Origin of the sequence: Sporosarcina sp. OR05, from assembly GCF_041414805.1 — a bacterium.
Classification (GTDB): Bacteria; Bacillota; Bacilli; order Bacillales_A; family Planococcaceae; genus Sporosarcina; species Sporosarcina saromensis.
This window is the reverse complement of the sequence record NZ_JANKJL010000002.1, coordinates 172,062-229,732: the sequence shown is the minus strand read 5'-3', so window position 1 is coordinate 229,732 and position 57,671 is coordinate 172,062. Positions and strand designations below refer to the sequence as shown.

62 protein-coding genes (2 of these 62 cut by a window edge) are annotated in these 57,671 nt (G+C 41.0%); 20 read left to right on the top strand and 42 right to left on the bottom strand.

Annotated elements, in window-relative coordinates; genetic code table 11:
* The 9 genes from bshC to NRI27_RS05355 form a co-directional block, all read right to left on the bottom strand.
* Positions 1-636, bottom strand: partial view of a bacillithiol biosynthesis cysteine-adding enzyme BshC gene (bshC, locus tag NRI27_RS05395; RefSeq protein WP_317941745.1) — the beginning only. The gene continues 972 nt to the left of window position 1, outside the view; the window shows 636 of its 1,608 coding nt (coding positions 1-636); the start codon lies at positions 634-636; the stop codon falls past the left edge of the window.
* A 94-nt stretch (positions 637-730) separates the two neighbouring features.
* A complete protein-coding gene (locus NRI27_RS05390) occupies positions 731-1,123 on the bottom strand; it encodes a DUF3397 domain-containing protein (protein WP_371389838.1) in 393 nt (130 codons plus the stop codon).
* Positions 1,120-2,019, bottom strand: a complete 900-nt coding sequence (locus NRI27_RS05385) for a ketopantoate reductase family protein (RefSeq protein WP_317941747.1) — start codon at positions 2,017-2,019, stop codon at positions 1,120-1,122. The genes NRI27_RS05390 and NRI27_RS05385 overlap by 4 nt, the downstream gene beginning before the upstream one ends.
* A 59-nt stretch (positions 2,020-2,078) precedes the next feature.
* Positions 2,079-3,620, bottom strand: a complete 1,542-nt coding sequence (locus tag NRI27_RS05380; protein ID WP_371390058.1) for an acyl-CoA carboxylase subunit beta — start codon at positions 3,618-3,620, stop codon at positions 2,079-2,081.
* A gap of 54 nt (positions 3,621-3,674) precedes the next feature.
* A complete protein-coding gene (locus NRI27_RS05375; protein ID WP_317941749.1) occupies positions 3,675-3,890 on the bottom strand; it encodes a biotin/lipoyl-containing protein in 216 nt (71 codons plus the stop codon).
* Positions 3,887-5,251 carry an acetyl-CoA carboxylase biotin carboxylase subunit gene (locus NRI27_RS05370; protein WP_317941750.1) on the bottom strand — a complete coding sequence of 455 codons (1,365 nt, stop codon included), beginning with the start codon at positions 5,249-5,251 and terminating at the stop codon, positions 3,887-3,889. The genes NRI27_RS05375 and NRI27_RS05370 overlap by 4 nt, the downstream gene beginning before the upstream one ends.
* 148 nt (positions 5,252-5,399) lie before the next feature.
* On the bottom strand, positions 5,400-6,158 hold the full coding sequence (locus NRI27_RS05365; RefSeq protein ID WP_371389837.1) for an enoyl-CoA hydratase/isomerase family protein: 759 nt from the start codon (positions 6,156-6,158) through the stop codon (positions 5,400-5,402).
* A gap of 210 nt (positions 6,159-6,368) precedes the next feature.
* Positions 6,369-6,542 carry a 50S ribosomal protein L32 gene (rpmF, locus tag NRI27_RS05360; RefSeq protein WP_317941752.1) on the bottom strand — a complete coding sequence of 58 codons (174 nt, stop codon included), beginning with the start codon at positions 6,540-6,542 and terminating at the stop codon, positions 6,369-6,371.
* Between the two features lie 22 nt (positions 6,543-6,564).
* Positions 6,565-7,098, bottom strand: coding sequence for a YceD family protein (locus NRI27_RS05355; protein WP_317941753.1), 534 nt, complete (start codon positions 7,096-7,098; stop codon positions 6,565-6,567).
* A gap of 127 nt (positions 7,099-7,225) precedes the next feature.
* Between NRI27_RS05355 and NRI27_RS05350 the strand changes: the two genes are divergently transcribed.
* Positions 7,226-8,467, top strand: a complete 1,242-nt coding sequence (locus tag NRI27_RS05350) for a nucleotidyltransferase (RefSeq protein ID WP_371389835.1) — start codon at positions 7,226-7,228, stop codon at positions 8,465-8,467.
* Here the strand turns inward: NRI27_RS05350 and NRI27_RS05345 are convergent.
* Positions 8,440-9,486, bottom strand: coding sequence for a SepM family pheromone-processing serine protease (locus tag NRI27_RS05345; RefSeq protein WP_371389834.1), 1,047 nt, complete (start codon positions 9,484-9,486; stop codon positions 8,440-8,442). The genes NRI27_RS05350 and NRI27_RS05345 overlap by 28 nt on opposite strands.
* 720 nt (positions 9,487-10,206) lie before the next feature.
* On the opposite strand from NRI27_RS05345, the gene NRI27_RS05340 reads away from it, so the two are divergent.
* Positions 10,207-11,097 (top strand): hypothetical protein, encoded by an 891-nt coding sequence (locus tag NRI27_RS05340; RefSeq protein ID WP_371389833.1) that lies wholly within the window; start codon positions 10,207-10,209, stop codon positions 11,095-11,097.
* A gap of 102 nt (positions 11,098-11,199) precedes the next feature.
* Here NRI27_RS05340 and coaD read toward each other — a convergent pair whose 3' ends face one another.
* Genes coaD through NRI27_RS05325 form a run of 3 tightly spaced genes read right to left on the bottom strand, consistent with a single transcriptional unit; the run spans position 11,200 to position 13,653 of the window.
* On the bottom strand, positions 11,200-11,679 hold the full coding sequence (gene coaD, locus NRI27_RS05335) for a pantetheine-phosphate adenylyltransferase (RefSeq protein ID WP_317941757.1): 480 nt from the start codon (positions 11,677-11,679) through the stop codon (positions 11,200-11,202).
* Positions 11,680-11,689: 10 nt separating this feature from the next.
* Positions 11,690-12,238, bottom strand: a complete 549-nt coding sequence (gene rsmD, locus NRI27_RS05330) for a 16S rRNA (guanine(966)-N(2))-methyltransferase RsmD (RefSeq protein ID WP_371389832.1) — start codon at positions 12,236-12,238, stop codon at positions 11,690-11,692.
* On the bottom strand, positions 12,235-13,653 hold the full coding sequence (locus tag NRI27_RS05325; protein ID WP_371389831.1) for a hypothetical protein: 1,419 nt from the start codon (positions 13,651-13,653) through the stop codon (positions 12,235-12,237). The genes rsmD and NRI27_RS05325 overlap by 4 nt, the downstream gene beginning before the upstream one ends.
* Before the next feature lie 92 nt (positions 13,654-13,745).
* Between NRI27_RS05325 and NRI27_RS05320 the strand changes: the two genes are divergently transcribed.
* A complete protein-coding gene (locus tag NRI27_RS05320) occupies positions 13,746-14,138 on the top strand; it encodes a DUF7147 family protein (protein ID WP_317941760.1) in 393 nt (130 codons plus the stop codon).
* 82 nt (positions 14,139-14,220) lie between these two features.
* Here NRI27_RS05320 and NRI27_RS05315 read toward each other — a convergent pair whose 3' ends face one another.
* A complete protein-coding gene (locus NRI27_RS05315; RefSeq protein ID WP_317941761.1) occupies positions 14,221-14,493 on the bottom strand; it encodes a YlbG family protein in 273 nt (90 codons plus the stop codon).
* Positions 14,494-14,628: 135 nt separating this feature from the next.
* Here NRI27_RS05315 and NRI27_RS05310 point away from each other — a divergent pair, with 135 nt between their 5' ends.
* Positions 14,629-15,540, top strand: coding sequence for a glycerophosphodiester phosphodiesterase family protein (locus NRI27_RS05310; RefSeq protein WP_317941762.1), 912 nt, complete (start codon positions 14,629-14,631; stop codon positions 15,538-15,540).
* 61 nt (positions 15,541-15,601) lie between these two features.
* Here the strand turns inward: NRI27_RS05310 and NRI27_RS05305 are convergent, their stop codons facing one another.
* Both NRI27_RS05305 and NRI27_RS05300 read right to left on the bottom strand, forming a co-directional pair.
* A complete protein-coding gene (locus NRI27_RS05305; RefSeq protein ID WP_317941763.1) occupies positions 15,602-16,045 on the bottom strand; it encodes a YlbF/YmcA family competence regulator in 444 nt (147 codons plus the stop codon).
* Positions 16,046-16,114: 69 nt separating this feature from the next.
* Positions 16,115-17,527, bottom strand: coding sequence for a UDP-N-acetylmuramoyl-L-alanyl-D-glutamate--2,6-diaminopimelate ligase (locus NRI27_RS05300; RefSeq protein ID WP_371389830.1), 1,413 nt, complete (start codon positions 17,525-17,527; stop codon positions 16,115-16,117).
* Between the two features lie 115 nt (positions 17,528-17,642).
* Between NRI27_RS05300 and NRI27_RS05295 the strand changes: the two genes are divergently transcribed.
* Positions 17,643-18,374: an amino acid kinase family protein gene (locus NRI27_RS05295; RefSeq protein WP_317941765.1), complete on the top strand. Its 732-nt coding sequence runs from the start codon at positions 17,643-17,645 to the stop codon at positions 18,372-18,374.
* Here the strand turns inward: NRI27_RS05295 and NRI27_RS05290 are convergent, their stop codons facing one another.
* Positions 18,375-19,460, bottom strand: a complete 1,086-nt coding sequence (locus tag NRI27_RS05290) for a CAP domain-containing protein (RefSeq protein ID WP_317941766.1) — start codon at positions 19,458-19,460, stop codon at positions 18,375-18,377. It abuts the gene before it with no gap.
* A 219-nt stretch (positions 19,461-19,679) separates the two neighbouring features.
* Here NRI27_RS05290 and NRI27_RS05285 point away from each other — a divergent pair, with 219 nt between their 5' ends.
* Together NRI27_RS05285 and ytvI are read left to right on the top strand one after the other, a co-directional pair.
* Positions 19,680-20,045, top strand: coding sequence for a YugN family protein (locus tag NRI27_RS05285; protein ID WP_317941767.1), 366 nt, complete (start codon positions 19,680-19,682; stop codon positions 20,043-20,045).
* Positions 20,046-20,155: 110 nt separating this feature from the next.
* Positions 20,156-21,214 (top strand): sporulation integral membrane protein YtvI, encoded by a 1,059-nt coding sequence (ytvI, locus tag NRI27_RS05280; protein ID WP_371389829.1) that lies wholly within the window; start codon positions 20,156-20,158, stop codon positions 21,212-21,214.
* Positions 21,215-21,573: 359 nt separating this feature from the next.
* Here ytvI and NRI27_RS05275 read toward each other — a convergent pair whose 3' ends face one another.
* The 7 genes from NRI27_RS05275 to cyoE all read right to left on the bottom strand — a co-directional run bounded on the left by NRI27_RS05275 (position 21,574) and on the right by cyoE (position 28,120).
* Complete coding sequence (locus tag NRI27_RS05275; RefSeq protein ID WP_317941769.1) at positions 21,574-22,035, bottom strand: DUF420 domain-containing protein; 462 nt, start codon at positions 22,033-22,035, stop codon at positions 21,574-21,576.
* 32 nt (positions 22,036-22,067) lie between these two features.
* Positions 22,068-22,994, bottom strand: coding sequence for a cytochrome c oxidase assembly factor CtaG (gene ctaG, locus NRI27_RS05270; RefSeq protein WP_317941770.1), 927 nt, complete (start codon positions 22,992-22,994; stop codon positions 22,068-22,070).
* Positions 22,995-23,148: 154 nt separating this feature from the next.
* The gene (locus NRI27_RS05265) at positions 23,149-23,496 is read right to left on the bottom strand and encodes a cytochrome C oxidase subunit IV family protein (RefSeq protein ID WP_317941771.1); all 348 of its coding nucleotides are present in this window, start codon (positions 23,494-23,496) and stop codon (positions 23,149-23,151) included.
* 1 nt (position 23,497) lies between these two features.
* Positions 23,498-24,124, bottom strand: a complete 627-nt coding sequence (locus NRI27_RS05260) for a cytochrome c oxidase subunit 3 (RefSeq protein WP_317941772.1) — start codon at positions 24,122-24,124, stop codon at positions 23,498-23,500.
* On the bottom strand, positions 24,124-26,004 hold the full coding sequence (locus NRI27_RS05255) for a cbb3-type cytochrome c oxidase subunit I (protein ID WP_317941773.1): 1,881 nt from the start codon (positions 26,002-26,004) through the stop codon (positions 24,124-24,126). The genes NRI27_RS05260 and NRI27_RS05255 overlap by 1 nt, the downstream gene beginning before the upstream one ends.
* A 32-nt stretch (positions 26,005-26,036) precedes the next feature.
* Positions 26,037-27,104, bottom strand: a complete 1,068-nt coding sequence (gene coxB / locus NRI27_RS05250) for a cytochrome c oxidase subunit II (protein WP_317941951.1) — start codon at positions 27,102-27,104, stop codon at positions 26,037-26,039.
* A gap of 98 nt (positions 27,105-27,202) precedes the next feature.
* Positions 27,203-28,120, bottom strand: coding sequence for a heme o synthase (gene cyoE, locus NRI27_RS05245; RefSeq protein ID WP_371389827.1), 918 nt, complete (start codon positions 28,118-28,120; stop codon positions 27,203-27,205).
* A 465-nt stretch (positions 28,121-28,585) separates the two neighbouring features.
* Here cyoE and NRI27_RS05240 point away from each other — a divergent pair, with 465 nt between their 5' ends.
* Positions 28,586-29,494 (top strand): COX15/CtaA family protein, encoded by a 909-nt coding sequence (locus NRI27_RS05240; RefSeq protein WP_317941775.1) that lies wholly within the window; start codon positions 28,586-28,588, stop codon positions 29,492-29,494.
* A 45-nt stretch (positions 29,495-29,539) separates the two neighbouring features.
* Here the strand turns inward: NRI27_RS05240 and pyc are convergent, their stop codons facing one another.
* The 3 genes from pyc to NRI27_RS05225 all read right to left on the bottom strand — a co-directional run bounded on the left by pyc (position 29,540) and on the right by NRI27_RS05225 (position 34,511).
* Positions 29,540-32,977, bottom strand: a complete 3,438-nt coding sequence (pyc, locus tag NRI27_RS05235) for a pyruvate carboxylase (RefSeq protein ID WP_371390057.1) — start codon at positions 32,975-32,977, stop codon at positions 29,540-29,542.
* 24 nt (positions 32,978-33,001) lie between these two features.
* Entirely contained in the window at positions 33,002-34,168 is a 1,167-nt protein-coding gene (locus NRI27_RS05230; protein WP_371389826.1) for an FtsW/RodA/SpoVE family cell cycle protein, read from the bottom strand.
* 61 nt (positions 34,169-34,229) lie between these two features.
* Positions 34,230-34,511, bottom strand: coding sequence for an Fpa/YlaN family protein (locus tag NRI27_RS05225; protein WP_317941777.1), 282 nt, complete (start codon positions 34,509-34,511; stop codon positions 34,230-34,232).
* Between the two features lie 191 nt (positions 34,512-34,702).
* Here NRI27_RS05225 and NRI27_RS05220 point away from each other — a divergent pair, with 191 nt between their 5' ends.
* Both NRI27_RS05220 and NRI27_RS05215 read left to right on the top strand, forming a co-directional pair.
* A complete protein-coding gene (locus tag NRI27_RS05220) occupies positions 34,703-35,203 on the top strand; it encodes a peptidyl-prolyl cis-trans isomerase (RefSeq protein WP_317941778.1) in 501 nt (166 codons plus the stop codon).
* 32 nt (positions 35,204-35,235) lie between these two features.
* A complete protein-coding gene (locus tag NRI27_RS05215; protein ID WP_317941779.1) occupies positions 35,236-35,439 on the top strand; it encodes a YlaI family protein in 204 nt (67 codons plus the stop codon).
* Positions 35,440-35,469: 30 nt separating this feature from the next.
* On the opposite strand, the gene NRI27_RS05210 is transcribed toward NRI27_RS05215, so the two are convergent.
* Positions 35,470-35,802: a YlaH-like family protein gene (locus tag NRI27_RS05210; RefSeq protein WP_317941780.1), complete on the bottom strand. Its 333-nt coding sequence runs from the start codon at positions 35,800-35,802 to the stop codon at positions 35,470-35,472.
* Positions 35,803-35,868: 66 nt separating this feature from the next.
* Positions 35,869-37,710: a translational GTPase TypA gene (gene typA / locus NRI27_RS05205; RefSeq protein ID WP_317941781.1), complete on the bottom strand. Its 1,842-nt coding sequence runs from the start codon at positions 37,708-37,710 to the stop codon at positions 35,869-35,871.
* A gap of 96 nt (positions 37,711-37,806) precedes the next feature.
* On the opposite strand from typA, the gene NRI27_RS05200 reads away from it, so the two are divergent.
* Entirely contained in the window at positions 37,807-37,992 is a 186-nt protein-coding gene (locus tag NRI27_RS05200) for a YlaF family protein (protein ID WP_317941782.1), read from the top strand.
* A 41-nt stretch (positions 37,993-38,033) separates the two neighbouring features.
* On the opposite strand, the gene NRI27_RS05195 is transcribed toward NRI27_RS05200, so the two are convergent.
* Entirely contained in the window at positions 38,034-38,825 is a 792-nt protein-coding gene (locus NRI27_RS05195) for an inositol monophosphatase family protein (protein ID WP_317941783.1), read from the bottom strand.
* A 135-nt stretch (positions 38,826-38,960) separates the two neighbouring features.
* A complete protein-coding gene (locus NRI27_RS05190) occupies positions 38,961-39,158 on the bottom strand; it encodes a hypothetical protein (protein WP_317941784.1) in 198 nt (65 codons plus the stop codon).
* A 157-nt stretch (positions 39,159-39,315) separates the two neighbouring features.
* On the opposite strand from NRI27_RS05190, the gene NRI27_RS05185 reads away from it, so the two are divergent.
* Complete coding sequence (locus tag NRI27_RS05185) at positions 39,316-39,948, top strand: YktB family protein (RefSeq protein WP_317941785.1); 633 nt, start codon at positions 39,316-39,318, stop codon at positions 39,946-39,948.
* Between the two features lie 62 nt (positions 39,949-40,010).
* On the opposite strand, the gene NRI27_RS05180 is transcribed toward NRI27_RS05185, so the two are convergent.
* The 8 genes from NRI27_RS05180 to NRI27_RS05145 form a co-directional block, all read right to left on the bottom strand.
* On the bottom strand, positions 40,011-40,283 hold the full coding sequence (locus NRI27_RS05180; protein ID WP_317941786.1) for a UPF0223 family protein: 273 nt from the start codon (positions 40,281-40,283) through the stop codon (positions 40,011-40,013).
* 18 nt (positions 40,284-40,301) lie between these two features.
* Positions 40,302-41,258, bottom strand: coding sequence for an NAD(P)H-dependent flavin oxidoreductase (locus NRI27_RS05175; RefSeq protein ID WP_317941787.1), 957 nt, complete (start codon positions 41,256-41,258; stop codon positions 40,302-40,304).
* Positions 41,259-41,290: 32 nt separating this feature from the next.
* Entirely contained in the window at positions 41,291-42,154 is an 864-nt protein-coding gene (locus NRI27_RS05170; protein ID WP_371389825.1) for a polysaccharide deacetylase family protein, read from the bottom strand.
* Between the two features lie 223 nt (positions 42,155-42,377).
* Positions 42,378-43,790, bottom strand: a complete 1,413-nt coding sequence (lpdA, locus tag NRI27_RS05165; RefSeq protein WP_317941789.1) for a dihydrolipoyl dehydrogenase — start codon at positions 43,788-43,790, stop codon at positions 42,378-42,380.
* A 4-nt stretch (positions 43,791-43,794) separates the two neighbouring features.
* Positions 43,795-45,135, bottom strand: coding sequence for a dihydrolipoamide acetyltransferase family protein (locus NRI27_RS05160; RefSeq protein ID WP_371389824.1), 1,341 nt, complete (start codon positions 45,133-45,135; stop codon positions 43,795-43,797).
* 39 nt (positions 45,136-45,174) lie between these two features.
* On the bottom strand, positions 45,175-46,152 hold the full coding sequence (locus NRI27_RS05155) for an alpha-ketoacid dehydrogenase subunit beta (RefSeq protein ID WP_317941791.1): 978 nt from the start codon (positions 46,150-46,152) through the stop codon (positions 45,175-45,177).
* A 3-nt stretch (positions 46,153-46,155) separates the two neighbouring features.
* A complete protein-coding gene (pdhA, locus tag NRI27_RS05150) occupies positions 46,156-47,271 on the bottom strand; it encodes a pyruvate dehydrogenase (acetyl-transferring) E1 component subunit alpha (protein WP_317941792.1) in 1,116 nt (371 codons plus the stop codon).
* Between the two features lie 259 nt (positions 47,272-47,530).
* Positions 47,531-48,172: a YkyA family protein gene (locus NRI27_RS05145; RefSeq protein ID WP_371389823.1), complete on the bottom strand. Its 642-nt coding sequence runs from the start codon at positions 48,170-48,172 to the stop codon at positions 47,531-47,533.
* Between the two features lie 133 nt (positions 48,173-48,305).
* Here NRI27_RS05145 and def point away from each other — a divergent pair, with 133 nt between their 5' ends.
* From def to rnjA, 3 genes are all read left to right on the top strand, one after another.
* A complete protein-coding gene (gene def, locus NRI27_RS05140) occupies positions 48,306-48,863 on the top strand; it encodes a peptide deformylase (RefSeq protein ID WP_371389822.1) in 558 nt (185 codons plus the stop codon).
* Between the two features lie 265 nt (positions 48,864-49,128).
* Positions 49,129-49,338, top strand: coding sequence for a DNA-dependent RNA polymerase subunit epsilon (locus NRI27_RS05135; RefSeq protein WP_317941795.1), 210 nt, complete (start codon positions 49,129-49,131; stop codon positions 49,336-49,338).
* Between the two features lie 5 nt (positions 49,339-49,343).
* Positions 49,344-51,011 carry a ribonuclease J1 gene (rnjA, locus tag NRI27_RS05130; protein WP_317941796.1) on the top strand — a complete coding sequence of 556 codons (1,668 nt, stop codon included), beginning with the start codon at positions 49,344-49,346 and terminating at the stop codon, positions 51,009-51,011.
* Between the two features lie 111 nt (positions 51,012-51,122).
* Here the strand turns inward: rnjA and NRI27_RS05125 are convergent, their stop codons facing one another.
* The 3 genes from NRI27_RS05125 to NRI27_RS05115 form a co-directional block, all read right to left on the bottom strand.
* Positions 51,123-51,782 (bottom strand): potassium channel family protein, encoded by a 660-nt coding sequence (locus tag NRI27_RS05125; protein WP_317941797.1) that lies wholly within the window; start codon positions 51,780-51,782, stop codon positions 51,123-51,125.
* 147 nt (positions 51,783-51,929) lie between these two features.
* Positions 51,930-52,379 (bottom strand): TlpA family protein disulfide reductase, encoded by a 450-nt coding sequence (locus tag NRI27_RS05120; protein WP_317941798.1) that lies wholly within the window; start codon positions 52,377-52,379, stop codon positions 51,930-51,932.
* An 86-nt stretch (positions 52,380-52,465) separates the two neighbouring features.
* Complete coding sequence (locus tag NRI27_RS05115; protein ID WP_317941799.1) at positions 52,466-53,008, bottom strand: peroxiredoxin; 543 nt, start codon at positions 53,006-53,008, stop codon at positions 52,466-52,468.
* Positions 53,009-53,455: 447 nt separating this feature from the next.
* Between NRI27_RS05115 and NRI27_RS05110 the strand changes: the two genes are divergently transcribed.
* The 5 genes from NRI27_RS05110 to NRI27_RS05090 form a co-directional block, all read left to right on the top strand.
* A complete protein-coding gene (locus tag NRI27_RS05110) occupies positions 53,456-54,913 on the top strand; it encodes a hypothetical protein (protein ID WP_371389821.1) in 1,458 nt (485 codons plus the stop codon).
* 148 nt (positions 54,914-55,061) lie between these two features.
* The gene (locus NRI27_RS05105; protein ID WP_371390056.1) at positions 55,062-55,604 is read left to right on the top strand and encodes a helix-turn-helix domain-containing protein; all 543 of its coding nucleotides are present in this window, start codon (positions 55,062-55,064) and stop codon (positions 55,602-55,604) included.
* 19 nt (positions 55,605-55,623) lie between these two features.
* Positions 55,624-56,730 (top strand): ABC transporter ATP-binding protein, encoded by a 1,107-nt coding sequence (locus NRI27_RS05100; RefSeq protein WP_371389819.1) that lies wholly within the window; start codon positions 55,624-55,626, stop codon positions 56,728-56,730.
* Complete coding sequence (locus NRI27_RS05095) at positions 56,720-57,544, top strand: ABC transporter permease (protein WP_371389817.1); 825 nt, start codon at positions 56,720-56,722, stop codon at positions 57,542-57,544. Before NRI27_RS05100 ends, NRI27_RS05095 begins: the two co-directional genes overlap by 11 nt.
* Positions 57,528-57,671, top strand: the 5' portion of a protein-coding gene (locus NRI27_RS05090) for an ABC transporter permease (protein ID WP_371389816.1). It continues 657 nt past the right edge of the window; the window shows 144 of its 801 coding nt (coding positions 1-144); its start codon is at positions 57,528-57,530; its stop codon lies off the right edge, out of view. The genes NRI27_RS05095 and NRI27_RS05090 overlap by 17 nt, the downstream gene beginning before the upstream one ends.

The following is a 57,671-nucleotide window of genomic DNA, read 5'->3' as shown; positions in this document are numbered from 1 at the left end:
AAACCCTGTAAAAGTCCGCTCCATTTTCACCGCTTCAATAACGTCATGCAGCAAGGGTTTCGTATGGTTCGTTTCGCCAAATTGGCGGAAGATTTCTTCCACAAAACCGATCATTTCTTGTTCTGTATAAGTTGTATCGGATGCCATCAGTTTAAGAACGAACTTTTCCTGATACTGCTGTTTTGTTGGTTTTCCACCCTTTTCAACAAACACATGGTTAATTTCGTTCAGGTCATGGTCTTCTCCAGCGACCCAAAAAACCGGAACAACGGACAAATCAAGTTCTCTTCTTTTGGAGGCAGCAAGCAAGATGACGGTAAGTGCCTTATGAATTGAATAGAGCGGGCCAGTCAATAAACCCGCTTGTTGACCACCAATGACAACAACTGCATCGTTCGCAAGCTCATCAATATGTTTCGCCGCACGATCAGAAATCCCGAACGATTCCATATACGAACGAATGACCGAAGCAATTTCCTTCCGATCAAACGTACGACCTGTTAACTCCTCGACTCTCTTTGGAAAAGACGCATGCTCATTTTTATAATCAAAGAAGGTATGTATAAATTCTTCCTCATTCATGTAAGCTTGAAGGACTTTATTTTGATTGTGTAACTCCAACGTTTCAAATTCCATTACAAATGCCCCTTTTTAACTTGTTTGACACGAGTATATCATCCAAATTCGTCAGATTGGAATATTTACGCTTACATAAGAAAGAACAGATTTCTCATTTTACATATTGTACGATTTTTAAAACAATGCCGATGATCATTAATACGACGTACGCAACCCCTAATACAAGGAAATACGTTCTCCATGTTTTATGGAAAAATCTCGTCACCTGAAACTCTTTCTCTTTCAATCTTTCATTTGTAGCAAAAAGCAAGGCAATGATAATGCTAATGACAATGATAATAAATGCAGTATTCACATGAAAGATTGCTTCAGAGGTAAAATAAACGGACAAGAATAAAAATGGAGTTGTCCAATCCGCAGCACGGCCTACTTCGGAAGCTGGCGCTCTTCCCCTTTTTCTCATCACGACAAGGAACACGACTGTGACTAAAAATGGAAAAAGTACAATGACACCCGTTAAAATTGCAAGCAAACCATTTATCAATAGGGCTCACCTCCGTCCATTACACGTAACATCTTCTCCATCGTTTGTAAAAAAGGTAACGGCTTGTCTCGTTGTGCAGCTAGCGCAATGACCGCTGAAACAATCGTCTCAATTTCCATCGGACGTCCACTATTGCGATCCTTCAACATGGAAGACTCATTTCTAGCCGTCCGTTTACAAACGTCTTCAATCGCGGATTTCGGCAATTCCTTTTGCATCTCAGGGAATGCCGAAATCAATTCGTCATATAATTGCGACAGTAATGCATGCGCAAAATCATTTTCTATTAAATGACCGTTGTTCACTTGAAGTATGGCTGTCAATGGATTAATAGCACAGTTGATGAGCACTTTTCGCAACAGGATGTCTTGCGCACCTTCCGAAAATTCTATCGGAAATGTATGTGTCTGTAGCTGTTTTAAAAAGTCAAATGTTGTTGGAACACCTCTAAAACATGCGACTTTTGTCAATCCTACACCATTGTGCGATACAGTGTAATCATTCAGACGAGCTGCCCCATGTTCGACCGTTGCCACAAACACATTTGACAGCTCTGTATTTGCTATCATCTCCAAATGCCCAATTCCATTTTGCACGAACAATAATGGCGGATCGAGTTTTTCACTTTTCAGCCTTTCAAGCACCGAAGCTACACCGTTAAATTTTACCGCTACAATCCAATGCGCTTCCACTGGCACATTTTCAATTTGCGTACAAGCATTTGCACGAATTGTCTCACGTATTCCATTCTCACCTATGTATTGAATGCCTTTCTCACGAATCGATTCAGCCTGTTCTTCACGTCGTACAAGAAAGGTGATGTTACAATCAAACCGACCTAAATACGAGCCGATTAGTAGCCCAATAGATCCTGCACCGACAATGACTACCTCCACCTTCATTCCCCCTTTTAAAAAGAGCACCCTAGAAAGGCGCTCTTTTGAACCTGCACTCATTATACAGGATATACAGAATGTTTTTTAGGTGGTAATGGTAAATCTTTTGTCGAATAAAAGCGGAAACGTTCCGCAAGAACGGTTCTTAAATCAGATGGCGCAACAATTTCATCAATGATCAGCTCTGATGCCATCTTATACACATCGATTTCCTCTTTATATTCTTTATGTTTCGCTTGCACAAATGCAATTTTTTCTTTCGGATCCTCAATTGCTTCAATCTTATTGGAATAAACAGCATTCACAGCCGCTTCTGGCCCCATTACAGCAATTTGGGCAGTCGGTAATGCAATACACACATCGGGTTCAAAAGCAGGACCAGCCATTGCATACAATCCAGCCCCATAAGCTTTTCGGACAACGACAGAAATCTTTGGTACAGTTGCTGAACTCATCGCCATAATTAGTTTTGCACCATGACGAATAATCCCATCACGTTCAACTTTCGTCCCAATCATGAACCCCGGTACATCAGCGAGGAAAAGTAATGGAATGGAAAATGCATCGCAAAGTGCAATGAACTTGGTCGCCTTATCTGCTGAATCAACGAATAAGACGCCACCTTTCACTTTTGGTTGATTTGCAATAATGCCTACTGGTTGCCCTTCAATTCTAGCTAGCACTGTAATTAGTTCAGGCGCAAACAATTTTTTAATATCAAACACACTACCTTCATCAACTAACGCATCAATCGCTTCATACATATCAAAAGGTGCGTTTTGATTTTCAGGAATAATCTCTTCCATCATTCGGCCGGCTTTGGTTGAAATTGCCTCTTTCACTTTTGGCTTTTCTGTAAAATTCGCAGGGAAAAAGTCCAAATAACGGCGTGCTTCCTGAATTGCTTCTTCCTCACTGCCAACGAGGACATCTCCACAACCACTAACTGAGCAGTGCATCCTCGCGCCACCCATCTCTTCAAGCGACACTTTTTCTCCAATTACTTTTTCAGCCATCCGAGGTGATCCTAAATACATGGATGCATTTCCCTCGACCATGATGACTATGTCACAAAAGGCTGGAATGTAAGCACCGCCTGCCGCAGAAGGACCGAACAACAGGCATATTTGAGGTATGAAACCAGACAACCTTACTTGGTTATGGAAAATACGTCCAGCTCCCCGACGGTTTGGAAACATCTCCAACTGATCAGTGATCCTTGCACCAGCAGAGTCGACCAAATACAACATGGGCACCCGATTCTTTTCAGCAATTTCTTGTATACGAATGATCTTTTCTACTGTCCTGGAACCCCAAGAACCCGCCTTGACCGTTGAATCATTCGCCATGACACATACCGTTTGGCCATTCACCTTCCCCATTGCCGTGACAACGCCATCGGCAGGTAAATCCCCAGCTTCACAGTTTGCAAAGCGCCCATCTTCCATGTATTCGCCCTTGTCAAACAGAAGTCGTAATCGATCACGCACAAAAAGTTTATTTTGCTCTTTCAATTTTTCGTGGTATTTCGGCTGACCACCTGCAAAAACATCTTTAATTCTCTCTGCTAGTTTTTCATTATACCCCGTCTGTTCATTCACCTTTGTCAAAAATTTCCCCTCCCGTACGCTTAGCAAACTTCTACTGATTGTCGCTTACGATTCAATTACTACCAGCACATCTTCCTCGTTTACAAAATCTCCAACTTGTACATTGACCGCTGCTACTTTCCCAGCAACTTCTGATTCAACAGGTATTTCCATTTTCATGGACTCAAGGACGACAACCACTTGCCCTTGTTCCACCGATTCCCCAACAGATACATTTACCGTAAAGACTGTTCCTGCCATAGCCGCTTTAACTTCATTCATGATTTTGACTCCTCCTTCTGACTACGTAACCATTCATTTAATACGTTTGTATGATAGGTACCCTTCGTAAATGCCTCAGCATGTAAAAATTGTTTAAATAACGCACTGTTCGACTTCACACCTTCTAGCGTAAACGTCTCAAAAAATTCGATCGCCTTTTCAATTACTTCTTCCCGCGTGGCAGCATGAACGATCACTTTCGCAATCAAAGGATCATAAAACGGAGTAATCGTTCCTCCTTCGACATATCCACTATCTATACGGATTTGATCATTTGAAGGTCCCCAGTCCAACTTTTCAATTTTTCCAGGGGACGGCATGAACGTTTTTGGATCTTCCGCATATAAACGAAATTCCATTGCATGACCGGATATCTGAATGTCTTTTTGGTTTGTGCAAGGTAAATCATGTCCTTTTGCCACTTCAATTTGCCATTCGACCAGATCGTAACCTGTAACGAGTTCCGTTACTGGGTGCTCCACCTGTAAACGTGTATTCATTTCCAAGAAATAAAAAATATCGTCTTCAGCTACAATAAACTCAACTGTCCCAGCGTTTCGATAGTCTACTGCTTTCGCCGCAAGGACGGCAGCTTCCGCCAATCGTCCCCTTACCTCATCCGTCAAATTTGGAGAAGGGGATTCTTCAATGACTTTTTGATTTCGTCTTTGAACGGAGCAGTTCCGTTCAAAAAGATGAACGATATTTCCCTTGTTATCCCCAAACACTTGTACTTCAATATGCCGAGCATTTTCAATAAACTTTTCAAGGAAAACAACTTCATTACCAAAATAGGCTTTCGCTCGAGTTTTAATGGACTGAAAGTGTTGACTGAGCGCTTGCTCATTTTCACAACGCACCATTCCAATCCCACCGCCGCCAGCACTTGCTTTTAACATGATTGGATAGCCAATATGTTGTGCAGCAATTATTGCGTCCTCAAGAGTTGCAACACCTTCATCCGTCCCTGGCACAACCGGAACACCCGCCTGTTTCATCTTCGTACGCGATGCAATTTTGTCACCCATTAAACGAATGGTTTCAGCATCCGGACCGATAAAGACAAGACCAGCTTCCTCTACCTTTCTTGCAAAGTCCGCATTTTCCGACAGTAAACCATAGCCCGGATGGATCGCATCAGCATTTGTCTTTAATGCGATTTCAATTATGGTATCTGCTTGTAGGTAGGACTGTTGGACAGGACCAGGTCCAATCGAAAAGGACTCATCAGCCAGTTTGACAAAAGGCATGTGCGCATCCGCTTCCGAATGGACCGCGACTGTCTGGATCGACAGTTTGCGACATGTCTCTATAATTCTACTCGCGATTTCCCCACGATTCGCTATTAGAATCTTCTTCATATGATAACCCCCAAACTGCTAAAATGAATTTCTCCCAACTCTAGTGTATACGATAAATGTAACCGTTTTCAACTATTAGTCTGAATTCGTACCCTATTCTGAGCCGAAAAAGTTCATTAACCGTAATGCAATCACGATTTACTACTAATCATAATTTGTTTATAAATCGATTTACAGCTTCATGATGCGCATCACTTTCCCATAGTCGAGCACACTCTTGAGCTTCATGCAACATTCGGTTTTCCACGTCAGCTCTTTCCCAATTTGCAATGGCCAGCTTTTTGTACGTCTTATGGACATTTGGATGAATGGTCATCATATGCTCCAGGAATTTTGCAAGTCCCTTTTTTGAATCCCCTTCATATACGGCAGATGCCCAACCAATTTGTAGAAGTTCATCAGCAGTATGTATTTTTGCTTCGGACAATAACTGCATGACTTTGTCTGGTCGCTGTAATTTTTCAAATAGCTGTGTTGCGCCTCCCCAGCCGGTCGTAATAGCAAGTGTCCCTTGGATGAAACCAGCTTTCGCTTTAGCGGAAACGATACGATAATCACATGCTGACGCAATCTCACACCCGCCACCAACTGCCGTACCATTGACAAGAGCAATAACAGGTACAGGCAAAGAAGCTAAACGATAGAGCAAACCAGCCATTCTGCTTAGCATCGGATACGCTTCTTTTGCAGTTTGGATTTGATGAAATGCAGCCAAATCACCACCTGCACAAAATGCACGATCACCACTTCCCGTAATGACCACATAGTTTATGTGCTCATTTGCTTCGATCGTATTTAAAAATGCTTCCAGCTCGTTCATGACAGCGAAATTAATAGCATTCATTTTTTTGGGTCGATTAATTTGAAACATCGCAATTCCGTTTTCAACGGTTTGAATGGATACCAATTCAATCCCTCCTTTTTCTACTATTCTACCAAGTAGGAAGAAGGTGTACATCTTTTTTGAATAAAATCTAGTTTGATTAATGGATATAAATTGAATTAAGAGGAGAGTTTGCAGCGTACAAGTGATGATAGCGAACTTCAGTAAGAAGTTTAACGCAAAAAAAATCACCGGAGCCATGGCCTCTCGGTGATTTTATGTAGGGAATCTAACTTATTCGCCTACGACTTCTTTTCCTTTGTAATGACCGCAAGATTTGCAGATGCGGTGTGCCAATTTAATTTCGCCACAATTATCGCAAGTTGTCATGCCTGGAACTTGTAATTTGTAATGTGTACGACGAAGTCTTTTTGCTGTTTTAGAAGTTCTTCTTTTTGGTACTGCCATTTGGGCACCTCCTTATGATCGCCTATTTCTTTTCAGAATCAAAAAATCCAGCCAATCCTGCTAATCGAGGATCCACTTTATTTTCTTTTCCTTCGCGTTGCTGTGCATCATATTCTTCATCAGTTGTATAGGACCAACCTTTCCCCTCTGCACTTTTCATCTCATTAGCTTTTTCGCTAAAAATCTGTAAAGGCACTTCAAGAAGAATCAATTCTTCAAAAACAGGGGTTGGATCGACAACTTCCCCGATTACAGGATGAATCGAATCATCCGCAGCCAAAGTCGCTTCATCCCAACTGAATTGCTCGTCCGTTTCAATTGAAAATGGGAGTTTGACGTCTTCCCAAGTACGGGAACACGGCAACGTCATCTCACCTTCAAGATGGAAATGGCAAGTCAATTTCTTAGAACCAATTACACAGCTACCCGTTACGTGGACAGGCTGAATATCCCGGATTTCCGGATTCCGTTTTTTCACGGAGTCAAGGTTGATGGCTTCGTCAAGCGGCATCGCACCTTGCCTGTATTTCTGTAATTGATGAATGGACCATTTCACGTCTATATCACCTCAAGACAACACTGTTGATTATATAATGGATAAAAAGGGATGTCAAGATATTTTCTTGTCACCTAAAACGCATCGACGTATAATGCAAATAGATTATATCGAAAGGGTGGGAACAATGAAAGCGACAGGCATTGTAGTTGAATACAATCCGCTCCATAATGGACATGTCTATCATGCACAACAAGCTAGGGAGACAACTCAAGCAGACGTCGTCATCGCCGTGATGAGTGGTAATTTCCTTCAAAGAGGCGAACCTGCTTTTGTTGATAAATGGGCCCGAACAAAGATGGCTTTGCAATCCGGCATAGACATCGTCTTTGAGTTGCCCTATCGTTTTGCCACTGCTCATGCACCCATTTTTGCAAGAGGAGCGATTACGCTATTGGATGCTGTTGGATGCTCTTCCTTTTGTTTTGGAAGTGAAGACGGGGATATCACTCCATTCACCAATAGCCTATCACTTATCAACCAGACAGAAACCGTGTATGAAACAGTTGTCAAAAAAGCGATTCAAGATGGCAGAAGTTACCCAAATGCATTAAAAGAAGCATACACAAGCATTCAAGACAACACGTCTCAGACGCAACTCGCAGATTTAACAAAGCCGAATAATATATTAGGCTTTCACTACATGGAGGCAGCACAATGTATAGGTTCTATGATGAAGCCGACAACCATTCAAAGACGTGGGGCAGATTACCATGAAGCAGATTTACACGCACATAAAGTTGCGAGCGCAACAGGTATTCGTAAATCGTATTTCTCCACCGGTACAATGGATGAAATGGAACCCTTCGTTCCTCAAGCCACAAAAGACATTTTGTTTGATTGGCAAGCCGAACGGGGGCACTTCGGGAATTGGGAGACCTTTTATCCGTACTTACGGTATACGATATTACGTGAAGGACCCATACGCTTAGCATCCATTGCAGACATTACTGAAGGCATCGAAAATGCTATTTACCGCGCTGCCCTGAAGCATGATGCCTTTCAACCTTTCATGGCACAAGTGAAATCTAAACGTTACACTTGGACAAGAATCCAGCGTATGTTAACGCACATTTTGACTGGATTCACTGTTGAGCAACGAGAAACAATGCCAGCCCCCTCCTACTTACGTCTACTCGGTATGACAGGGGATGGACAGACCTATTTGCGTTCGGTGAAGAAGCATTTAACATTGCCTCTGATCAGCAAAGTTGCCACGTTGTCCAATGATTCCTTAACAATGGATATTCGCGCAGCAGATCTTTATGCAATGGCACTTGGCAATTGTCAACACGTCCCTAAAATCGGGCTTGATTACTTAACACCACCAATTAGAACGCATCATTTCGGTTCCAACGATTCCAAATAAGCTAATGCATCATCAATCGTTTTGACAGGTACGATTTTCATCTTCGTACCTATTTTTTTTGCGGTTTTTACAGCTTCCTCATAGTTTGTCATAATTCCTGGATTTAATTCACGTACATTTTGAGGGAGATCATCATCTGGTGCAAAAAAGATTTCTACGTCTTCACGATCCGCAGCAATAACTTTGAAATCAGCTCCACCGATACGTCCAACCGTACCATCCGCAAGCATTTCTCCTGTACCAGCGATATTGTACCCTTTCGTCAAGTCTTCCTCCATTAATTGGTTTATGATCTCAAGCGTAAACATTAGACCTGCAGAAGGGCCACCGATGTCTGCTGTATGGATAGTAACTGCTGGTTCTGTCTTCAATTCCCGATCTTCTTGGAATTGGACACCTAAACCGATCCTGCCCTCTGAATTAGGTATCTCACCTACAGTCAGTTCCACCTCGTTCAGTTCATCGTCCCTTTCAACTAAAACTGTAAGATGGTCCCCTTTTTCTTTTGAAGAAATAAGATTTGCGAATTGACCGACCTCATGCAAATGAACACCATCGACTTCTCGTATCTTATCACCCGATTTCAGCTTTCCTTCTGCAGCACCGCCAGGAAGAACAGACATGACAAAAACACCGTCATATTTTATCTCTACGGGTATCCCTACTTTTTTGAATGCAGTCGTAATTGCATTAAAATGCGAATCAGACATAAGTTTCTTCTGTCTCACATTATATTCTTCGTCATTTTCGCCTTCCCTTCGGACTTTATGGACCGGCAAAATCTTCATTTTGTCAGAAAAGGTAGCTGCTACATAGGAGAAAGGAGTTGCTTTTCCAATCGCAATTGTCATAAGACTGAATGCCCCAACGTCATCCTCATCACCATTTTCCACTTCCACTATCGGTGACAATTCATATGCCCCACCTGGTTTCGATACATATGCATCCAATGGATAAATAAATAAAAAAGCAATAAAAAGCAAAACAACCCCATACAAACCGTACTTCCTCATCTTCATAAGACCAAACCTCCATTAATAGCCTGTACAGACACAACATAGTATAGAAATGCGAAGGGTGGCGGGTAGCTGCGACAGGCGTTGGAGGAAGGAGAGAAAAGGCGCTCTTTGCCTTTACCTCTCCTTCCGAAGCGACCCGAGCAGCTGCCACCCGTAGCTAGATCATAAGGGAACGCAACCTAAGTTCGCCGCGTCCTGCGGCAACGGTTGCATGACCCACATCCTGTGGGCCCAAGCGAAGGGTGGCGGGTAGCTGCGACAGGCGCTGGAGGAAGGAGAGAAAAGGCGCTCTTTGCCTTTACCTCTCCTTCCGAAGCGACCCGAGCGGCTGCCACCCGCAGCTAGACAAGAAAAGCGCACGGTGGCGGGTAGGTCCGACAAGCGCTGGAGTACTTGGAAAAAAGGCGCACTTTGCCTTTTCTTCCAAGTGCGAAGCGACTCGAGGAACTGCCACCCGTAGCTAGATCATAAGGGAACGCAACCTAAGTTCGCCGCGTCCTGCGGCAACGATTGCATGACCCACATCCTGTGGGCCCAAGCGTAGGGTGGCGTCTAGGCCAGACAAGCGCTTTCACCCGTGTTTATCATCACAATCACTGTTAAACAGTGTACCATCGAAAAAAATCATAATAAAGCAATAACAACAATGACTGAGCATAGACAAACCAAAGGAGGCGCATAGATGACTTTAACGCTCACCAATAAGCATCTGTTTACAGTATGATTAGCATCGGCATTATATGGGCATTAATCCTATTATTTATATTACAGCCTGGTATAGCACATGATGGAGCAGAAGCAGGTGCACGATTGTTTACCCACGCATTGCTGCCTTATTTGCTTCCCTATATTATTTTAACCCAATGGCTCTTAAAAATGCCTGTGAAGCGAAAAGCAACAAATAATTGGCAGAGATACATGAAAGCCTATATATTAGGTTCCTTCGGTGGTTTCCCAGTTGGTGCTGTAACGGTCGCAGAAATGATGAAAAATGGAGAGTTATCAAGAAGAGAAAGTGGTTATCTTCTTGCTGCTTGCCATGCACCAGGCCCCATGTTCATAGTGGGATTTGTCGGAACAGAATTACTTGGAAATCCGGTAGCAGGATGGAAGTTACTAACTGCCATTCACATTGCTAATCTCCTATTCTTCTTATTGGCGATGACACTTTTAAAAAAGGATCAGCCCGAAAACTTGTCCATGCAATCTATACAATTACCTAAAACTGCTACTTCGCCATTTTTGGCATCTATTAAAGAAAGTTCGAATGTCATTATTCTTGTAGCAACAACTGTTATTTTCTTTTCATCATTAGGCACTGTTCTTACAACCGCAATAGCTACTGCAATACCAGTGGATCTTGGCATTACGAAAACAGCTTTACTTGCTATTTTTGAGATGACGTCAGGCGTTCAATCCGCTACTGATCATTTCTACTCCTATGCCAGTTTTCCCTTTTTAATCGCTGCAATCATTTCTTTCAATGGTCTAAGCATTCATATGCAAGTCTTTGTCATTGCAAAAGCAGTAAATATACCCTTAATTCCTTATATCGTGTCAAGATTATGGTGTGTCTTCGCTGTTCCACTACTCTTGTATTTCTTAATGTAAAAAATGGTTATGACTCGAAACGTCATAACCATTGGACTCTTTTTACTACCACTGTACCCTCATGTGCACGGTTGTTCAATTATACCTTAAAATCCGTATCAATTACTGGAATTTCTTATGTAATGCCTCTTCCACTACTGTTGGAACGAGCGCAGAAATGTTTCCGCCATATTTAGATACTTCTTTCACAATACTTGAGCTCAAGAATGAATATTGATTTTTGGTCATGACGAAAAATGTTTCAATGCTTTCATCAAGCATCCGATTCATCGAAGTAATTTGCATTTCATACTCAAAATCCGAAATTGCGCGTAATCCTCTTACAATCACTGAAGCTCCTGCTTTATGTGCGTAATCAATGAGTAAACCAGATGAGGATTCAACAAGGACATTTGGAAATTTAGCGGTTACTTGACGAATCAAATCGATACGCTCCTCTACTGTAAAAAGAGGATTTTTTGACGAGTTGTGCATCACAGCAACTCTCACTTCAGGAAATACTTTAGCGGCCCGTTCAATAATATCTAAATGTCCGTTTGTAATGGGATCAAAACTACCTGGAACAACTGCTATTTTTGTCATAAATGGTACCTCATTTCATGTAGATGGATATTGCGCTATTTCCGTAAATCGGATTTTTCGTTCTACAATAGTCACCATAATTTTCTGGGAGTGAAAGTTTTTTATCATGCTCACATACGATGATTGCCTGTTCCGTCAGAAGTCCAGCTTGTACAAATGTTTCTGCAAGCTCGTAAAAACTCGTTTCTGCATAAGGCGGGTCGATAAACAACAAATCCACTTGAACAGATGAGGCTTGCAACGTTTTTACAGCATTTCGCGCATCCCCACGAATCATTTTCACCTGTTCGGTATAACGGCACTTTTCAACGTTCTCTTTAATGACCGAGCATGCTCTTGGATTTTTCTCAAATATGTAAGCTGAATCGATTCCTCTAGACAAAGATTCGATGGACAATGAACCACTGCCTCCGAATAGCTCAACAGCAACTCCCCCGTCAAAATAAGGACCAATCATATTAAAAATGGATTCCTTTACCTTATCGGAAGTCGGTCTCGTTTGATTGCTTGCAATTGATTTCAGTGGTGTTCCTTTTCTTGAACCAGCAACTACCCTCATTCAGATTCCCCTCCATTCAACGATGTCATTACTATCTGCTCATCGTTTTTCTGTATCGATAAATGGAAAATCCGGCGAAGTGCATCTTCGTCAAAATAATACGCATTCCCGATTCGTACATAAGGTGCTTCTCTCAGCGTATGCTTTTTCTCATTGTGGACATAAAACGGGTCTCTTAATGAGAAGCGATAATCCTCTTGAGTACCCTGCACATAAATTGAGCGTTCATTCGAAGATACCTCATAACCCATAGCGGTAAGTAATGCATTTAGCGCATACAACGTCTGCTTCCCTTTCATCACAACAGGAATCCCTTCCTGTTCCTTACCGTTGAGCACAATTTCTCTTGTTTCTTCAAAGACGAAAGGAAATGACTCATTGACATTTTTCTGCACAAAAGAAGTGGACATTCCTTTCAGCTCGCCAATCATCCCATCAAGACCGGCAGCATCAATTTGACCTCCACGCTTATTCATCAACACCAATTGCAACTGATCAAATTCTACTTTAGTCAACTCGTTTTTCAGCATCTCATAAGCTCTTTTTGATCGAGTTGCTCCCACGGGTTCATCAAGAAGAATGGAAGTTGTCAACTGTGCTGTAACGAGTTCCTCCCGTGGTAAAGCATATTGTGTGCGAATTGCCTTTTCATATAATTGATGGATGGAAGTTGTATTGAGTTCATCTACTACAACAATTCGGTCGCCTTGAACGTGTTTCTTCGACGTTCCGATGATCACATCCAAGTGATCCGTTTTTACCTCAGCTAACGAATTTGCGAGTTGCTCCCCTTGTTCCTTATCAAGTTTTTGACCATAAATGGTTAGCTCTTTAGCTTGATGCGTAACTGGCAAGGGGTCTTTTTGCCAATAAAGCTCTGTAATTGGTCCGTTACCTTTGTAGAAGGCATAGTTTATCAATTCGGTTTGTTTCTTGCCAATCAGCTTCAAACCACTTAACCACATACCTCCAATACCTTGTTCGTCCGTTATGTGGAGTAATGATTTGTTAGTTGTTTCGTTCCTAATTGTGACAAATGGGTCTTTGATGAATAAACTTGCTCCATACTTGCTTTCCGTAGGGATTTCATAGGATATGGACTGCGCTGATTGCTCTCCTTCGATAAAAGCAGTAGAATTATCATTCAAACGAGAACAAGATGTATCTTTTTCCTTGTAACAAGCAATATTTTGCACATTTTTTGGAAACACGAGCTCATGTCTACCTGGATGTAAGTTTGTAAAATGTTGCTTGACGATTATCGTTTCCGCACGATTAATTACTTCAATTTCTTGGTTATAAGTTTGTGGATATTCAGTACTCTCGTTCGCATCAGCCATCAGGCTATAATGCATATAGACGAGAGCAATGTTCACTAGTAGTAATAAACCAACAATCCTGCTACTATTTTTCACTTGCGCACCTCACTGTATGCTAAGATGAATGCGTATTGGTAAAGCAAATGGTATTATGAATTTATCCCTTAATACGAAAGGTAGTGTCATAATTGTACCAACAGCGTTTTATTGAATTAGGTGAAGGTTTTGGTGATGTCTACGAGTTATTCGAGCTAATGAAAACGAATAAAGACCGTCTTCACCGTGCTTTCATCTTCTCATCAACCATTCAAGACAAACAGATGATTTCCCTTGCCGCTGCATTCACTCCTGCAAGTGACAGCAAATTCATGCCCATTTACATTTGCAGGGAAGGCATTCAACAAACCGAAATGAAAAAGTCTAAAAGAACAATTCTATTTGAAGAGTTAGGAGAACAACTCGGTCATCCACCGATTTTCATTGACATGAAACATTCTTCTGAGTTTGCAGATACGCAACTTTTCTTCCAATACATAACGGGCATCCTTCGATTGAATCATCTTTTACCTCCATTAGGCTGATGTGCTTCCCGGTCAAGATAAAGGAGTAAAGAATACTCGTCATATGGAACTGAAGGCAGATTTCTCAGGTTGGTCCTACTCGTCACAGACCTATTTTGTAATCGTATTCCTTAGCTTTATCCGGTTTTGCATTTTCATATTCAGTTTTTACAAAAGGTCTATAAGATGGAAGTACTTTTTTAACAGAAGGCAATCGTTCAATTTTACGGATGGTGTCTTCTGTATCTGTTTGGTCGCAGTAGATGACGACGTATTTCATTTTCCTAGAAATATAATGGACGTGGCCGTACTTTCGTAGGGACTTTGCTTGCTTTAAATGATGGAGATAGATAATTATCCCTTGTCGATCAATCATGTTTTTCCCCTCTTTCCTTCCCCATACAATACCATATGTCTGAAATAAGCTGCAACCGAACATTGCTGACAGGTTCCATTTTTTCGCCTATAATGTAGGAAGGACAGGTTGTTACAAGGATAGGAGGAAACGATGATGGGAAGAAAAACCAAAGTAGCCCTTACTGTAGGTGCCGCGGGAGTCGCTGCATGGGCTGCTTCTAAAGTAGTCGTTAAACCAAAACCACGCCCTTCTAAAGAAGCTCTTGCTTACAAGGATCCAGTTGTTTTGTGTACGTGTGCAAATATGAGCTCTGTACCTGATTATACAATGGCTGCGTTCTCAAAAGCGGCTGAAATCGGTGTCCATGGTTTCGCTGTTGACATCCGACTGACGAAAGATGAGGAAATTGTTATTTTCCGTGACGAAACCGTTGAACAAACGACGGATTTTTCCGGTAAAGTGTCAGAGTATACATGTCAGGAGCTTAAACAAGCAGACGCAGGGTATATGTTTGCAGACGAAACCGGACAATACATCTACCGGAATACTGGACAGTCGATTGTCACTTTGCGAGAACTCATTGAAGAGTTTCCACAGTTACTAATTGCGGTCAATCTGAAAGATTCTCCCGACACGTATGAAGGCAGTCTGATGCCGTCTAAGTTGTGGCGACTCATCGAAGAGACAGGTGCTGAAGATCGAATCATCGTAATGAGCGTTTACGATGAACAAACAGACCGTTTTAATTTATATGCTCAACAAAAGGTGGCAACAGGTGCAGGGAATGATGAAGTTAAGAAAGCTTATGCAGCCTATTCCAGTAAATTAGGCCACTTATACAACCCAAGAGCTGATGTATTCAATATCTCTGAGAAGATGGGTGTATTTCCTTTGAACTCTGAAGGTTTCATTACTTTTCTCTCTAAACTGAATGTAGCTGTTTTTTATCAAGATGTAGTAAACTCGAGCGCCATTGAAAAGCTATTGAAATCCGGCGCAAAAGGTATATTGACAAACGAACCTGAAATCGCATTAAACATCATCCAAAAACATACGTCTTACTAATACAAAAAACGTTTACCTTCTGTTCAGATGGCAAACGTTTTTTGTCTACTTTAATTTACGTCTATGCAGAACAGGAACAACTTCCTCCCGAACCACACCCTCCTCCACATGAGGAATTCGTGAAAAATCCATCGCCTGCTGGTATTTTCACCGATTCAGATACAGAACGGCCAATGATGGCACTTATTTCATTCAACAAGTCTTGCACATCATTCTCTGCAAGCCGTAATGCAGCGATGTCTTCATTCATATCTAATTCTCTCTTTTGAACTCTTATATGTTTCATGACTACTTGGTAGTCAGGATGATACCTTCCAAAACGTTGAACTTCTTCATAACGCTCCTTCATGTTCGTAAAATCATTAATCGTTCGAGCCAACTCTTTGTTGGAGTAAACAGCATGATTCGCTCTTCTATACGTTTCAATTACTTCTGAAGAGAGTAACATGGCAGAGAGTTCTTCAGATTGCTCAATGATTGACAGCCATTCGTCTGTCATCATCATATAGCATCCCTCCATTCCACTTCATCATACCAAATTACTACCGTCTCGTGCACAAATCCGCATAGAAAATTATTTTTTTCCGAGAATCGCTTCTTTAGCGATTTCATAATCCGAGAAATGAAATGATTCCCCCCCAATTAGTTGAGTCTTTTCATGCCCTTTTCCAGCGATTAACACGATATCCCCTTCTTTTGCTGCTGCAATGACAGTTTCAATTGCTTTCCTACGATTTGGCTCAATAAAAACGTTACTAGATTCACCTTCTATTCCGGAATAGACGTCGCGAATGATAGCATTTGGGTCTTCATACCGCGGATTATCAGATGTGATCATTACTTTAGTAGATAAGGATACTGCCACTTTCGCCATCTCCGGGCGTTTTCCACGATCTCTGTTTCCCCCGCATCCAAAAACAGTAATGATGGGACAATCCGTAAACTCTTCTATTAAAGATTGTAAGACTGTTTGAAGTGCATCGGGTGTATGTGCGTAGTCAATGTAAACTTTTATTCCAGCATGCTCTATCTGCTGCAAGCGTCCTTCAGGCAAAATGAGTTTATGACAATGAGCCAAGACTTCCTTTTGGTCATAGCCTAATCGCATTAACACACTAACTGCAGCCATCGCATTACTTTTGTTATGTCTTCCTAATAAGGCGGTTGGATAAAGCTCTTTTGGAACAGCTACATCAGCTGTCATATTGACATTGTACCTGTAGGTAGGTTTACTTGCATTCTTAACAAGTTCGATACATATCTCGTCGTCTTGATTAACAATAATTTCCTTCGATAAATTTGCAAGTAATTGCTTTGCTGCTAAATAAGCCTGTTTACTGCCGTGCTCCTCGTAATGATCTACACCAATATTCAGAAAAACGCCAATATCAATATCACAATGATCTAATCTAGAAGTCGATAATCCTAGCGAAGAAGCTTCCATAATGACGTGAGTAATGCCGCCTTCAACGCATTTCTTTAAGAGTGGATGGAGGTATTCCGCTGGTAATGTTGTCATATCCGGCAAATCCATCACACATTTTTCACCATTCATATAGATACCTGTCGTTCCAATAACTGCAGCTTTCGCGCCCATTTCATGCAGTAACTGACCGACAAAATGGGTCACTGTTGTTTTGCCATTCGTTCCAGTAACCGCAATGATTGTCAATAATTCCGATGGATTTCCTGAAAGTTTTGCACTTACATGTGATAAGAATTTCCTCCCATCTGGAACAGTAATAATCGGAACAGTAGGGTATCTGCTCAGCTCTGCTTTGCAATTACGATCCATGACAATGGCAATTGCACCTCTTCGGATCGCTTCTTCAACGTGAAAAATCCCGTCGTCAGCCTTTCCCTTTCTCGCAACAAAAAGATCACCTTGTTTCACTGCTCCCGATCGTTCAGTAACACCTAAAACATCTACACCAATACTCCCTTTCACAGTGCAGGGCCAATCTTTTACAAGCTCTGAAAGTAACAAAAGCCCTCTCCCCTTCCCGAACAAAATCGGCTACTAACGAATATATTGAAAGCGAACCATACTTTATCGTATGAAGAAGTTGAAACGAACGACACGAAGAAAGTTGGGAGTTTGCATGATAGTTCAAAAATTTGGCGGCGTCGCAATGAAAGATGAACAGTCTAGAAAGATTTGTATCGGTCACATTAAAGCTGGATTAGAAGAGTATACGAACGTTGTCGTAGTCGTTTCAGCTATCGGTAGAGGGAAGGACCCTTATTCAACAGATAGCTTGTTAAGGCTTACTGACGCATTTCGTGTATCTAAAGCGGCAAGCGATCTTGCTGCATCTTGCGGTGAACTTATCGCCTCTGCTATTCTGTCAGCGGAATTGGAACAAGCAGGTATTGCAAACAAAGTACTTCATGGCATTCAAGCGGGTATTTGGACATCCGGTGAGTTTGGTGATGGAACGATAAGTGACATAGATCCAACGATGATATCAGATAGTTTACAACAGACCGGATGCGTCATCATACCAGGGTTTCAGGGAATGAATGAGTTCGGGCAAGTGATGACAATCGGCCGAGGTGGAAGTGACTTAACAGCAATCGCACTTGGAGCGGCGTTAAGGGCTTCACATGTCGAATTCTTCAAAGATGTTCCTGGCATTATGTCCTCTGATCCTAAAACGGGTCACAACGTAACAAAGCTTGATCACATTTCTTTTCGCCAATTACTTCCCTTATTGAATACAGAACGGCCGGTCATTCAAAAGCGAGCCGCTTTGTACGCAATGAAAAAAGCGATACCTCTATATGTAAGAGGTATCACTTCAAATGAAACAGGCACTTGGATAAAGCCGTAATTAATTCCGTATGAAATTGGAGTCCGATTTCTCTTTTTTCTCAGTCTTGATGAGCACTTGTGTATAATATTTCCCATATGCACCTGTTCCAATGTCCGTTACATCAGGATCCAATAATACACTCCGATGAGCGGGAGAATTTAACCAACCGTGGACAGCCTCAATTGCATCCACATAATTGGTTGCAATATTCTCCCCTGCTTTTTTATGTTCAATTTCAGCGCTTTTCAGCCTCTCGGATAAGTTCCCTGATGAAGGAGATTCATGTGAAAAATATTTTTCTATAGCCATATCCTTACTATGTTCCTGCGCTAATACAGTAAGCCAGTAATCATACTCTACAACGGGAACCCCGCTTTGATCTCTAAAATAATTCGTCAGTTCGACAATTTGACGTTCATTTGCTCGATCCACTTCAATTTGTATCGTAGAGGATGGTGGTTGGCTGGCGACGAGTTCCCCCATATACTCCATATCGTAAGGCTGATGGATGATTAACGTCGTCGGGTCAATAAAACGTATACCGACAATTTTCTGTTGTTCAGCATCTACATACACTTGAGCGAATAAATCCTCATATTTTATAAGCATCCGATCCATAATGTCCTGATTGCTTAAAGAGAATGTGTACAAATTATTCTCAATTTGTACATTAACTTCTGATTCTATAATTGAAAATCGGAATATATCCTGAACATTTTGCCCTACCTCAAAAGGAGATAAATTTGCACTTACATCCGCACTGAACACTTGGTTTACCTTTTCTTTTTCTATACCGACCATCATATTAACAGTCGTGTTATAGATCCACCAATCATATGCGTAAGTAGAAGGTTCAATTCGATCAGGTTCTCCAAATTGTTGTAAAAGTATTGCTGTCGACTGCCCTACGAGTGTGGATAAGCCAGTTTTCGGTCGTTCAGGTCCTACTACTTGCCCTTCAAGTTCTTTATCTATGACAGGTATGGCAGTACCGTGGTTGACAGGAGATTCCAGAGGTTCATTCTCCTTTACTCGACTGTCCAAAAAATAAAAAACGGTAAGAAGGACGATAAGTGATAAACCAATTTTCCAAAACACTTTCATAACTCCTCGCCCTCTTTCCTAGTTTGTTTAATCGTATAAGACAATCTTACCGAATAGAGGGTATAAAGTCACCCATTATTCTGATTGTATGACGTTCTTTTTCTAACTTGTAAGCTACTAGATGACACAATCTTGTCATTGCAACTCGCACCAATTTGGTCTATGATAAATAAGTATAGGCTATATCGACGGAATATATTTAAAGGAGGATACGACACAATGTATATTGAAAATACAGGCATTGAAGAAATTGTTGCTGATCTATCTTTACTTGACGAAATTATGCTGAAGCATGATCTTGTGCGTGCTGGACAATGGGATTATGAAAGAGTGACATATGATAAGAAGTACGTCATTAAAGAAGGTACGTACTACTTACGTGTATTCGGCTACACAACTGATGGTGATGTTGATACAAGAGACGCCATCATGAATTTGAAAAAACCGGTTATTGGTAAACACTACTATCCACATGGGGTAGAATATGGTGAAGATGAAATTTTCCCTGAAGGTTTAATAAAAGATTGCAAAGCTACGTTAAAAGCAGTATTTGAAGAACTTCAACCTTATGTTCTAGTTAAATAATCGTTTATTGAAAGAATGCCGGAGAAGTTCTACTTCTTCGGCATTTTGGCTATTCATTCCTGCCTCTTTTGGTTATAATAAGACCAATGAATATTTTGGAGGAATGACCGTTGTCGCGTTGGCTTACAAAAAGAAATTTTATGGTAGTTCTATTTTTGCTAATTCTTGTATTGATCGCTATTTTTATACTTCCCGTATCAATACCGATTATTTTAGCCCTTCTTACTGCTTTGCTATTTGAACCCCTCGTTAAACTGACAGAGTTAAAATTCAAATGCAAAAGGAAAGTGTCTGTCATCTCCGTCTACATCTTCATCGTAGCATTGTTGGCAATCATCATCTATTATACCGTGACATCGTTAATCGGAAGGATCATTCAGTTTACAAAAGACGCACCTGAGTACTTGAATAAGCTTTCAGGCGTATGGATTGACTTCCAAAACAAAATATTCCTGTATACGTCCGGACTTCCTGAAGATGTTGTAAAGTCTATGCAAAACGGCTTTAATGATATTCTAAACTCATTTAGAGATTCATTGCTCTCATTTTTCAATTCCGAGAAAATTGTCTCACTCGCATCAGAAATACCAAATTTTTTAGTAAGCCTAATCGTATTCATGATTGCCCTATTCCTATTTATGCTGGAATTGCCTGAGCTCAAAGCAATGGTCTTCAGACACTTAACAATGGATACAGCGAAAAAAGTCCGATACATGACTGTGAAACTGAACTCCGTCATATTCGGTTTCATGAAAGCCCAATTACTTGTTAGCTTCATCATTCTTGCAGTTGCATTTGTTGGACTTTTATTCATTGCACCAAAGTATGCGTTAATCATGTCGATTGTTATTTGGATCATTGACGTGATTCCAATCTTAGGTTCCATAATCGTTTTAGCTCCATGGGCACTCTATCAATTTGTGAGTGGTGACATCGCAATGGGAACAAAATTAACGATTTTAGCAATTGTTCTTCTTGTCATTCGTAGAACGATTGAACCGAAAGTCATGGGGAATCAGATTGGGTTATCACCTTTACCTACATTGATAGGCATGTTCATCGGCTTAAAACTTTTCGGGGTTCTCGGCTTTTTCATCGGCCCGATGATCGTCATCTTATTCAATACAGCCCGAGAAGCTGGGATTATCAAGTTAAACTTTAAGATATGACCTACCACTGGAACTATATTTAAACTGTTCCTCTGCTCATGACTCAGTTATATGACTTGGTTAAAGAAGTAAAAAACGGCTGGGACAAAACATAAAAAAATGCATGAGGCAAATTCGCCGGCATGCATTTTTTTATGCTTTTACAATGTTTCTTTTTCATATTCATGAGTGGATCGGAGCGGAAAAAGGCCGACTCCTGCGGGATTGTAGCGCGAATGTTGAGACCCCACAGGAAGCAAAGCGAAGCGACGCGGACGAGGAGGCTCAAGCGCGCCCCGCGGAAAGCGTGCCTTTTGGAGCGCAGAGGAACGGTCTATGTAGAGCTTTGTCCCAGGCTCATTTTCATCACACTTATTTAATTAAAATCCAAGTATTGCTTTAAAGACCGATGTCGTTTCGCCGCCTTTGTAAAATACATATAGCAACAAATAGACTGCAATTCCTGTAATCGCTGTAAATAGCCAGATGACAGCAGTAATCGGGCCGATTTTACGATGTCGATCTAATCGATTCTTCAAGCCTGAACGAATTGTAATTACTCCTAATACAGCTCCAGTTGTCGCAAGAACGATATGAAAAATAAGAAAAACGGTATAGTAGATTTTCAATTCGTCTGGACCACCGAATGCTGTATTTCCGATGAAAACCGTCCGTGAAATATAAATGATTAGAAATAACAAAGCTGAAACAGCCGCAGCCATCATCATTTTCTTATGCGCTTCAACTTTTTTCTCTTTAATGAACTTCCAACCGATTGCAACAAACACGGCGGAAAGCACAATTAGTAGTGTACTGACTGTAGGTAAAAAAGGAACACCCATTTCGAAATACCCCTTCACTAATTATATATGCATTAACTGTGCATTTCTAAATTCTGTCTCTCTAATAGATCTCTCTTCGTAATTTCATCAGCATTCAATTGCTCTTCACGGTACCATTTAATGAAAATCTTACCGATGACAACAACATAGATCAATTCTTGAATCACTTTCATGATGATTCCGCCTAATTGTTGGTCATAAAGCGTTGGCATATTCGTAAAGAGTTCTGGACCGGAAATTGAAAGGCCCGATAAAGACGTCAACGTTCCAGCAGGTACACATAACGCCATTGCTTGTAGCCACGCTTCCCCACTGCTGTATGTTTCATAAACCGGTACGTCCACAAAGATAATTAGTGAACAAGCAGGAGTAATCAGTATAGCACTTAAAATCACATAACCAATTTTCTTTAAGCCATGCAGTTTTGGATGACTATCCATTGTATTCACAATCGGCCACCATAAGAACAAGGCGGATAAAAATACCGCAATCGTGAAGACTGAATGGACAACAATATTAAGTTTAATGAAATCCAGCACCATTGGATAATGATTCAGTGAAAACATCACTGTAAAGACGAGAAGACTAATCACTGGTTTTGTAAACAACCGAACGGTCTTATCAATCCACTTTACACTGAAAACTTTCTTCCAAATGAAGTTCGGAATTCCAATAATCAAAAACGGTGCAATGACTAATAACAATAGCGCCATTTGAGCCATATGGACTGAGAATAAAATATGTCCAAGTAAATCAGCGGGCGATCCCTTGACGATGTATAACAAAACCATAGCGCCTAAAAAGAACTTGATTTCACGTTTTGTTACAGGCTCTGTTCCTTCGAAACGATGCCTCCACTTTTTCGTCAATAAAAAATATAAAACGGTAAGCAGTACGATGAAAAGGAAAAAATAAGGACTCCACATTGCCCGAAATCCAAATATGCTTAAAGGCATCATTGCCATCACTCCTTCAAGTAGGTCTTTCTCTATTATAGGTTGTACAACGCTTGAACACAATGAACGAACTTTGACAAAGCGGTAGTTAAGAGAAATATTTTATGTAGAAAACAAAAGCCTGTGGATTTTTATCCACAGGCTCTTGAAAATACACTTACCACCATACAATCGTGACGAATGTCAAAGGAATTAGGAAACCAAATAAAGCTCCTGTATACATGAACATTTGAGGAATGCCATGTCCTTTTTCATTCATATGCATGAAATAATACAATTGTAGACCTACTTGCACAGCTGCAAATAGTAAAATCATCGGAATGATGAAGTACTGGGAGAAACCAGGTACATCTTTCTCAAATGCGACAACCATGGAAAATGAAACGAGAGTCAAGAAAATCATTAGCGAGAACATCATTACCTGATTACGCATTGCTAACTTTGCACGTCGTTTAGCTAGTGACTGCTCAGCTGGTGTACGTTTGTAAACTTGGATGTCAGCCATCTTAACCTATCACTCCCATCAAATAGACTACTGTGAAAATGAACACCCATACAACGTCAATGAAGTGCCAATACAATGAGAATGTATAGTACTTCGTAGCGTTGTAAAGGTTTAGACCACGCTTAGCATTTCGGAAAATCAACAATGTGATCCAAACTAAACCTACTGCAACGTGGAAGCCGTGTGTTCCTACAAGTGTATAGAAGGATGAACTGAATGCACTGTTACTAAATGTAAATCCAATCTTTACATAGTGAGAGAACTCGTAAACTTCAAGCATTAGGAAGCCAAGTCCTAAAAATGCTGTAATGGCTAGCCACAATTGCATTTTCTTGAAATTGTAATTCTTCAAATGATACATTGCAAACACACTCGTTAACGAGGATGTTAACAGCAACATCGTCATGACAAATACAAGTGGTAATTCATAAAGTTCTTGTGTAGAGAAGCCAAAACCGCTTGGTCCTGAGTTTTTCAACGCAATGTACGTCGCAAACAACGTCGCAAACAAAATCGTCTCTCCACCTAGGAACAACCAAAAGCCGACAAACTTATTCTTTGCTTCGAGCGTCGCCCGCTCCGGATGTTCTGGCCATGTTTCAGGGGTGAATTTTTTATTCAAATCCATTATTTTTGCCCCCCTTTGTTCAATGCTTTCATATCACGGAGGATTTCCTCTTTTTTAATGTAGTAGCCCAAGTCATCTTGCAACGAACGAACTGCCATTGAAACAAATGTCCATAACAGACCAAAAATTAAGACTGGAAGACCCCAGTTTGTTTCAGAATGGAACATTGCACCGAATCCAGCAATGAATAGACCAAGTGTCATTAACAATGGAATGATGGAACCGTGAGGCATATGAATGTCCTTAATCGGCTCAGCAGGTGTCAAACCTGTTTCATTTCCTTCCATTTTCTCGATCCACACAGAATCAAGTCCACGTACAAGTGGAGTTGCCGTAAAGTTGTAATACAACGGTGGAGATTCGATTGCCCACTCAAGTGTACGTCCATCTCCCCAAGGATCATTCGCAACTCTAACATTTTTCACAGATGTAATAATTACGTTGATCACGAGAACAATTACACCAATTGCCATGAAGAAAGCACCAATTGTACTGATTAAGTTGGCAAGATCCCAACCTTGGTCGCCCATGTACGTCCAAACACGACGTGGCATTCCCCAGAATCCAAGCCAGTGTTGGATAAGGAATGTCATATGGAATCCAATAAAGAAGAACCAGAATGTCACTTTACCAAGTGTTTCATTCAACATCGTACCGAACATTTTCGGCCAGTATAAATGCGTTGCAGCTAGAATCGCAAGCACAACCCCACCAACGATAACGTAGTGGAAGTGAGCAACGATGAAGTAAGAATCATGCAATTGATAGTCCAAAGGAGCAGCCCCTTGCATGACACCCGTTACACCACCCATTACGAAGGATGGGATGAAACCGAGCGCATAAAGCATCGGAGTTGTAACTGTAATACTTCCGCCCCACATCGTTAAGAGCCAGTTAAAGATTTTGACACCTGTAGGAACAGCAATTGCCATCGTTGCAACAGCAAAGATTGCGTTAGCTGTTGGTCCTAGACCAACTGTAAACATGTGGTGAGCCCATACCATGAATCCTAAGAAACCGATTAGAACGGTTGCAAAGACCATCGATGGGTAACCGAATAGACGCTTACGGGAGAAGATTGAGAAGATTTCAGAGAAAATCCCGAAAGCAGGCAATATTAAAATGTATACTTCAGGGTGTCCAAAGATCCAGAAAATATGCTCCCAGATAATTGTGTTTCCACCCATTTGGTGATCAAAGAAGTTCCCGCCGAACATACGGTCAAACGTCAAGAAGAACAAACCGATTGTTAATGGAGGGAAAGCGAACAAAATCATTGCAGACGCAACGAAAGTCGTCCATGTAAATAACGGCATACGCATATACGTCATACCTGGTGCACGCATGTTAATAATTGTAACAAGGAAGTTAATCCCCGCCATTAGCGTACCACCACCGGCTATTTGAAGTCCGATTGCATAGAAGTCAATTCCGTGACCTTCGGATGCAAGTGATAAAGATGCGTAAGACGTCCAACCTGCATCAGGCACTTCACCGTATATCCATGAAATATTCAGGAACAATCCTCCAAAGAAGAACATCCAGAAACCTAATGAGTTAATGAAAGGGAACGCAACATCACGTGCCCCGATTTGTAATGGTACAATAGCGTTCATAAATCCAAATAATATTGGCATCGCTGCTAAGAAAATCATGGTCGTTCCGTGCATCGTAATCAAATCATTGTATAATCCTGCACTCACGAAATCGTTGTTTGGCTTGTAAAGCTGCCAACGGATCATCATTGCTTCAATACCGCCGACTACGAAGAAGAATCCGCCACCAAGGAAGTAAAGGATCCCAATTTTCTTATGGTCGACTGTTGTCAGCCAATCCCACAGCGTTGCACCAAAACTCTTTTTTTGAGCAACTGAACTCACTTTGTTTACCTCCTCTTCAAATCACGTCAAAATTATTTTTCAACTGATAATCCCATCAAGTATTCAGCTAACGCATCCATTTCTTGGTCAGAAAGCTGTCCACCAAATGATGGCATTTTATTACCAGGCTTATGTTCTTGTGTATCTGTAAGCCATTCAATAAGACCTTCTTTTGAATGATCCATAAAGCCTGCAACACGGTTACGGTCTCCGAACGACGCAAGGTTTGGACCTTGCTTTTCGTTACTCTCCCCTACACCGGATACTGCGTGGCAACCGATACAGCTTTGATTGAAGATTTCTTCACCTTGTTCATTTGCTACATTTTGTTTTTCAGCAGTCGCTTGCATCGCAGTTACCCACTTATCAAACTCTGGTCGTGGCATCGTTTTCACTTTGAAATCCATTAAGGCATGTGACGGCCCACAAAGCTCCGCACATTTTCCATAAAACACGCCATCTTTTAGATCTTTAGATTCCTTCTCGAAAACGAGATAGAATTTGTTCACGTTTTCAACGTTTGTATCCAGTTTTCCACCAACAGCTGGAATCCAGAAGGAGTGCTTAACGTCAGAAGCAATCAGATTGAAATACACTTTTTCATCTGTAGGCACTACTAATTCTTGCGCAGTAACAATTCCTAACTCTGGGTATTCAAATTCCCACCAATAAAGCTTTGCTGTAACGTCTACAACTAGATGTTCTGCATTGCCATCTTCATCAACAGCACCCATCGCCGACACATCACCTAATTTGTATGTGTAGTAGACAGTTGGAACAGCAAGAAGCAAAATCAACAGAATTGGAATGATTGTCCAGACCAACTCAAGTTTATGACTGCCTTCAACTTGTTCAGGAATAAAATCTTCACCTAATTTCGAACGTCTGTAACGTAGTAACGCAATTAGATAAATCGCAACAACAACAATAATAACAAGTAACATAATTCCTGATGCTAGAAGTAACAAGTTAAACTGGTCTCTTCCTACTTGACCGGCAGGAAGAAGCGTTGAAAGTTGTTCTTGGCCACATCCCGCAAGGAAAACTGTTAGTACTGCCAATAGAGAAAAGAGACGCCACTTTTTGAGTCCTTTCATCATCACTAACTAATACCTCTCTTTCTAAAAAAATGTTTTTTCAAATGAGGACTGTTGACCTCTCTATGATGAATTCCTGTCAAAAGAAAGAATTCCACTTACTAGATGAATATTGAAAAAATAATCATTGCAACAAAAAGAATTGTCATATAGTTCAAGGAATAGATGAACATAGTCGTTGCCCACTTCAGATCATCCTTCGTCTTGAATCCTTTTAATGATAAATAAAGCCATCCAATATTCAATGCCGTTCCAAGTAGTAGGAAACCGATTCCTAAACCAGATAGAAGGAATGGTAAAGGGAACAACAACAGCACCCATCCTAAAATGGACTTCTTTGTCCTGGCAAATCCTTTGACAACTGGGAGCATTGGAATACCCGCTGCACCATACTCTTTCGTTCTTCGCATTGCGAGCGCATAGAAATGTGGTGGCTGCCAAGCAAACATAATGAAGAACAACGCCCATGCACTAATACTGAGTGATGGTTCGACAGCTGCCCATCCGATTAGTGGAGGGATTGCGCCTGATAGGCTACCAACAATCGTATTGCTTACATGCTTGCGTTTAGACCACATTGAATAGAGTACAACATAGCTGAACACGCCGGCAAGTCCCCACATGGCAGCGGCTGGTGACGCTGCTAAGAGTAAAAGTTCGCCTATTACAATGAAAGTGAGCGCCAGAGACAAGACAGCCGGTGCTTTAAATCTTCCAGTTACCGTTGGGCGTGACTTTGTCCTTGCCATAATTGGATCAATATCCCGATCAATCAAGTTATTCAAGGCTGCAGAACCCGCTATGATTAAACCTGTCCCAACTAACCCATACAGTAACAAATCAAGATTCTGGATAAAACTTGTTCCAGTAAATTGAAACGCGAGGAATAGTCCGGTAAAAGTAGTAATCAAATTCGAATTAACGATTCCAATTTTTATAAGTGCCAGGAAATCCTTAACAAGAGAAGTCGAAGCCATATCCGATGAACCGGATGAAGTTATCGCTCGACCGTTTGACATATGTACCCTCCTTTCAGAGTTGTCGGCAAAGGCCGCTATACTTTACTATATCGAAATTCGTCACTAATTTCTATACATATCACGAATTTTGCCCGAAACAGAAAGTATACAAACTATTTGTATAGCTATGCCCTATCTATAGTAAATCATTTCCCTAGGTCTTTTGTGAAGTTAAAGGGTCTTTTTTATGAACAATTTGTGAAATAACTGTACAAAAAATCATTTTATACCTAAATCCGTTGTTTTTTTGTCATTTCTTCGCTATCATCAACAAGGCAGAGATCTTTTACCGAGCGTTTATCGCTATGAATTAACAATGTCGAACCAAATCAAATATTAATAGGAAATATCTTTTCTACACTGTTACACGTTTATTTTAAACCAACTACCAAAGAAGGGATGTCTTTGATTGTTCATGGCCACCAACCTTCTTTAACACATCATTCATAAAAGTAGGTGTCATTCTTGCGCTATAATAAATACCTTAAATGGTTCGGTGTTGCGTCGACAATTGGTATGCTTCTAATTTTACTAGGTGGAGCACTCGTTACGAAAACCGATAGTGGAATGGGTTGTGGTCGCCACTGGCCAGGCTGTAACGGGCAGTTGATACCGGATGAAATAACACCAGAAGTGCTTATCGAATTTTCCCATCGTCTCGTTACTGGTTCAGTTGGCATCTTAATTGTCGTCCTTGCTGTATGGTCTTGGAAAGCAATTGGCCATATTCGAGAAACAAAATTACTGGCTTTTCTAGCGTTGTTCTTTCTTATTCTACAAGCACTCATTGGAGCAGCCCAAGTTTTATGGGGACAAGGAGACTTCATCCTAGCACTGCACTTCGGGATTTCCCTTATTTCATTCGCTTCAGTGTTGTTGTTGACATTGCTCATCTTTGAAGTCGACCAAAAGTATGATGCCGATAAACTTAAAATCGGCAAGACAATGAAGTTCCATACTATCGGTGTAACAATTTATTCGTATGTTGTTGTTTACTCTGGGGCCCTCGTTCGTCATACCGAATCTGAACTAAGTTGCACAGATTGGCCGATGTGCAGAAATGGCGACTTTTCTTTACCAGCGAACTTCTGGGAATGGGTGCAGATGAGTCACAGAACTGCAGCTGCAATTATTTTCATTTGGCTTGGAATCATTGCCTATCATGCTATCAAACATTATAAGAATCAACGTGTCATTTATTGGGGTTGGATTATCGCCTTCATCTTGGTCTGCTTGCAAGTACTAGCTGGTGGCGCTGTGATCATAACTCGTTTAAATCTTTACTTAGCTCTTTTACATTCGTTATTTGTTACGCTCTTATTCGGTTTGTTGACGTATATGGTATTACTCGTTTCGAGAAGCAACAAAAAATAAGGAAGAAGCATTCGACAACCAATATGTCGAATGCTTCTTTTGTTCTTAATGTTCAATCTCGATGAGTAAATCTCCTGTTGAAATCCCTTCACCCGCTTGCACGTATATTTCTTTTACAACTCCATCAAACGGGGCTTGTATCGTCGTTTCCATTTTCATTGCTTCTGTAATGAGTAAGTGTTCTCCCCTCTTTACTTTAGCACCTTTAGAGACAACAACCTTGAGCACAGTTCCTGGCATTGTTGCTGCAATATGTGAATCATTTGCCGGGTCAGCTTTTTGCTTTCGAACAACATCGGTTTCAACGCTCATGTCTTGAATTAGTACTTCTCGAGGTTGTCCATTCAATTCAAAGTAAATGATACGCGTTCCGTCCGATTGTGGTTCTCCAATCGACACGAGTTTTACGATAAGTGTTTTACCTTTTTCGATTTCAACTTCAATCTCTTGGCCTAAGCGCATACCGAATAGGAACTCAGGTGTATTAATGACAGAAATGTTGCCGAATGCCTTTTTCATTGTTGCATATTCTTCAAAGACTTTCGGATACAGCGCATACGCTAATGCATCTTTCATCGTCGAAGGTTCACCAAGTAATTGCTCGGTCTTCTGAAGGAGCACTGTAAAGTCAACATCCTCCAGTAATTCACCAGGACGAACAGTAATCGGTTGACGTCCTTTCAGAATCACTTGTTGTATTTCCTTTGGAAAACCACCGTATGGTTGACCAATATACCCTTCAAAAAACTCAATGACCGATTCAGGAAAATCAATTGTCTCGCCGCGTGTGATCACGGATTGCTCATCCAATTCGTTTTGAACCATAAACAACGCCATATCACCAACGACTTTGGAGGAAGGCGTCACTTTCACAACGTCACCAAAGAGCATGTTAACTCTGGAATACATCGATTTGACTTCTTCCCATCGCTCTCCGAGACCTACTGCTTTTGCTTGCTGTTGCAAATTCGAATATTGGCCACCTGGCATTTCATGAACATAGATTTCCGAATGCGGGCTATTCATGCCACTTTCAAAATGCTGATAGTACTTTCTGACATCCTCCCAATAATGAGACAGTGATTCCAACGATGAAACATCGGAACGGACTTGGCGTTTGCCATTTTCCAAAGCGTAATACAAAGAACTAGCGGAAGGTTGCGAAGTCAATCCCGCCATCGCTCCAAGTGCAGTATCGACAATGTCGACTCCTGCTTCGATAGCTTTTGCATACATGTATATGCCATTTCCACTCGTATCATGGGTATGAAGGTGAATCGGAATGTCGACCGTTGCTTTCAGTTCTGAAATGAGTCGATACGCAGCTTCTGGCTTTAACAGACCAGCCATGTCTTTGATCGCCAATATATGGGCACCAGTTGCTTCCAGCTCTTTCGCCATCTTTTTGTAGTACTCTACTGTATATTTATCCCTAGAAGGATCTAAAATGTCTCCCGTATAACAGAGGGCCGCTTCAGCAACTTTACCTGCTTGACGGGTTGCATCGATTGCCACTTCCATTCCTTTGATCCAGTTCAAACTATCAAAGATCCGGAATACATCTATACCATTTTCTGCTGATGTTTTGACAAACTCCCGAATGACATTGTCAGGATAGTTTGAATACCCAACTGCATTCGCCCCTCTGAACAGCATTTGGAACAATACATTTGGTATTTGTTCACGTAATTTCAACAATCTTTCCCAAGGATCTTCCTTTAAAAAACGGTAAGCTACGTCAAATGTTGCCCCTCCCCACATTTCATATGAAAAGAGGTTCGGCATAAGTCTTGCCGATTCCGAAGCAATATTTGATAGATCTGATGTACGAACCCTCGTTGCTAGTAGTGATTGGTGAGCATCCCTGAATGTTGTGTCTGTCAAAAGGACATCATCCTGTGCTTTTATCCATTGGATTAATCCGTCGGCACCTTTTTCATCAAGAATTTGTTTCGTTCCAGCTGGAGGCGGTGTTAGCAAGTCTACTTCAGGCTTTCTCGCAGGATGGAAAACAGGCTTAGCTTGTTTCCCGATACCCGGAAAACCATTTACCGTGACATTACCTAGATAGTTCAGTATTTTCGTTCCTCTGTCTTTTTTAACTGGAAACTCAAAAAGTTCTGGTGTCGTGTCTATGAAACCGGTATCATAATTACCTGTTAAAAAACTTTCATGGCGAACGACATTTTCTAGGAACGGAATGTTTGTTTTAATACCACGAATACGAAATTCCTGCAAATTTCGATCCATTTTTGCAGCTGCATCTCTAAATGAAGTGCCCCACGTCGATACTTTAACAAGCAACGAATCGTAATAAGGCGTAATGACAGCTCCTTGGAAGCCATTTCCGGCATCTAGACGGACACCGAAACCTCCTCCTGATCGATAGACCATTAGTTTACCTGTATCCGGCATGAAATCATTCAACGGGTCTTCAGTTGTCACCCTCGACTGGATTGCATACCCAAATAACGGAATTTCTTTTTGCGACGGAATTGCAGCTTCCCCTTCATGCAGATTACCACCATTTGCAATATGGATCTGCGCATGTACGATGTCAACCCCTGTTACCATCTCGGTGATTGTATGTTCAACTTGAATACGAGGATTCACCTCGATGAAATAAAACTTTCCGTCAGCAACTAGGAATTCAACCGTTCCTGCATTTGTGTATGAAATATTCCTTGCTAACGCAACCGCAGCTTCGCATATCTCATTTCGTAAATGTTCATTTAGTGAAATGGATGGCGCGATTTCCACCACTTTTTGGTGACGTCTTTGAATGGAACAGTCCCGTTCATACAAATGAATGACATTCCCGTATGTATCACCTAGGATTTGCACTTCAATATGCTTCGGTTTGTTAATGTATTTTTCAACATATACTTCATCCGAACCGAAAGCTGATTTCGCTTCAGATCTTGCTCGTTCATACGCCTCTAGCACTTCGTCAGAGGAGTGGACAATACGCATCCCTCTTCCTCCGCCTCCTAAAGAAGCTTTAATGATAATTGGATAACCATATGTCTCACCAAACGCAGACACATCCTCAACGGACTTTACTGGTCCGTCAGAGCCAGGAATGACAGGTAGCCCTGCGTCGATCGCTTGCTGCCTCGCCTTGACTTTATCACCAAACATGTCAAGGTGTTTGGATGTAGGACCGATGAATATAATTCCTTCCTCTTCCAACCTACGAGCAAATTGCTCATTTTCCGCTAAAAATCCATAACCTGGATGAACCGCATTTGCACCACTCGCCTTGGCGATTGAAATGATTCCCTCAATATCCAAATAGGCATCTATCGGTTTTTTCCCTTCACCGACGAGATAGGACTCATCTGCTTTATAACGGTGGAAAGAACCTCTATCTTCTGCTGAATAAATACCGACCGTAGGAATCTTAAGTTCAGTACATGCACGAAAAATACGTATTGCAATTTCACCGCGGTTTGCCACGAGAATTTTCTTAATACGACCCATTTCCACCATTAATGCACTCCTTATCTACTTATTCTTTTGGTATTTTGTGAACATTGACACATTCATCAATATTCCTAAAGATAAAGATAACAGAATAAGAGAGGTTCCGCCATAGCTAATAAACGGCAAAGGCACACCTGTGAGCGGGAGAAGACCCGTTAATCCCCCAAGATTGACAAAAGTTTGAATTCCAATAACACTTCCAATCCCAGCTGCCAACATACGAGCTTGCGGGTCTTTTGTTCGCATTGCAATGGATAGTGCACGTAAGACGATGAAGCCTAAACCACCTATAACAATAATTGTTCCAAAAATGCCTAACTCCTCAGAAATAATCGCCATGATTACATCCGTTTGCGGTTCAGGCAGATACCCCATTTTTTGAATTGAGTTCCCTAGTCCTAACCCTTGTACACCACCTGCTCCAATTGCGATATAACCGTTAGCAATCTGGTAGCCGGATCCTTGTAAATAATCAAAAGGATTTAAAAATGCTAAAATACGGCCTTGTCTACTCTCATTCATAATCGAATCCCAACCAAAATAGAGAATTAGCGCAATCGGGACCATTGCAGCTGCCAAGATTCCACTCAACTTCATGAATGTCCTTACTTTTATTCCACTTGCAGCAATTACCGCAATTGCTGTTGCAATAATGATGAGTGATGTCCCAATATCTGTTTCATTCATAATGGACAATACCGCAAACATAAGAATCAGCACGGGTGGTCCAATTGATTTGTTTATTGAGTCGAGCGTTCCGGCTTCATATTTCTTAGCAAAGACACTAGAAAAGTAAATAATGATTACAATCTTCGCTACTTCCGAAGGCTGAATACTCCCTAATTTCGGTAATCTGATCCAGCTTTGCGAGCCAACGTCGCCACCAAATCCGATGAAATGAACGAGAACCAATAACGTAAACATAACAACAATAGATAATACCATTAAATTTTTCCGTTTATAATTTTGGAAAGGAAAAAAAGCCGCGGCTAGGAAAACCGGAAAGGATATGACCAAGTTGGTCAATTGTCGCTTATAAAAATAGTCGGGTGGATAGTCATAACGATTGACCGCCACGACCATACTGGCACTATAAATCATGACCAATCCAAAAAGACACAGTCCTACATAAACAAGGAATAACGGATAATCAAAATTCCTTATCATTTTTCTAAAGTAGTTTGCCATTGTCATTACCTCTTCTTAGTAAATAAAAAACTCAAACCGTTAATGAGTTTGAGTTCTTCGTTTATTTTTCTGTATATAGCTCATGCAAGACATTCATCTCTTTTTCAAGCAAGGAAAGAATTTCTTTTCCTTTTGCTCGATCAATCAAGCCAAGCTTCACAGCAAAATCGATTTCCCTCGATAATCCATACATTTGTGTATCCAACACTTCCTCGTATAACGGACATTGAGGCATCGTTAAATGATCCATTTGTACTTTTATGAGTTGTGCAATTTTGTCTGCATCGGCTTGTAATTGCAAGAGTGCTTTTTCTTGATACGTTTCTTGTAGTTCAATATCCATATGAGGACGCCCCCATTCACCTTTTATTCCACTATGGTGATTATGAATAAATTGTATCTTTTGAGCAGCTAAATTGCAAGTGTTTCCCTTCATTTGCAAGTGTCAATTCAATACCTTTTCACTTTTCCTTCAAAGAGGTATACTAGATAACAATGAAGAAGATACATATTTGTTTGTAGGAGGCTATTAAATTGGAACGAATTATTCCGATCAAAGGGAACGTACAACATTCTATAACATTAGATCCAACTGTTTGGATTTTTGATGATCGAAAAATCGACTTACAATCTTTTTTCATTGAAGGTCTGACCTTAAAAGATGAAGATGAAGAATATAAGCAAGAAATGGGCAAACATTGGTCCAGAGAAATCATGGAAGGCGCAACATTCCCTCCAACATTGAAGACAGAAAAAAAATTTGATAGAAAGAAAATGGTGACCGGCACATTCGGCATACAACTTGAACATTTCATAAAGAATGCAGTACCGAATGAAGATGCAACCACAATCACTTTTTCAACAGGAGAAGATGAAGAGTATAGTTTCCCTGTTTCCGAAGCGAAAAATTTATTGTTTAAATTTAGTCAAGATGGAAAACCTTTGACCGATGATGGCCCCGTACATGTGCTTTTCATGGATGGCTCAAATCAGGAAAAGCCTATTCGCAATGTTAAAGAGATTACGATCCACTGAGCATTTTTTGACAAATAGAAGGAGTTGGTCATTTGCGTGTAAAGTGTGTACTTTGTGACGAAATCGGGAAACTCCCCGATGATCATCCACTCGCGAAAAAGTTAAGGAATCACCCGATTAATACGTATATGTGCGACAACTGCAATGAACGCATTTCGGAACAAACCCATTCTCGTCTGTCGACCGGAAAATTTTCATTTCACCGCAGTTCGCATCCTGCAGAAAACGAATTTTAAAGCATAAATCACAAAGAAAAAACTCCGCCATTATACAGCGGAGTTTTCTTTGTGTTCATTCATCCTTCGAACTCTGTAAATAATCAATATGAGCGCTGCAACTAGAAGTCCTTCCACAATCGGAAGGAAAATCGCAAAAAACGTCAACATGATGCATCCAGCAAAAAGGAAACTATAGACGACAACATTCTGCCATAACTTTATCTTCCTAGCGAATCCTAACTTATATACAATGGCCGAAAGGATGAAAATGACCGCGAACAGCAAGATTCCTGTAACGGATGAAGAAGTCAATTCATAAATCATCCGAACTACAGGAGACATCGCTTCGATTGTTTCTGCATCCCCGATAGTACCATTCATATAGCACATTCCCTTCTGAATAAAGCGATCTTACGCATTTGTATTTTACAGCATTAATGAGTTACATCATTCACCAAGTTTTTTCTTCTTTTGTACACGTTCACGTTCGTTCTTATCAAGAATCTTTTTACGTAAGCGGATGGAAGTAGGTGTCACTTCACAGTATTCATCGTCACCCAAGTATTGCAACGCTTCTTCTAACGAAAGAATTCTAGGTTTCTTCGTCGACACCGTTTGGTCTTTTGTCGCTGACCGTACGTTTGTAGCGTGTTTCACTTTTGTCAAATTGATTGTCAAGTCATTGTCACGTGTATTCTCACCAACGACCATACCTGCATAAATATCAGTTCCTGCTTCCACAAACATGACGCCTCTGTCTTCTAATTGCATGACACTGTATGCAGTAACCGTACCCGTTTCCATTGAGACAAGCACACCGTGGCGACGTCCACCGACTTTACCTGGCGCGACCGGTTTGTAAGAATCGAACGTATGATTAATGATACCATATCCGCGCGTCAACGTTAAGAAATCTGTCGAATACCCGATAAGTCCACGTGCAGGTACAAGGAATATTAATCGAACTTGACCGTTACCATTGTTAATCATGTCGAGCATTTCACCTTTACGCTCACCGATTGACTCAATGATTGCACCTGTATATTCTTCAGGAATATCAATCTGCACACGTTCAACCGGCTCAGATCTTACTCCATCAATTGTACGGATAATTACTTCAGGTTTGGAAACTTGAAGTTCGTAACCTTCACGACGCATATTTTCGATTAAGATCGATAAATGAAGCTCACCACGACCAGATACGACCCATGCATCCGGAGAATCTGTCGGATCGACACGTAATGAAACGTCCGTTTGCAATTGCTGTTCAAGACGCTCCTCAATTTTCCGTGCCGTTACCCATTTACCTTCCTTACCAGCAAAAGGACTGTTATTGACGAGGAACGTCATTTGTAATGTCGGCTCATCAATATGCAATTCCGGTAGCGCTTCAAGGTGATCAACAGGACAAACCGTTTCACCGACGTCGATGTTTTCCATACCGGATACGGCAATCAAATCTCCTGCATAAGCTTCTTGAATTTCAATTCGTTTCAACCCTAAAAATCCATACATTTTTGTTACACGATAGTTCTTTGTCGAACCATCCCGTTTGAGCACTGTAACTTGCTGACCTACCTTCATCGTACCGCGGAATACCCGACCAATTCCAATACGTCCTACGTAGTCATTGTAATCCAACAACGATACTTGGAATTGAAGAGGTTCTTCACGATTGTCGATAGGAGCAGGAATATTTTCAATAATGGAATCAAACAATACTTCCAATGTCTCTTCCTGATCAGCAGGGTTTGGTGAAAGACTCGCAGTACCATTAAAGCCCGATGCGTATACGACTGGGAATTCCAATTGTTCGTCATTCGCATCCAACTCGATGAACAACTCGAGTACTTCGTCAACTACTTCTTCGGGGCGGCCAAATTCACGGTCAATTTTATTTACAACAACAATCGGTTTCAAATTCGTTTCCAATGCTTTTTTCAGCACGAAACGTGTTTGCGGCATACATCCCTCAAAGGAGTCGACGACAAGGATAACACCATCGACCATTCGTAAGATCCGTTCCACTTCTCCACCGAAATCAGCGTGTCCTGGTGTATCAAGGATGTTGATTTTTGTACCTTTATACTCGATACCCGTGTTCTTTGCTAAAATTGTAATACCTCGTTCACGTTCAAGATCATTAGAATCCATTGCACGTTCTTCCACATGTTCATTAGAACGGAAAATACCTGATTGTTTCAATAGTTGATCGACTAATGTTGTTTTTCCGTGGTCAACGTGGGCAATAATTGCTATATTTCGTAAATCGCTACGTGTGTTTGTCATTTTTTCACTCCGTTATCTTTTATCAGATGATTAACTGTGTTATTATAGCACATGGGAACAGTATAAAAAAACATTTATTTCGAAAGAGGTTACATTTTGAAGAATATCAAATGGGTTTTTGTCATCTATTCTATTGCGGCAGTTTTAGCGATGTGTGGTATTGGAATTGCTGTTGCCATGCGTAGTATTCCCGTTGCCCTCATTGCTATGCTAGCACTTATTTTCGTAATGGGGAACGGCTTTAAAACGAAAAAGAAGATGCGCGAAAAAGGCTTACTATAATTTGCAAAAGGAGACTGCATGCGTTTAGCAGTCCCCTTTTTTTATTTCAAACGAATGTAGTTGCTTAAAATCGTTTCATGTAAGCCTGGTTTCGCAACAAGAAACGTATCTTGTCCAAGTAATTCAGGCTTATCCCCCAGCATATTTGTTGCAATTGCTCCAACTTCTTGAGCAATCACCATCCCTCCTGCTATATCCCATGGGGACAGGCGCAGTGACATGTATGCATCAATTCTACCGGATGAAACATAAGCTAATTCAATCGCAGCCGAACCGTATGACCGTGTCCCTCTGCATGTATGTACCATTTTCGCTATCGGTTCGTTTTCAATCCGACGATTGGGAGCGACCCAACTTGCGTTAACGCCAATTATCGCATTTTCGAGCGGTGTGTTCTCAAGAATCGGCAGTTTTTCATCATTATAATACGCACCTTCGCCTAAAGCCGCGTGATAAAAATCGTCATTCATCACATCATAAATATAACCTAACATACCGATTCCATCTGCATAGATACCAAGTGAAATTGCAAAATTTCTTTTCTGATGAATAAAATTCATCGTACCGTCAATCGGATCAAGCATCCAAACGACACCATCTAGGGCGGTGATTTCGTCGCCAAAACCTTCTTCCCCTAAAATCCGGTGCCCAGGAAAGTCTCGCTGAATCCGTTGAATGAAAAACTGTTCAATTTGTCGGTCAATGTTCGTCACCAAATCGTTCGCATCCGCTTTCGAATCAATATCAATCGAAGAAAAGAAGGACATACGGATTTTGTGACCTGCTTCCTTAATCAATGATTTTGCATATTTATCGATTGTTCCCCAATTCATTCCATCACCCCAACTACTTGCGTATTATCTAAGTATAACACAAATACTTTACGACAAACAAAATGCCCCTCACACTGTCCCCCCTGTATTGCGAGAGGTCAGTAGAGGAGCAAATAATGGAACAGTAGTGCTTGTTTATGCAAAAGCATTGAATGTCTCCAGCTCACTATGGATTTCCGTGAGTCTTACTTTACTTTTATCAATTTGTTTTTCATCATCCTGTTGCATGGCATCATATAACGTTGCTAACTCATAATCCAATTCAAGTTGAAGCAACTTCACATACTCTTTTTCAATTTCCGCTTTTCGGATAATATGGACGACCTGTTTCATACGTAACACCCCTTTATTAGAATATCGTTCAACGATGCATTTACTTACTTCTAACGTATGCGGCTAGTTCCGCTTTGGTTAGTTATAAGCCTTCTTGTATTAAATTGTTCCCCATTTTCTGTTACGATAAACGTATAGAATGAAATGAGGGATTGAATTGAAAGAACGATTTTGGGATTCAAAAGATTTTGATGTATTCACGATTGATGGATTAGAAAATAGGATGGACGCTTTGCAACAGACTATACAGCCAAAGTTTGCCGTTATTGGCGAACGTCTTGCCAGCTACTTGTCTGCTCACGGCAAGGGTGAGTTTTTCCCCCACATTGCAAAACACGCACGAAGGACGGTTAATCCTCCAAAAGACAGTTGGGTTGCTTTTGCTCCTGCGAAACGTGGATATAAGGCGTTACCACATTTTCAAGTAGGCCTATGGGAAACACACCTATTTATCATCTTAGCAGTCATTTATGAAAATCCAGACAAAAAAGGAATTTCAGAACGCCTCACCACTAACCTGGACATGCTCACGTCTTTGCCTGACCAGTACGTAATTTCCGGTGATCATATGAAGCCTGATGCAACAATACTCGCTAACATGGATCGTGAGGAACTTGAAGGGATGTTGGAGCGTTTAAAAACTGTCAAGAAAGCCGAGCTTGTCCTTGGAAGGCATTTCTCAAGAGAAATAGCGACGGGCTTTACAGAAGAGGAATTCTTTCGTATGGCTGAGAAGACCATTCATGATCTTCTACCTCTATACGATATTATGACTGCAAAACTAAAATAAGAATGCACAATAGAAAATGGAAGGTGGATCACGTTACGTCCACCTTCCACCTATTTTACTCACTACCTCGCTTGAATCATGTCACCGTCCGATGCATCCTTTGCATTTTTCACGATTCGATAGCAAACAAATCCACTTGCCTCTTCAAATTCCTTACATAATGTCTTTTCCTCGGCCATTGAAGGAACTACATTCTTGAATGCGCGGTACGCTTCCATAAACTGCTTTCGTTCAATTTTTGTTTCATACGCCTTCTCTACCGCTTGAAAGAATGCGACGACATCTATAATCTCTTCAGTCGACCAATCATGACGAATCGGATAATTATACTCCATCTTTCACCTACACCTCTCTTACAACCATTTTCGACGAATGCTTTCTGCTTCATTCACCATCCGCTTAAATAAATCTTCGACTGACGGGACATCCGTAATCATTCCAGCTACTTGACCTGACCACCCAAATCCTTCTTTTGAACTTCCTTCATGTATGAATCGTCTATTTGCCTCTCCACTAATAAAGTTCTTAAGTTGGGCATAATCCGCATGCTCTAATTCCATAGAGAGAATCTTTTCAGTCCAAACACCTGCTAATGCTCGTGCAGGTGCTCCAAGCGATCGCTTAATAACCACTGTACTTGTCTCGTCTGCTTTGAGTAAAGCATCTTGGTACGCTTTTGAAGCATGAACACACTCCTTTGTAGCGATGAATCTTGTACCCATCTCAATTCCTTCAGCTCCAAGTGCATGAGCAGCCATCCAACCACGTCCATCCCCAATCCCACCTGAAGCAATGACTGGAATGTTAACAGCATCAACGACTTGCGGCACAAGAACTATCGTGCCAACATCGTCCCTACCTAAATGCCCTCCACCTTCTTGGCCAACAACCATGACTGCGTCCGCTCCAAGTGATTCAGCTTTTACCGCTTGCCTCTTTGAAGCCACAAGTACTAGCTTTTTGACGGATGCATTTTTCACATAGTCAAAGAATGGCGCAGGATTTCCCCCTGTCACAGACAACACTTCAACCTTCTCCTCTAACGCCACGTCCAATAGATGTTCATATGGTCTACCATGTTGTCCAATTGCAAAATTCACACCAAAAGGCTTTGTTGTCAGCGCCTTTACTTTGCGAATTTCCATACGCAAAGCATCCGGAGACGGTAAGCTCATTGCAGTGATTTGCCCTAATCCTCCTGCTTCAGAAACCGCTGCAGCCAACTCTGCATATGCAAGATACGCCAAACCACCCTGAATGATCGGATACTTAATCCCAAGCAGTTCAGTTATTTTTGTGTTCCATTCCATAACCCCATTCCCCCATTCAATCATTTAATGAATTAATCTGCATATCCTTGGATAGACTTCGGATCGACAAATTCATATCCTTTTTCTCGCAAACCATTCACAATTTCTTCTAATGCATCAGCCGTCCATTCCCTATCATGCATTAATAAGTTCGAACCATTGCTCAACAGTTCAGTGTTCACCATAATATCTGCAATTTTCTCTTTCGTCATGTACTCTTTTACAAAATCGTAGCCATACGACCAATTCATCAATTGCATCCCTTCTTGTTCAGCAAGTGACCTGCTGAAATCTGTATTCACCCCAAATGGCGCACGGAAAAACTTCGGCCGTTCTCCAGTTACTTCCTCTACAGTATTGCTAACTGATAGTATTTCCTCACGTTGCTCCTCTTCCGTAAGTGACTTCAAATTCGCATGGGTTTTCGTATGGTTGCCAATTACAAAGCCCATCTCATAGATTTCTTTAAGGATTGCTCTTTTTTCATCAGTCTCAATGAAATGCCCGTTTACAAAGAAGATGGCAGGTGCATCCAACCTCTTCAATGTCTTCGCCATGTCTAGCGCACGCTTGTCCGGTGCATCATCAATTGTCAACAACACAACTTTCGGATCTGCCTCACTGATTGGTTCAATTGAATAGTTTGTCGGATTAATTTTATACAGAGGTTCTGCCGGAGGTTCTAATTCTGCTCCTTCTTTCACTTCGTCATCTGTCTCACTCGCCTGGTCCTCATCCACTTTGCTAGCTTCATCTCCAGCTTGTTCCTCATCAACGGAATTGTCTTGCTGTACTTCCTGTCCATTGTCTGCTTGCTCATCCGTTTCACTTTGAGCGCTGCAAGCAGCGAGTACAAACAAAAGCACGAACATTATGTATACTACTTTCAATTTCATAAATCCCATCTCCTCTTTCTCTAGCTGAGTAAATTCATACTAACATGTACCCAATAGACGTATCAAACAAACGAAAGCATATTACTTGGAAAGTAATTGCACAACAAGAGTTCGTTACATTGCAAAACGATTTCTAGTAATACACATAAAGTCTTCACAAATCTACGAGCTACATAAAAGACGTCCGGGATAATCATCTCCGGACGCCTCTTTTTCAAACCTATTATTTTGTAATCATATGAACGGGTTTACCTAGCGCAACTTCAGCAGCTTCCATTGAAATTTCGCCTAATGTTGGATGCGCATGGATTGTCATAGCGATATCCTCAAGTGTCATACCTGCCTCGATTGCCAAACCTAGTTCAGCAATCATGTCAGACGCGTTTTCACCGACAATTTGTGCACCTAACAGCAATCCATCTTCTTTACGAGAGACAAGCTTTACAAAGCCATCTGTCGCATTTAATGCAAGCGCACGGCCGTTTGCTGCAAACGGGAATTTGCCTGCTACGACATCAAAACCTTCATCTTTTGCCTGCTGTTCGTTTAAACCAACAGTTGCAAGTTCTGGATCCGTGAAACATACAGCTGGGATTGCCAAATAATCCACTTCTGATTTTTCTCCAGAAATTGCTTCTGCAGCCACTTTCGCTTCATAAGATGCTTTATGCGCAAGTTGTGGACCAGATACGATATCACCGATCGCAAAGATGTTTGATACACTTGTACGGCATTGTTTATCCACATCAATCAACCCACGATCAAGGAACTTAACACCTAGACCTTCTAGACCAATTTCATCCGTATTCGGACGGCGACCAACTGTAACAAGTACATAATCCGCTTCAACTTTTTGCTCTTCACCTTTTGCTTCGTAAGTGACAACAACACCGTTATCGGATTCTTCAACGCCTTTTGCAGAAGCTTTCACTACTACATCGACACCTTTTTTCTTCAATCCTTTTTTAACGATTTGCGTCATTTGCTTTTCAAAGCCAGCAAGAATATCATCTGCTCCTTCGATAATCGTTACTTTGGAACCTAGATTTGCATACGCAGAACCTAGCTCAGTTCCGATGTAACCACCACCGATGACAACTAAATGTCCAGGAACTTCTTCTAAATTCAGAGCACCTGTAGAATTGATAACACGTTTAGAGTACTTGAAAGATGGAATTTCTACTGGACGTGAACCTGTTGCAATAATTGCATTGTTAAACTTGTATGTTTGAGAAGACTTTTCATCCATAACTTTCACCGTATTCGCATCGACGAAATACGCTTCACCTTTAACAATATCAACTTTATTGCCTTTTAATAAGCCTTCTACGCCACCAGTCAATTTCTTGACCACACCATCTTTAAAAGCTTGAGCTTTCGAAAAATCCAATTTCACATCGGTTGCTGTAATTCCCATATCGTCAGAATCCTTCGCGGATGCGTAACGGTGTCCTACTGAAATCAATGCTTTGGAAGGGATACAACCTACGTTCAGACATACGCCACCTAGTGTGTCTTTTTCAACGATTGTTACTTTCTGACCCAACTGTGCAGCCCGAATTGCTGCTACATATCCTCCGGGGCCTGAACCTACAACGAGTGTGTCCACTTCAATCGGAAAGTCTCCTACTACCATTTGCTTACGCCTCCATTAATAAAAGTTCTGGATTACCGAGCAATTTCTTAAGATGGTTCAATGCTTGTTGACCTGTAGCACCATCAATTACTCGATGATCGAATACCAATGATAATGCTAACATAGGTGCAGCTACAATTTCACCATTTTTTACGACCGGTTTTTCAGAGATACGGCCGATTCCTAAAATCGCAACTTCTGGATGGTTAATAATCGGCGTGAACCATTGGCCACCTGCAGAGCCAATATTCGTGATGGAACATGATGCACCCTTCATTTCTGCAGGGCTTAATTTACCATCGCGCGCTTTCACTGCTAATGTATTAATCTCTTCAGAAATCGCAAATACAGATTTTCGATCCGCGTGTTTAATAACAGGTACGAGTAATCCGCGGTCCGTATCAGCTGCAATACCGATGTTGTAATAATGCTTCTGGATGATTTCCTCTTTTTCATCGTCAAGAGATGTATTTAATTGTGGGAACTCACGCAATGTGGAAACAAGCGCTTTGACAACGTATGGAAGATACGTCAGCTTGATATCCTTTTCAGCAGCGATTTCTTTGAACTTTTTACGATGTGCGACAAGATCCGTTACATCAATTTCATCTAACAATGTCACGTGTGGTGCAGTATGTTTTGAATTCACCATTGCTTTTGCAATCGCTTTTCGAATACCAGACATCTTCTCACGTGTTTCAGGGAAATCGCCTTCAAGTTGTACAGGAGCAGCCGACTCTGTCTTAGGTGCTGCTTCTTCTGCACGCGCAACTTGTTCAGTTGAAGAAGTTGACGTTGCCGGCTTTTGATCACCATTCACGAACGCTTCAACATCTTCTTTTAACACACGGCCGTTCTTGCCTGTTCCTTCCACCTCATGAATGTCAACATCGTTTTCACGTGCAAACTTACGGACGGATGGCATCGCAATTACCCGAGTTGTTTTTGATACAACTGACTCTTTCGTGTTAGCAGAGGATTGCTTTGTCTCGGATTGTTCTTTCTCCTGTTGTTTCTTATCGAGTTCTTGGCCAGCCTCAGCTGAAGATTGCACTTGTTCTTCAGTTTTCTCTGCACCTTCCTCAGAGTCAGAATGGCTTTCGTATCCTGGTGCATCGAAACGGATGAGGACATCGCCTACTACCGCCACTTTACCTTCTCCCACAAGGATTTCTTCTACTGTGCCTGTAACAGGGGATGGGATTTCCACCACTGCTTTATCGTTTTGAATTTCAAGAAGCGTGTCGTCTTCATTGATTTTATCGCCTTTGGCAACAAACCACTTTACAACTTCACCTTCGTGAATCCCTTCTCCGATATCTGGCAAACGGAATTCATATGCCACAAGATTCACCCTTTCTTTTTGTCAGAGCAAGACTCTGTATTAGAATGTCAGTACTTTTTTAGCTGTTTCAATAATATCGTTTGCATTTGGCAACCACGCGTTTTCCCCTTGCGCGAACGGATATACTGTATCAGGCGCCGCTACACGTAAAACAGGTGCTTCCAAACTTAAAATCGCACGCTCTGTAATTTCAGATACGACGTTTGCAGCAATACCCGCTTGTTTTTGTGCTTCTTGCACAACGATTGCGCGATTTGTTTTTTCAACAGAACCGATAATCGTCTCAATATCCAATGGTTGAATAGTACGTAAATCGACAACTTCAACAGAATAGCCGTCTTTTTCAAGTGCTTCAGCAGCTTTCAAACTTTCGTGTACCATCGCACCGTATGTGATAATTGATAGGTCTGTACCTTCACGCTTCACATCCGCCTTACCAAGTGGAATCGTATATTCCTCTTCAGGCACTTCTTGTCTGAATGAACGATACAATTTCATATGCTCCAAGAAAACTACTGGATTCTCATCTTTAATTGCCGAAATTAGCAATCCTTTTGCATCGTAAGGTGTTGAAGGAATGACCACTTTCAACCCAGGTTGAGAAGCAACAAGCCCTTCGAAACTATCAGCATGCATTTCAGGCGTCGCAACACCCCCACCAAATGGAGAACGGATTGTTACAGGAGCATTATAATGTCCGCCGCTACGGAAAGATTGACGAGCCAACTGACCACTAATGGAGTCAATCACTTCATAGAGGAAGCCAAAGAACTGAATTTCCATAACAGGTCGGAATCCAGTCAATGATAGACCGATCGCTAACCCACCAATACCTGATTCAGCTAATGGTGTATCGAATACTCGATCTACACCAAATTCTTTTTGTAGACCTTCAGTAGCGCGGAACACACCACCGTTTGCGCCAACGTCTTCACCGAAGACGAGGACGTTTTCATCATTTTTAAGCTCCGTGCGCATTGCATCGGTAATCGCTTGAATCATCGTCATTTGTGCCATCGGTTACTTCGACTCCTTCTCTTTATAAATGTCATATTGTTCTTGTAAGTTGTATGGAAGGTCGCCCTTATACATAATGTTAATGAAATCTGTCACTTTCTGTTTAGGAGCGGCATCCGCCTTTTTGATCGCTTCCTTGATTTCTTCTTTGGCGCGTTCAATCACAGCGTTTTCTTTCTCTTCCGACCAAATGCCTTTAGCCTCAAGGTATTTACGGAAACGAATTAACGGATCGCGTTTTTCCCACTCGTTATCCGTTTCAGATGTACGATAACGTGTCGGGTCATCTCCAGCCATTGTATGTGGACCATATCGGTAAGTCATCGCTTCGATCAGCGTCGGACCTTCTCCGTTAATGGCACGTTTTCTAGCGTCGCGCGTAGCAGCATATACTGCTAATGCATCCATTCCATCTACGAGAATACTCGGAATACCAGCTGCAATCCCTTTTTGTGCAAGCGTTTTCGCAGCTGTTTGTAGCTCTCTAGGTGTGGAAATTGCATATTGGTTGTTTTGAATGACAAAGATTGCCGGAGAACGGTAAGCTCCTGCAAAGTTGATCCCCTCATAGAAATCACCTTGTGAAGTACCGCCATCACCTGTATACGTCATTGCAACCGCTTTAATGCCACGTTTTTGGAATCCGAGTGCAACTCCAGCAGCTTGGATGTATTGCGCTCCAATGATGATTTGAGGCATGAAAATGTTCAAACCTTCCGGAATAATGCTTCCTTGATAATGTCCTCGTGACCATAGGAATGCCATATGTAATGGTAAACCATGAAAAACGATTTGCGGTACATCACGGTATCCTGGAAGAATAAAATCTTCTTTCTCAAGCGCAAAGTGAGAGGCAAGCTGTGACGCTTCTTGCCCTGCAGTTGGCGCATAGAAACCTAGACGTCCTTGTCTGTTTAAGGAAATTGAACGTTGGTCTAAGATTCTCGTATACACCATACGCGTCATTAATTCTGTTAGCTCTTCATCTGATAAATTCGGATCGGCTTCCTTGTTAACAATTTCGCCTTCTTCATTCAAGATCTGGAACATTTCAAACTGATCTTCAATAGAATGAAGCGTTTCCACCGGATCAAACTGCTTGTCTTTTTTCGCAGCCATATCGGCAACTCTCCTTTATATCTGTATTATGTTCTATCACTTTCAATAATGATACAATCTCTTCCTTACTCAGTATACTGAAGAGAGACAAATTGGTCAATCATTGTATTTAGTAGGATTGGCCAGCATAATCATAAGTGAGATACATTCATTCCGACTAAACTGTACTACTACAATATCAAAACTGTATTATAATAGATTTTTAAAAAATGCCATTAAAAAAAGTGAAGATGCTCGGTCTCCACTTTTCATAATTCCTTTATTCTTCTTTTTCTAAACTCGAAAAAACGTCTTGTTTAAGATCATTAACAATCTTTGTTGCTTCATTGAACTTTGCTATCACGTCTTTGACGACTTCGTTTTGCTCATTCACTTCTTTAACTTTTTCTTTTAAATCCGCTAACTCTACATTTTCTTTCACGAGCAATGCATAAAATTCTTTTTGTTGAGAGGAGAGTGCTCTGTATGCTTCAATGAATTGATCATGTAAGTCGTAGCGGTCTTGTACAGCACGATTAAGTTCCTCAATTTTTTTCTTTTCAGCTTCAGATGCTTTTTCTGCAATGGACTCCAGTTCTGTAACGAAACCCTTTGCTTCATGCATTGCAGCTTCTTCTTCCTTTAGCTGTGCTAATCTATCTTCAATAGACTTCTCAAGCTCAGCTACTTTATTACGTAACTGATCTACATCTTCTTTTGTTAGTTCCATCGTTTCGGTGAACGTTTTTTGTTCACTTTGCTCTAACTCCGTTAAAGTACTTTGGGAACTGCGATATTGCGCTTCAGAATCATTCATTTTTGTTAGAGTTTCAGAGAGTTGGGACTCCGTGGAAGAACCAATGCTACAAGCGGATAAGGCCATTACGCTAACCGCAATTATACTAAAGATTTTTTTATTCATAGTCTTTCCTCCAATCTGTTTTTCACTATATCGTTAGTAAGTGTTTATTTCAAGCATGTACAAAACTCTTTATACCCTTTTCTTCTTGGATTATAATACGATAACAGAAATACGAGTAAGAAGGAGAATAAAAATGATCGAAATGAAAGATATCGTCCGTGAAGGGCATCCAGCGTTAAGGACAGTAGCTACGGAAGTCACCTTCCCGTTAAGTGATGAAGATAAAAAATTATGTCATGAATTGCTAGAATATATCATTAACAGTCAAGATGAAGAATTAAGCATTCAATACGGATTGCGCCCAGGCATCGGGCTAGCAGCTCCTCAAGTAAATGTTTCTAAACGCGTATTTGCCCTACACATTGTTGAAGAGGGAAAAAAACCATTAAGCATCGTTGCAATTAATCCTAAAATCATCAGCCATTCGGTGGAAATGACTTACTTGACATCTGGAGAAGGTTGCCTATCCGTAGATCGCGATGTAGAAGGATATGTCCCACGATACGCAAGAATTACCATTAAAGCGTTCAATCCAGATGGCCAAGAATATACAATGCGATTGAAAGGCTTACACGCAATTGCTTTCCAACACGAACTGGATCATTTGAATGGTGTCATGTTTTATGACCATATCGACCAGGCAGCACCTTTCCGGGACATTCCTAACGCTATTCCTTTTGAGAGGAATTGAACTGAACAACAAACCCGTTCTCCTACAAAAAAACAACTTGACAGAGAATTCAATTAACGCTATACTGGTTGTAAGGAGTGATATGCCCATGTACAAGCGCCTAAAACGCAAATTGTTAAAGCGGCTCAACGGCATACTCGGTAGAAAGACAATTGCATAAATTCACGCCTACCAAGTCATTTGGTGGGCTTTTCTTTATTTTACGCATCCGACATGCTAATATGAAGAGAATGATTCCAAACGAACGTAAAAAGGAGAGTTTACCATGATTTACAAAGTATATTTCCAAGAAAACGCTACTCAAGTTCCGATTCGCGAAAATACGAAGCACGTTTATGTAGAAGCTGATTCAGAAAAATCCGTCCGCGAAAAACTAAAAGACCGCAATTATAACATTGAACTTATCCAGCTCCTTGAAGGTCCACATCTCGAATACGAGCAAGCATCTTCACATTTTGAGCTTGAACAGGTCTGAGCACTATGAAATTGATCAAGAACAATGAAACAGCTGTTTTCGCTTTAGGCGGACTTGGTGAAATCGGCAAAAATACGTATTGTGTGCAATTCCAAGACGAAATTATTCTCATTGATGCCGGTATCAAATTTCCAGAAGACGATCTTCTCGGAATCGACTATGTTATTCCTGACTATACGTACTTAGAACGGAATATGGATAAAATCAAAGGTTTATTCATCACACATGGACACGAAGATCATATTGGCGGGATTCCTTACTTGTTACGGAAAATCAACGTCCCCGTTTATGGGGGGAAATTAGCGTTAGGCCTTCTGCGTAACAAACTCGAGGAGCACGGCTTACTCCGCACGACAAAAATGATAGAAATTAAAGAAGAAGATATTATTAAGTTCCGAAAAACTTCGATTTCATTTTTCCGTACTACACATAGTATCCCGGATGCTTTTGGAATTGTCGTCAAAACACCATCAGGAAACATCGTTCACACAGGTGACTTCAAATTCGATTTCACTCCTGTAGGCGAACCTGCAAACTTAGCAAAGATGGCCAAAGTCGGAAGTGAAGGCGTCTTATGCTTGTTATCAGATAGTACAAATGCGGAAGTCCCAAATTTTACAATGTCTGAAAGAAAAGTCGGCGACAGTTTGAATGAAATCTTCCGAAAAGTAGATGGCAGAATAATCTTCGCTACCTTTGCTTCCAACATCCATCGACTTCAACAAGTGATTGAAGCTGCTGAAAAATACGGAAGAAAAATCGCTGTATTTGGGCGTAGCATGGACAATGCCATCACAATTGGTCGAGAACTTGGTTACATTAACGCACCGAAAGACTTATTCGTCGATACACAATCGCTCAATCGCTTACCTGCGAACGAGGTGATGATTCTTTGTACAGGTAGCCAAGGTGAACCGATGGCTGCGTTATCCCGAATTGCTAACGGCACTCACCGCCAAGTACAAATCCAACCTGGTGATACGGTCATCTTCTCGTCTTCACCGATTCCTGGAAACACATTAAGTGTCAACAAAACAATCAACGCCCTATTCCGTGCAGGCGCAGAAGTCATTCACGGCGCACTAAATAACATCCACACTTCCGGTCACGGTTCTCAAGAAGAACAGAAGTTAATGCTCCGCTTGATTAAACCGAAATACTTTATGCCAATTCACGGAGAATACCGGATGTTGACGATGCATAAAGAACTTGCGATCAGCTGTGATGTTGAACCTGAAAATAACTTCATCATGAGTAACGGGGACGTTCTCGCATTAACCGAAAACTCCGCTCGCATTGCAGGCAAAGTGCCTTCGGGTGATATTTATATTGACGGAAGCGGTATTGGCGATATCGGGAGCGTAGTGCTACGTGACCGTAAAATCCTCTCAGAGGACGGACTTGTCATCGTCGTGGCTACTGTTGATAAAAAACGCAACAAAGTTGTCTCAGGACCAGATATCATCTCTCGCGGTTTTGTGTACATGCGAGAATCCGGTATGATGATCAATGAAGCCCAAAATTTACTTGCGAAAGAGTTACAGAAACAATTATCAAACACTCCATTTGATGCTGGGTCTATGAAAAGTGACATTATCGATATATTGTCCCCTTTCTTATACGACCAAACAAAACGTAAACCAATGATAATGCCTGTTGTCATGGAAGTATAATGCAATAAGGCACAGGCTACACAATAAGAAAAGCCATCTGCAACCGAGTTCTGTAAACACGGTTGCAGATGGCTTTTCGATTACGAATGATCATTTGAGCTTAAGCAACTGTCAATGCAGTGCTTTCTTTTCAAAACGATGGATATCCACATCAGAACCGATGACAATCAGAATATCATTCAGCTCAATTTCTTCAATTGCCTGTGGAGAAACTAGTATTTGGGTATGCCGCTTAATCGCTACAATATTGACACCATATTTTGCTCGTATATCCAAGTCAATTAACGTGGAACCTGCTAGTTTTTCATTAGCTCTAATTTCCACGATCGAATATTCATCTGACAATTCAAGATAATCAAGGATATTATTGGACACCATATTATTCGCAATTCTCTTCCCCATGTCCCGTTCAGGATGGACTACTTGATCGGCACCGATTTTACGTAATACCTTTTCATGGTAATCATTTTGCGCTTTTACAGTAATATGTTTGACACCAATCTCTTTTAATATTAACGTCGTCAAAATACTCGCTTGAATGTTTTCTCCAATAGCAACGACAACGTGCTCAAAATTCCGAATCCCTAACGAACGTAACGCGGACTCGTCCGTCGTGTCAGCGGACACTGCCGTTGTTGCAATTTGTGCATATTCCTCTACGCGATCCGGAGAAATATCGATGGCCATTACCTCCGCATCTAATTCTACGAGTTCGTTAACAATGCTGCCTCCGAACCTTCCTAATCCAATGACGACAAATTCTTTTTTCATATTGCTCGCTCCAATCCGATTGATGGATGAAATTAGTGTATCATACCTAGCAGAAGCCCACAATTACAGTCTACTATTAGCATGTCATCATCCTATTTCGCACACAAAAACGACGACCGTAAAATGGCCGTCGTTTTTGTATTGTACTTATTTTCGCATTTCATCCAATACACGGTTCACACGTTTTTCAAGCATTTTCATGCCACTTCCACCAGCTTGGAAATGACGTAACTGCCCATCTTTATCAAAAACATAGTAAGCCGGGACATATTGGTTGTCAAAAGCATCCGTCAATTTTAAATCGCTATCAACAAATATCGGTTGTGTAATATCATGCTCCGCTGCAACTTCTTTAATTTGGTCCAAGTCCACATCATCTTCTGAACGTGGCATATGAACAGCGATGACGTTCAACTCATCTTTATACTCATCCCGGAAATTATTCACATCCGGCATCGCTTCTTTGCACAAGTGGCAACTGATTGACCAAAAATGAATGAGGGTAGGCTTTTCCCCTACTAAATCCGCTTTTTCAACTTGCCCATTGAGCCAAGTTGTCGCACCTGTTAATTCAGGCATTTGTTCACGTAATTTCATCGTCAAATCTCCTCCGGTTTAAAAGATCCCCACTGCCTATAGTATGCGTGGGGATCAAATTTGGATGTAAGCAATTGTTTACAACATTATAGAGTTTTTTGACCCGGTCTCCAGTTCGCAGGGCAAAGTCCACCTGTTTGAAGCGCTTGAAGTACACGTAATGTTTCATCCACGTCTCTACCGATGTTGTTGTGGAACACAGTTTGGTATTGCAATTCACCTTCAGGGTTGATGATGAAAAGACCACGCAATGCAATCCCTTCGTCTTCGATCAAAACGCCATAGTTACGTGATACTTCGTGGTTTGTATCTGCAGCTAATGGATATTTCAATTGCTCAAGACCATTGTCTTTACGGTCCGTGTTAATCCAAGCAAGGTGCGTGTGGATTGTATCTGTAGATACACCAATTACTTCTGCATCTAAATCTTCGAACTCGTCATAGCGATCAGACATCGCTGTAATTTCAGTTGGACATACAAAAGTGAAATCCATTGGATAGAAGAAAAGAACTGTCCACTTGTCATTCTTCATGTTTTCTTGCAAGCTAACTTTTCCAAATGACTTGTCCGCTAATACTGCTTCCATTGTAAAATCAGGAGCTTGTTTACCTACCATACGTTCTACCATGAATAAATCCCTCCAATAGTTCTTCGTTCAGTTTTTCGTAATGCTGAACAATCCTTATTCAGAATACCAAATCTACAATATGATTTCAATTATAATAGCTCGAAGATAATAATCATTATTGTTTATACAGAAGAAAACGTCATTTCATTCCTCGATAAACGTATTCATACTGTGCAATTTCGTCAACTTCTATACGTTTGGTTGCAATTTCCTCTCTCAATCATTGTTTTGTTGTTCTCATTATTAACGGAGTGATCATTATAATGAAAGTATGTGGTATCCCCCAATATGGATCGCAACCTACCCCTTCGCACCATACCCTTCATGCCCCTCCCCAACACAAACCCATTCAAAGAAAACCCTAAAAATGTTTATACCTACATATTTAACGGGAAGTATTTTTGTAATGCCCACTCTATCCGAATACCTCTACAAGGAGGGATTTTATTGTCGCAACTTGATATCATGCGGAAATTACCTATTTTACAAACACATGTAACTTTTATGTTACCTTTTAGTTACGAATCGGGAAAGAAAAAAGACGTAGCAAAGTTGCTGGAACAAAATCAGTATGCATATTTTTGCTTGCGAGATGAGAAAAAGCGAGAGAATCCTTCTTATTACGGAAAATCAATTATTGTGGAAGAAACAGAACTGGAACAATATTTTTATCCATATATCGAGCATAAACTTTTCCCTACTTCCATTCAGTCCAAAGGGTTTCATCGCTTCAGCAAATGCCAACAAAAGGAGTACCAATTTCAAATTCGCTCTGACCTTTATTCGTTCATCATTCATAGTACTGATATTGTATTAGCACCATTTGGTATCGGTTTTTTATCGATACGACTTGAATTGACCGATACCTACGAATACTCTGATGCACTTGATTTTCTTCAACATTTCCGAGCAGTCGAGTCAAATTTGGATGAAAATAAAGGTTCACATATCATTACTACTGAAAATACGAAGCAATCCATGCACGATTTCATTTTTACGTGTTTAAGCCCTTACCTAAAAGAAATTGTTATTCGAAATGATAGACTAAGAGGATATTTTGGTTCATTGCCTTACATTGAAGATGAGAGGATGTTCGTCACAGCGTTCATGATTACTGAAGAAGGCTGTGAGCTGACTGATACAGATTTGTTTCGACTTGGCAGTTTAAATGGCAAAACTCCAGCCGGTGAACCTTTTATTGCAACAACAAATCCAAATTACATGCAGCGCACTCTCTCAACTTCATTACATGACCGTTGGGGACCCAACTTGTTTATCGTTGCAACTGATCATGCATTTGCAACGATTTCTAACCGGCCCATTCAGCAACTGTCTACTGAATTGTCCCATTATATGGGTACACATTATTACAACATGCTCCTTCATTACTATTACAAAATCATGCTCCTTCGTGTGTCGTTCGAATATAGTGAAATCGAGTGGAAAAAAGATGAGCAGTACGTCCGTTCATTGATAAAACTTATTACATTATTTTCATCTTGGTACTACTTTAAAGTAGTGAGTACACGAAGCGAAGGCAAGGAGTTGTCACGTCTATTCAGAGAAGCATTCTCGATTGAACGCTTGTACAACGAAGTGAGCAGTACTTTACAAGTATTATATAAAAGCCAAGAGAATAGCCAAGCAAATCGTGTTAATACATTGTTATTCATTTTGACAATTTTCACGGTGGTATCTGGCATTTACGGCATGAATCTAGTTATTGCAGATTGGGAGTCGCCTTCAGGCTGGAAAAAGTTCACTACCTATACGGTGTTTGAATGGATTTCTCTTATCACTGCTCTTGCTGGAATTGCCTTGTCCGGCTATTTGATTTTTTATACTTTCGGAAGAATTCTTCGCCAAAAATGGCGTAGTATGCGACATTCCTTAGATGATGAATAACACTTCGCTGAAGTCCTGAAAATGGATTTCAGCTTTTTTCATTGGAACTCTTGATTTCCAATCGTTTTTTTGTATAATAAGAAAGGTTTATAGTAAACTAAAAGTACAGTATTACTAAACTCCGTTTTTGGAGGAAGGAATGTTATCCATGCAAATAGGGAGTAAAATCAAGAGACTTCGTCTTAAAAAAGGATTAACGCAAGAAGAGTTAGGTGAACGGACGGACTTGACGAAAGGTTACATCTCACAATTGGAAAGGGAAGTTACCTCTCCTTCCATTGAAACATTATTCTCTTTATTGGAAGTCCTCGGAACAACTCCGAAAGAATTCTTTGAAGATCCGAAGAAAAACCTGAAAGTGGTCTACTCACCTCACGATCAAACAACCTATGTCAATGATGAACTCCGCTATAAAATACGTTGGCTAGTGCCCCGCTCGAATGAAAACGAAATGGAGCCAGTCCATATCACTTTTTCATCGAACGGAGAATTTAAGCAATTTGAACCCTCTTCAGCAGAAACATTCATTTATGTATTGACAGGGAAAGTAGAAATTGAATTGGGAAAACGTACATACACAGCCAACAGAGGCGACTCTGTCTATTATGAAGCGTCGGATCATCATCGGATTTCCAATGCAAATGACGGGCCAAGTGAACTGTTACTCGTCGCTACAGAATCTTATTTATGAAAGAAGGAGGATAACAATTATGACAACTGAACCAATTATTCGTTTTGAAAACGTGAGCAAACAATATGGTGAAGATACAACGGTTTTGGATGGTGTCTCGTTTGAAATGGAACGAGGGAAATTTTATACATTGTTAGGACCTTCAGGTTGCGGAAAAACAACAATCCTTCGGCTAATTGCCGGTTTTATTGAACCAACTGAAGGCACGATTTACTTTAACGGAAAAAATATTAATGCGGTCCCAGCAAATGAACGTCAAGTAAATACCGTATTTCAAGACTATGCACTCTTTCCTCATTTAAACGTGTATGAAAATGTCGCGTTCGGCTTACGCATCAAGAAAGTAAAAAAAGCTGAAATCGATACACGTGTGAAGGAAGCGCTAAAATTCGTAAACTTAGCTGGTTATGAAAGTCGGGAAATTACAGAGATGTCTGGCGGTCAACGTCAACGTGTAGCGATTGCAAGAGCAATCGTCAACGATCCGGAAGTCATTTTATTAGATGAACCCCTTTCGGCCTTAGACTTGAAACTGCGCTCTGAGATGCAATATGAGTTACGGGAATTACAGCAACGTTTAGGAAAAACCTTCGTGTTTGTTACACACGACCAAGAAGAAGCACTCGCGATGTCCGATGAAATTTTCGTCATGAATGCAGGTTCCATCCAACAATCAGGCACACCAATCGATATTTACGATGAGCCGATCAACCGTTTTGTTGCTGATTTCATCGGTGAATCCAATATTGTTTCCGGAAGAATGATTGAGGATTATGTAGTCGAATTTACAGGTAAACGGTTTGACTGTGCAGATGCAGGATTACAGCCAAATGAGAAAGTAGATATCGTTTTGCGTCCAGAAGACTTGGAAATGACAACGGTCGATAAAGGAAAATTGAATGTGACTGTCGATACACAGTTGTTCCGTGGTGTTCATTATGAATTGTCAACATACGATAGTGACGGTAATGAGTGGCTCGTTCACTCGACAAAGAAAGCTGAAGTTGGAGCTGTCATTGGACTGGATTTTAATCCTGAAGATATTCACGTCATGCGATTGAATGAATCTGAAGAAGACTACGATGCAAGACTTGAAGCCTACGGAGCGATTGCTCATGAAGAATAATCGACTCCGTCCCGTTTATACGATCCCTTATGCTGCATGGATCATCTTGTTCGTTCTTGCACCGATTGCACTCATTGTGTACTATTCATTTTTCGACTTGACCGGCAATTTTACAGTTGAGAACTATCAAAACTTCTTTTCGTCCGTTTATTTGACGTTGACGCTCAGTTCTTTTTGGTATGCATTTCTCATTACATTTTTTTCGTTGCTGATTGCTTACCCAACTGCATACTTATTGACAAAAACGAAGCACAAGCAACTTTGGCTATTACTGATCATCATTCCATCATGGATTAATTTGTTACTGAAAACGTATGCTTTTATCGGTTTGATGGGATTGTATGGACCCGTAAATGCATTTTTGGATGTAATCGGCATTGGCAAACAACAAATTCTATTTACGGATTTCAGTTTCGTCTTTGTTTCGGTTTACATTTTCATTCCGTTTATGATTCTTCCGATCTTTAATGCACTTGACAAGTTAAATCCAGCTTTAATTGACGCCTCACGTGATTTAGGTGCTAACTCATGGACAACGTTCAGGCGGGTCATTTGGCCGCTTACCATTAATGGTGTGAAATCGGGCGTTCAAGTCGTATTTATTCCTGCATTATCACTCTTCATGATTACAAGACTTATTGCGGGGAATAAAGTCATCACACTAGGTACAGCAATTGAACAACAATTTTTAGTCACACAAAATTGGGGCATGGGGTCCACCATTGCCGTATTCCTTATTTTGTTCATGTTCATTATCATGCTCGTAACAACAGCTAAAGAAAAGGAGGCGACTAACAATGGAAAGAATCGGTAAGCTTCCTAAACTTTTTTTGGCGGTCGTTTTCATTATTTTATATGCACCCATCTTTTATCTCATTTTCTACTCCTTTAATTCGGGTGGCGGCATGTCAAATTTCGAGTCTTTCACGCTTGAACATTAC

What these genes read in the sequence shown, in the direction of transcription:
- NRI27_RS05375 (WP_317941749.1), bottom strand. Translation starts at nt 3,890, where the DNA reads ATGAATGAAGTTAAAGCGGCTATGGCAGGAACAGTCTTTACGGTAAAT.
- NRI27_RS05370 (WP_317941750.1), bottom strand. Translation starts at nt 5,251, where the DNA reads ATGAAGAAGATTCTAATAGCGAATCGTGGGGAAATCGCGAGTAGAATT.
- rpmF (WP_317941752.1), bottom strand. Translation starts at nt 6,542, where the DNA reads ATGGCAGTACCAAAAAGAAGAACTTCTAAAACAGCAAAAAGACTTCGT.
- NRI27_RS05350 (WP_371389835.1), top strand. Translation starts at nt 7,226, where the DNA reads ATGAAAGCGACAGGCATTGTAGTTGAATACAATCCGCTCCATAATGGA.
- NRI27_RS05345 (WP_371389834.1), bottom strand. Translation starts at nt 9,486, where the DNA reads ATGAAGATGAGGAAGTACGGTTTGTATGGGGTTGTTTTGCTTTTTATT.
- NRI27_RS05340 (WP_371389833.1), top strand. Translation starts at nt 10,207, where the DNA reads ATGATTAGCATCGGCATTATATGGGCATTAATCCTATTATTTATATTA.
- coaD (WP_317941757.1), bottom strand. Translation starts at nt 11,679, where the DNA reads ATGACAAAAATAGCAGTTGTTCCAGGTAGTTTTGATCCCATTACAAAC.
- rsmD (WP_371389832.1), bottom strand. Translation starts at nt 12,238, where the DNA reads ATGAGGGTAGTTGCTGGTTCAAGAAAAGGAACACCACTGAAATCAATT.
- NRI27_RS05315 (WP_317941761.1), bottom strand. Translation starts at nt 14,493, where the DNA reads ATGATTGATCGACAAGGGATAATTATCTATCTCCATCATTTAAAGCAA.
- NRI27_RS05310 (WP_317941762.1), top strand. Translation starts at nt 14,629, where the DNA reads ATGGGAAGAAAAACCAAAGTAGCCCTTACTGTAGGTGCCGCGGGAGTC.
- NRI27_RS05305 (WP_317941763.1), bottom strand. Translation starts at nt 16,045, where the DNA reads ATGATGATGACAGACGAATGGCTGTCAATCATTGAGCAATCTGAAGAA.
- NRI27_RS05295 (WP_317941765.1), top strand. Translation starts at nt 17,643, where the DNA reads ATGATAGTTCAAAAATTTGGCGGCGTCGCAATGAAAGATGAACAGTCT.
- NRI27_RS05290 (WP_317941766.1), bottom strand. Translation starts at nt 19,460, where the DNA reads ATGAAAGTGTTTTGGAAAATTGGTTTATCACTTATCGTCCTTCTTACC.
- NRI27_RS05285 (WP_317941767.1), top strand. Translation starts at nt 19,680, where the DNA reads ATGTATATTGAAAATACAGGCATTGAAGAAATTGTTGCTGATCTATCT.
- NRI27_RS05275 (WP_317941769.1), bottom strand. Translation starts at nt 22,035, where the DNA reads ATGGGTGTTCCTTTTTTACCTACAGTCAGTACACTACTAATTGTGCTT.
- ctaG (WP_317941770.1), bottom strand. Translation starts at nt 22,994, where the DNA reads ATGATGCCTTTAAGCATATTTGGATTTCGGGCAATGTGGAGTCCTTAT.
- NRI27_RS05265 (WP_317941771.1), bottom strand. Translation starts at nt 23,496, where the DNA reads ATGGCTGACATCCAAGTTTACAAACGTACACCAGCTGAGCAGTCACTA.
- NRI27_RS05260 (WP_317941772.1), bottom strand. Translation starts at nt 24,124, where the DNA reads ATGGATTTGAATAAAAAATTCACCCCTGAAACATGGCCAGAACATCCG.
- coxB (WP_317941951.1), bottom strand. Translation starts at nt 27,104, where the DNA reads ATGATGAAAGGACTCAAAAAGTGGCGTCTCTTTTCTCTATTGGCAGTA.
- cyoE (WP_371389827.1), bottom strand. Translation starts at nt 28,120, where the DNA reads ATGTCAAACGGTCGAGCGATAACTTCATCCGGTTCATCGGATATGGCT.
- pyc (WP_371390057.1), bottom strand. Translation starts at nt 32,977, where the DNA reads ATGGGTCGTATTAAGAAAATTCTCGTGGCAAACCGCGGTGAAATTGCA.
- NRI27_RS05230 (WP_371389826.1), bottom strand. Translation starts at nt 34,168, where the DNA reads ATGGCAAACTACTTTAGAAAAATGATAAGGAATTTTGATTATCCGTTA.
- NRI27_RS05225 (WP_317941777.1), bottom strand. Translation starts at nt 34,511, where the DNA reads ATGGATATTGAACTACAAGAAACGTATCAAGAAAAAGCACTCTTGCAA.
- NRI27_RS05210 (WP_317941780.1), bottom strand. Translation starts at nt 35,802, where the DNA reads ATGAATGGTACTATCGGGGATGCAGAAACAATCGAAGCGATGTCTCCT.
- typA (WP_317941781.1), bottom strand. Translation starts at nt 37,710, where the DNA reads ATGACAAACACACGTAGCGATTTACGAAATATAGCAATTATTGCCCAC.
- NRI27_RS05195 (WP_317941783.1), bottom strand. Translation starts at nt 38,825, where the DNA reads ATGAATTGGGGAACAATCGATAAATATGCAAAATCATTGATTAAGGAA.
- NRI27_RS05190 (WP_317941784.1), bottom strand. Translation starts at nt 39,158, where the DNA reads ATGAAACAGGTCGTCCATATTATCCGAAAAGCGGAAATTGAAAAAGAG.
- NRI27_RS05180 (WP_317941786.1), bottom strand. Translation starts at nt 40,283, where the DNA reads ATGGAGTATAATTATCCGATTCGTCATGATTGGTCGACTGAAGAGATT.
- NRI27_RS05175 (WP_317941787.1), bottom strand. Translation starts at nt 41,258, where the DNA reads ATGGAATGGAACACAAAAATAACTGAACTGCTTGGGATTAAGTATCCG.
- NRI27_RS05170 (WP_371389825.1), bottom strand. Translation starts at nt 42,154, where the DNA reads ATGAAATTGAAAGTAGTATACATAATGTTCGTGCTTTTGTTTGTACTC.
- lpdA (WP_317941789.1), bottom strand. Translation starts at nt 43,790, where the DNA reads ATGGTAGTAGGAGACTTTCCGATTGAAGTGGACACACTCGTTGTAGGT.
- NRI27_RS05155 (WP_317941791.1), bottom strand. Translation starts at nt 46,152, where the DNA reads ATGGCACAAATGACGATGATTCAAGCGATTACCGATGCAATGCGCACG.
- pdhA (WP_317941792.1), bottom strand. Translation starts at nt 47,271, where the DNA reads ATGGCTGCGAAAAAAGACAAGCAGTTTGATCCGGTGGAAACGCTTCAT.
- NRI27_RS05145 (WP_371389823.1), bottom strand. Translation starts at nt 48,172, where the DNA reads ATGAATAAAAAAATCTTTAGTATAATTGCGGTTAGCGTAATGGCCTTA.
- def (WP_371389822.1), top strand. Translation starts at nt 48,306, where the DNA reads ATGATCGAAATGAAAGATATCGTCCGTGAAGGGCATCCAGCGTTAAGG.
- NRI27_RS05135 (WP_317941795.1), top strand. Translation starts at nt 49,129, where the DNA reads ATGATTTACAAAGTATATTTCCAAGAAAACGCTACTCAAGTTCCGATT.
- rnjA (WP_317941796.1), top strand. Translation starts at nt 49,344, where the DNA reads ATGAAATTGATCAAGAACAATGAAACAGCTGTTTTCGCTTTAGGCGGA.
- NRI27_RS05125 (WP_317941797.1), bottom strand. Translation starts at nt 51,782, where the DNA reads ATGAAAAAAGAATTTGTCGTCATTGGATTAGGAAGGTTCGGAGGCAGC.
- NRI27_RS05120 (WP_317941798.1), bottom strand. Translation starts at nt 52,379, where the DNA reads ATGAAATTACGTGAACAAATGCCTGAATTAACAGGTGCGACAACTTGG.
- NRI27_RS05115 (WP_317941799.1), bottom strand. Translation starts at nt 53,008, where the DNA reads ATGGTAGAACGTATGGTAGGTAAACAAGCTCCTGATTTTACAATGGAA.
- NRI27_RS05105 (WP_371390056.1), top strand. Translation starts at nt 55,062, where the DNA reads ATGCAAATAGGGAGTAAAATCAAGAGACTTCGTCTTAAAAAAGGATTA.
- NRI27_RS05100 (WP_371389819.1), top strand. Translation starts at nt 55,624, where the DNA reads ATGACAACTGAACCAATTATTCGTTTTGAAAACGTGAGCAAACAATAT.
- NRI27_RS05095 (WP_371389817.1), top strand. Translation starts at nt 56,720, where the DNA reads ATGAAGAATAATCGACTCCGTCCCGTTTATACGATCCCTTATGCTGCA.